Source organism: Roseixanthobacter psychrophilus, assembly GCF_043195195.1.
Lineage (GTDB): Bacteria > Pseudomonadota > Alphaproteobacteria > Rhizobiales > Xanthobacteraceae > NCEH01.
Window position 1 is genome coordinate 114,871 of the sequence record NZ_JBAFWT010000001.1, and the last position, 56,859, is coordinate 171,729.

Sequence of the window (56,859 nt, forward strand, 5' to 3'; positions counted from 1 at the left end):
CTTGCCGTCGGGAATCTCGACCCGGCCGAGCGGAAGCGGCGCGAGGGTGAGGGCCTCCACCGTCGCAGAGGCGGCCAGCGCGTCTTGCGCGACGGCGGCACCGCCGCAGGTCAGCGTCAAGGACGAGAGAAGGACACTCGACAGCAGCCGCAACATGTCTGCCCCCAGGAATCGCGCCGAACGGCAGCGCATGCCATCCACGCACCTGCGGCGCGTGGGCGTTAACCTATCGAAGCCAAACTCAACCGGAAGACGCACGCGCCTTCCCCAAGATCAGATGGTCTGATTATAGGCGCCGACTTCAGGGTGGGTGCGCAGCACACCATCGATCTCCTGGAACATCTCGCGCATGCGCGCTTCGGAGACCGGGCTTTCCACCACCACCACCAGCTCGGGCTTGTTGGAGGAGGCCCGCACCAGGCCCCAGGTGCCGTCTTGGGTCGTCACGCGCACGCCGTTGACGGTCACGAGATCGCGGATCGGCTGGCCGGTCACCATGCCGCCCTTGGCCTGCAGATCCTCGAAATGCTTCACCACCTCCGTCACGATGCCATACTTGGCTTCGTCCGCGCAGTGGGGCGACATGGTGGGGGAGGACCAGGTTTTGGGCAGCGCGAGGCGCAGCTCGGAGAGCTTCTTGCCGGGGTTGCGGTCTAGCATGTCCAGAACCGCGATGGCGGAGACGAGGCCGTCGTCATAGCCCCGGCCGATGGGCTTGTTGAAGAAATAATGGCCGGACTTCTCGAAGCCCACCAGGGCGCCGGTCTCGTTCACCCGGCGCTTCATGTAGGAATGGCCGGTCTTCCAATAATCCGCCTTCACGCCGAGCTTGATCAGCTCGGGATCGGTGGCAAACAGGCCGGTGGACTTCACGTCCACCACGAAGGTCGAGCCGGGATAGATCTTGGCGAGGTCGCGGGCGAGCATCACGCCCATCTTGTCGGCGAAGATTTCCTCGCCCTCATTGTCCACCACGCCGCAGCGGTCGCCGTCGCCGTCGAAGCCCAGCGCCACGTCCGCGCCGGAGGCCAGCACCGCATCGCGCATGGCATGGAGCATTTCCATGTCTTCCGGGTTCGGATTGTACTTGGGGAAGGAATGGTCCAGCTCGGTGTCGAGCGGCACCACCTCGACGCCGAGCGCTTCCAGGATGCGCGGGGCAAACGCGCCGGCCGTACCGTTGCCGCACGCCACCACCGCCTTGATGGGGTGCTTGAGCTTGGGCCGGTCGGTGAGGTCCTTGATATAGATTTCGGGGAAGTTTTCCACGAAGTGATAGGCGCCGCCGCCGCGCAGGTCAAAGGCGGCGGAAAGGACGATTTCCTTCAGGCGGGTCATCTCGTCGGGGCCGAAGGTGAGCGGGCGGTTGACGCCCATCTTCACGCCGGTCCAGCCATTGTCATTATGCGAGGCGGTCACCATCGCCACGGCCGGCACGTCGAGCGCGAACTGGGCGAAATAGGCCATGGGCGACATGGCAAGGCCGATGTCGTGCACCTTGATGCCGGCGGCCATGAGGCCGGAGACCATCGCGTATTTGATGGACGAGGAATAGCCGCGGAAATCGTGGCCGGTGACGATCTCCGGCTTGATGCCCATCTGGTGCATCAAGGTGCCGAGCCCCATGCCCAGCGCCTGGATGCCCATCAGGTTGATTTCCTTCTGGAACAACCAGCGGGCATCATATTCCCGGAACCCGGTGGGCTTCACCATGGGTTCGGATTCATAGGCATAGGTATTGGGCGTCAATGCGGGCTTCGGCGTCGGGAACATGAAGAGCTTCTCCGCAACGGCTCTGATTGGTCGGCTGCCGATAGCATGAAATCAGGCCGGAAGGCACCCGCGGTCCAGAAAGTGGCGGGGCGAACCGGCTTCAAGTGCGCGCAGGTCCGAAAGGTTCCGGCCGAATGCCGAACCGCCCCGTGCGCTGCCGTTTACCCACGCCGGTCATTCGCTCCGAGGCTCAACGGTGCGGCGAGGAAGGTGAGGGTCTGATTCCCGAGCCACCGATAATGCGCCATCTGGGTCGAACTCCACAGCTCGAACTCCTCCACCAAGGTGGGGTCGATGGCCTCCAGCTTTCCCCGGCCGCCGATCACGAACCAGCCCTCGCGCGCGGCCTCTCCGAGCAGGTTGCCGATATGGGCCGGCGAAACCTGCAACGCCTCGGCAAGCGCGCGATAGCTTAGATGCGGTCCGGGTGCCGCCTGCGGAACGGTTTGGCCATAATGCGCCTGCATCACCTTGCACAGCAGCAGATAGCCGCAATCGCGCATTGCGAAGAAAAGCACACGCGGAAACGGATGGATGAGCGTGCCGTGCGTGCGCACGTGCGCCGCCGAGCGATACAGCAGGTCGCCGAGCGCATCCGCTTCGCCGGTCAGACGGTCGCCGGCCGCACCTACCCCGTCGAGCCGATCAGCCGCGACAACGAAGGCGAGCACCGAGCGCCCAATCTCGCCGATCATCTCGGCCGAGGGGCGCAGCAGCCTAATGCGCAAGTCCGATGCCGCCGGCTCCGCGATGACGAGACGCCCCGCCTTCAGCGACGCGACGAGCCCGGCGGTCTGACGCGGACTTGCCTCGACCGCGCGTTGAAGGGCGGCCAAGGTCGGCGCCGGACCGTGCCCGTGACGCCAGAAAAAATAGTTATGAATCAGCGAGTAGCAAATCATGTACCGGGAAAACTGGTCGAACATCTTGGCGAGCGGCCATTGCTGAGCTGACGTTTGCGCCGCCGCCTGACAATAGTCCCGCAAGACCTGCCTGAACGCGGGATGTGTCCGATATTTTGCCGCGTCCCGCGTAAGGTCGAGCGGAAGGTGAGACGGGGCGACATCGAGGCCGTTCTGCTGCGCGCAAAGGGATCTTCTGGGCAAATGACCAACACCTGCAAAGTTTGGACTTTTTTGCCAGAGCCGGGCGGGTAAATATACGGCATGCCGCTGAAAAGCAGGGAGGCCTGCGGGCCGGCATCATCTTACGTTCGCGAGAGGTTTCCCATGTGCAACACTCACGGAATGTCCCGCCGCGGCCTCATGATAGCGGGCGCAGCAGGAGCGGCTGCGGTCCTGACCGGCGCGGTGCCATTTTCGGCCCACGCCCAAAATGCCGCCCCGCCCAACGCCATCACCCCTGACGCGGCGCTGAAGCGGCTCATGGACGGGAATGCCCGCTATGCCGCCAACACGCCGAACCAGAAGGATTTTACCGCCGGCCGCGCGGCCCGCGCCACGGCCCAATACCCGTTCGCCGCGATCCTGAGCTGCGCCGATTCCCGCGTCGCCCCCGAACTCGCCTTCGACGAAGGACCGGGCGAATTGTTCGTGGTTCGCGTCGCCGGCAATTTCGTCAATGATGACGGCCTCGCCAGCCTGGAATATGGCGCGAAGTTCCTGGGCACGCCGCTTATCATGGTGCTCGGACACACCAATTGCGGCGCCGTGGATGCCACCATCAAAGTGCTGTCCGACAATGTCCAGCTCCCCGGCCACCTGCCGGAGCTGGTCAATGCGATCAAGCCCGCCGTCGAAAAAGCCAAGGCCGAGAAGCCCGCCAACCTGCTCGACGCCGCCATTACGGCCAATGTCGCCTTCAACGTGGAGCGGCTGAAAAACGCCCGCCCGATCCTGTCCGAGATGGTCGCGGCCGGGAAGGTGAAAGTGGTCGGGGCGGTCTATGACCTCGCCACCGGCAAGGTGGCCATGATTGGCTAAGCGGCCTTAGCCAACCGATGTCATGACAAGGCGGGCCGCCGTCAAATCTTCCAGCGCGGCGCCCACCGACTTGAACACGGTGATCTCGTCCACCCTCACCCGGCCGGAGACCCTACCAGCGCAGAGGTCGGACAGATCGCCCTTGAGTTGTTCGGCGGACCAGGCGCCCGAGGCCATGGGGAAACGCAGGTCCCCGGCCTCCGCGAGCGCGCCGGCGCGCGTGTCCACATAGACCGCGCTCGCGGCGATCAGCGCATCGTCGCTCTCCCGCATGTCCGGGGTGAAGGCGCCCACCAGATCCACGTGGGTTCCCGGCCGCACATCGGCGCCGAGGACGATCGCCTGCGTGGACGTAGTCGCGCAGGAGACGATATCCGCCTGGGCAAGGGCGGCGCGCAGATCGGAGATGGTATGCGCGTCGAGCCCCTGGCCCTTGAGCCGGTCGGCGACGCAGCGCGCCTTCTCCGGCGCACGGCCCCACACCAGCACCCGTGCGATGGGCCGCACGGCGGCATGAGCGGCGGCGAGATAACCGGCGAGATGGCCGGTGCCCACCATCAGCAGCGTGCGACTGTCGGGTCGGGAGAGGAACGAGGACGCCAGGGCCGAGGCCGCGGCGGTCCGGCGGTTGGTCAAGGCATCGCCGTCCAATATGGCGCGGGGCACGCCGGTCTCGCCATCGAACAAGGTGTAGATGGAATTCACCGCGCCGAGGCCGCGCGCGCCATTCCCCGGCACCACCGTGACCAGCTTCACCCCCAGGGCGACGCCGCGTTCCCACGCCGGCATGGTCAGCAGATGGGCGGTGGCGCCTTGCGTCCCCACCTCGAACGCCTGGCGCACCGGCGCCTCGACCTTCTGTGCCGCGAAGGCGGAGCGCAGCGCCGCGACGAGAGAGGGATAATCGAGCGCCGCATGGACCTGCGCCGCGCTGAAAACCTTTGGCATGAGAATCGGCTCCGTGGGCGATCTTGCACCGACCATACGGGTGGCGCCGGCCCTGTCCACAGCGGCCCTTGCGCCCACGCGCCGGCAGCGTCATAGCGGCGTGTGGCGTGGCCGGGACGGGTCGTGATGGCGGACGAGCATTTCGACGTGGTGATCGTGGGCGGTGCGGCCACCGGCAGTTCCACCGCATTTCATCTCGCCGCCGACCCCGGCTTTTCCGGTCGCGTGCTGGTGCTGGAGCAGGACCCAAGTTACCAAACCTGCGCCTCGGCGCGCTCAGCGGCCTCGATCCGCCAACAATATTCCTCCCCCATCAATGTCGCGATTTCGCTCTACGGCATCACCTTCCTGCGCGAGATTGCCACGCGGCTCGCGGTCGAAGGGGAGGCCCCCGACATCGGCTTGCGGGAAGGAGGGTACTTGTTCCTCGCGAGCCGCGCCGGCGCTGAGGAGCTTGCCACCGCCCATGCGCTCCAAACCGCCCTCGGGGCCGATATCGCGCTTCTCTCGCCGGATGCGCTGCGCGCGCGCTTTCCCTGGCTCAACACAGAGGGCATCGCACGCGGCAGCCTTGGGCTTTCAGGCGAAGGCTGGTTCGACGGCTATGGCCTGATGCAGGCGTTCCGCAAGAAGGCGCGCAGCCTCGGTGTCGACTATCGCGCGGCGAAGGCCGCGCGCCTGGAGCGCATCGGGGACCGGATCACCGCGGCGGTGCTGGCGGACGGCACGCGCGTCGCCTGCGGCTTCGTGGTGAATGCGGCTGGCGCGGGCGGGCCGGATCTCGCGCGCACCGCCGGCATCGATCTCCCGGTGCACAATAAGAAGCGGATGATCTTCACCTTCACCTGCCCCGATGCCGTCCCCGACTGCCCGCTGCTGATCGATCCGAGCGGGGTCTATGTCCGCCCCGAGGGCCGGGGTTTTCTGTGCGGCACAGCTCCTGCGCCACAGGACGATCCCGACAGCACGGACTTCGAGGTGGATCACGCGCTGTTCGAGGAGGTGATCTGGCCGACCCTGGCGGAACGCATCCCCGCCTTCGAGCGGCTGCGTCCCGGCCGGGCCTGGGCCGGGCACTACGACATGAACCTGTTCGACCAGAACGCCATTCTCGGCCCCGCGCCGGGCTGCGCCAATCTGCTGCTGGCCAACGGCTTCAGCGGCCACGGGCTGCAACAATCCCCGGCGGTCGGCCGGGGATTGAGCGAGCTGATCGCTTACGGGCGTTACACGACGCTGGACCTGTCGCCGCTCGGCCATGGGCGCATCGCCCGCAACGCTCCGCTGATCGAGCGCAAGGTGGTGTGAGGCGTCACGCCGCCCCACCTGATCGCCTCAGCCCTCGTAATGGTCGGCGACGAGCTGGTTGAGCAGGCGCACGCCCCAGCCCGAGCCCCAGCTCTTGTTGATGTCGCTGGCCGGCGAGGACATGGCGGTGCCGGCCACATCCAGATGCGCCCAGGGGGTTTTTTCGACATAGCGCTGGAGGAATTGCGCGGCGGTGATGGAGCCGCCGTTGCGCCCGCCGGTGTTCTTCATGTCGGCGAAGCGGCTGTCGATCTGCTTGTCATATTCCGGGCCGAGGGGCATGCGCCACACGCGCTCGCCGGTCTCCATGCCGGCGGCCGAAAGGCGCTGGGCCAATTCGTCGTCGTTCGAGAACAGGCCGGCATATTCGTTCCCGAGCGCCACCAGGATGGCGCCGGTGAGGGTGGCGAGGTCCACCATGAAGCGCGGCTTGAAGCGCTCCTTGGCGTACCAGAGCACGTCGGCCAGAACGAGCCGGCCCTCGGCGTCGGTATTGATGATCTCGATGGTCTGGCCGGACATGGAGGTGACGATGTCGCCGGGGCGCTGGGCGGCGCCGTCGGGCATGTTTTCCACGCAGCCGATGACCCCGACCGCATTCACCTTGGCCTTGCGGGCCGCCAACGCATACATGAGACCGGTGACGCAGGCCGCGCCGCCCATGTCGCCCTTCATGTCCTCCATGCCTGCGGCGGGCTTGATGGAGATGCCGCCGGTATCGAAGGTCACGCCCTTGCCGATGAAGGCCACCGGCTGGGTCTTCGCGTCCGCGCCGTTCCAGCGCATGACCACGACGCGGCTTTCCTTGATGGAGCCCTGCCCGACGCCCAGCAGCGCGCCCATGCCGAGTTCCGCAAGTTCCGCGTCTCCCAGCACTTCGACCTCAACGCCGACCGAAGTCAGCTCCTGCGCGCGGCGGGCGAACTCCGGGGGGTCGAGCACGTTGGAGGGCTCGTTGACGAGGTTGCGCGCCAGGACCACACCATCGGCCACCGCCTCGCTGGCGGTCCAGGCCCGGCGCGTGCCGGCCTCATCCGCCACGAGGAAGGTCAATGTGAGCGCGACCGACTCGGTCTCGCCTTCCTTGCGCTTGGTCTTGTAGCGATCGAACACGTAGCTGCGCAGTCGGGCGCCGAGCGCCATCTCCGCCACAAAGTCGGGGCTGACCTTGAAGCCGGGGAGGTCGACGATGATAGTGGCTTCGCGCGTGCCGCCCGGAATCTTGCTGAACGCCACGCCGCCGAGCTTGAGGAAGTCGGCCGCCTTGAGATCCGCGCCCTTGCCTACGCCGAGGACCACGAGGCGAGGCGCATCGAGGTTCGCCGGCGCGATCAGATCGAGCGCAGACGAAAGGCGGCCCTTGAAGTGATCCGCCCCGATCGCCCGCTTCACCCCATCGAGCGCGGGCTTGAGCTGCTTCTGCGCTTCCCGTCCGAACGTGAGCGTGTCGTCGGTCAGGACGATGAGCACACCCTTGGGGGCAGCGCCGTGCTTGGCGAAACGGATGGTGACGGGCTCGGCCATGGATACTCCGGTAGGTACAGCCTGCGAGGCGCGCAACGGGCGGTGAATGATTTACACTTCTCTAGCCCCATCGCGCAGCGGCGACAAATGCCCGAAGCGCAGGCCACCCGGTCACGTCAGGCGCGAGCGGATGTCGACTTTCCGGTCGACGTAACGCCGCTCCGCCGTATCCCGCAGCATGCGCATCCGCGTCGTGCGCCACGCGGCACTTCCCGGGGCGCGCTGCGGCCACTTACGAGCGGCGCGGGTCAGGCGGGATGCTGGAACGTCAGAAGCTGCCGCGTCGGGAAATCATAATATTTCCCGCTCTCTTCGAACGTTGGCAGGCACAGAGACACGATCGCCTCCGCCGCCGCCTCGGGCGCCGGCAAGGTCTGCGGATTTTCGCCGGGGAACGCCTTGGCACGCATGCGGGTGCGAATCGGACCCGGGTTGAACAGATTGACCTTCAGATTGCCGCTGGCGCTCTCCGCCGCCCAGGTGCGGCCGAGCACGTCGAGCGCTGCCTTGGTCACCGCATAGGGACCCCAATAGGCCCGCGCCTTATGGGCGGCACCGGAGGAGACCAGGACCGCACGGCCGGCAGTGGACAGCTTCAGCAGAGGATCGAGCGAGCGCACGAAGCGGTAATTGGCAGTGAGGTTCACGCTCAGCGCCTGGTCCCAATCCTTGGGATCCACATGGCCGAGCGGGGTGACCGGCCCGAGGATGCCGGCATTGCCGACAAACACGTCAAGATGACCCCAGCGCTGATAAATCGCCCCGCCGAGCCGGTCGATGGCGTCGTAATCGGTGACGTCCATGGGCACGAGGGTGGCGGAACCGCCGGCGGCCTTGATGGCGTCGTCCGCCTCCTCCAGCGCGCCCTCGGTGCGGCCGACCGCGATCACATGGGCGCCGGTCCGCGCCAGGGCGAGCGCGGTGGCCGCGCCGATGCCGCGCGTGGCGCCGGTGACGAGGGCGATCCTGTCGGCAAGCGGCCGTTCGGTCATGGCAGGGTCTCTGTCAGATCGGGAAAAGGGGCGCGACCATCCCGCCATGTCGGCGAAAGTGCAAGGGTGGAATGGGCGAAATCTGTCGCAGCGTCATCCGCGCGATCGCCACCTGCCCGAGCCTCGGCCCGAAGGGGCCGTGACCCAGAACATGTTCGCCGCCCCCTTAGGACACGGCGAACGCACGGTGGTCAGCTCGCTTCGGCGAGCAGCGACAATTGCTGCGCTCCGACCGCGCCCGACTTGTCCGTGAGCAAGGTCGGATAATCGCCGGTGAAGCAATGGTCGGTGAATTGCGGACGCACCGGATCGCGCCCCTCAAAGCCCATGGCGCGATAGACGCCGTCGACCGAGAGGAAGGCGAGCGAATCCGCGCCGATATAGCGCCGCATGCCTTCCAGATCATGGGTGGCGGCCAGCAGCTTGTCGCGGTCCGGCGTGTCGATGCCGTAATAATCGGGATGGGTGATGGGCGGGCTGGCGATGCGAAAATGCACCTCGCTCGCCCCGGCATCGCGCATCATCTGCACGATCTTCACCGAAGTGGTGCCACGCACCAAGCTGTCGTCCACCAGCACGATGCGCTTGCCGGCCACCACCGAGCGGTTCGCGGAGTGCTTCATGCGCACACCCTGGTCGCGCACGGTCTGGGTCGGCTGGATGAAGGTGCGGCCGACATAATGATTGCGGATGATGCCGAGCTCGTACGGCACACCGGAGGTCTGGGAATAGCCGATGGCCGCCGGCACGCCGGAATCCGGCACCGGTACGATCACGTCGGCCGGCAGATGGCTTTCCTGAGCCAGAACCTGCCCCATGGTCTTGCGCACCTGGTAGACGGAGCGCCCGCCCACCACCGAATCCGGCCGGGCGAAATAGATGTATTCGAAGATGCAGGGCCGCGCCGGCATGGAGGGGAACGGCTTGAAGGAGGTGATGCCATCCTCGTCGATCACCACTACCTCGCCATTCTCGATGTCGCGCACATAGCGCGCGCCGATGATGTCGAGGGCGCAGGTCTCGGAGGCGAGGATCGGCGAATTGTCCAGCATGCCCAGCACCAGGGGGCGAATGCCGAGTGGATCGCGCGCGCCGATCAGCTTCTTGTTGGTGACGGCGACCAGGGAATAGGCGCCTTCCAGGAAGTGCAGCGCGTCGATGAAGCGATCGACAAAACGCGCTTTCTTCGAGCGGGCCACCAGATGCAGGATCACTTCGGTATCGGTGGTGGACTGGGTGATGGCCCCGTCCCGCACCAATTGCTTGCGCAGCGTCAGGCCGTTGGTGAGATTGCCGTTGTGGCCGACCGCAAAGCCGCCGGCATCCAGTTCGGCGAATAGCGGCTGCACATTGCGCAGCAAAGTCTCGCCAGTCGTAGAATAGCGCACGTGGCCGACCGCGATATGGCCGGGCAGGCGCTCGATGATGCGGGCGTCGGAGAAGGTATCGCCAACGAGGCCGAGGCGGCGCTCGGAATGGAAGCGGCGGCCGTCATAGGTGACGATGCCGGCGGCTTCCTGGCCGCGATGCTGGAGGGCGTGCAGGCCGATGGCCGTAATGGCCGCGGCATCGGGATGGTTGAAGACGCCGAAGACGCCGCATTCCTCACGCAGACGATCGCCGTTGAGATCCTCATCCAGGTTCATCTGGCCCGTCTCCCGTGCGGCTCCACCCTGCGCCCGGCTTTCGCCATGCGCAAATTCGTCCCGCGCCCGAAGAGGGGCGGGAGCGTGGGAATCCTCGCTCTCCATGTCCATCTTTACCTCCGCTCGACGCGGCTTACTGGCCGGTGCCGCGCGCGCTCTCAAGCAGTTGCTCGAACCCTTGCCGCTCGCCGCGGCGGTATCCGGTTTCGCCAGCCACCGCTCCGGCGGCCGTCGCAACTGTAATCGTGGTGCCCCCACGTTCCGTACGCGGACCGGGCGGCGTCGCTGGGGCATCGCCGCCCTCATACGTCGCCGGCGACCGCTTGAGTCTCTTTAGAATGGTATTCTCCGGATCGTCCGGCAACAGGGACATAAGCCAATCCCCCGTGTTTTGCAGTACCGGACGGGATTTTGCGTCCAGAACCCACGGCGGCTGGCTCTTGTCGGGGACAAGCCAGTTGAAGAACAGGAATGCCACAACCATGACAAGAAGCCCGCGGGCGAGGCCGAAGGCGAAACCCAGCGTGCGGTCCAAGGCACCGATCCGGCTGTCCAGAACGGCGTCGGAAATACGCGCGCTGATGATGGAAACGATGAGCAGCGTCCCGAGAAACAGGATGGCGACCGTCACGACCAGGGCAACGGTGTCCTGGGAAACGTACTGCTTCGTCAAAGGAAGCAGTTGAGGATAGAAAAACAGCGTCACGCCAGCGGCGGCGAGCCATGAGACGATGCTGAAAACTTCGCGCAGAAAGCCGCGAACCATGGCCAACAGGCCAGAAAGCAGCATCACCGAAATAACGATGAGATCGAGCAGCGTCACGGGCATGGGCGCGGCGGGTCCTTCGTGCGGCGCCCGAAGGCGAGCGGCGGAGCGCTGCGTGTCATAAATCCGCAGCGTGGCTCGGACGTATAGCTTCAAGTGCCCGCCGCGTCATCACCCCTGTTTCGGTAACGCTGCCCTGCGCGGCGCGCGGGCCGCGACGCCGGCTACCAGCGACGCAAGGGAAGAGACCCCTTCGATAGAGATCGACCCGTCCATGCCTTCTGCAGAAATGGCGGGCGTCACCGCGCGGGCGAAGCCCAGCTTCGCCGCCTCCTTCAGGCGCGCCGCCGCCTGGGAGACCGGGCGCACCGCCCCGGTCAGGCTCACTTCGCCGAAATACACCGCATCCGACGGCAAGGGCGCGCCGGTGAGCGAGGACACCAGCGCCCCCGCCACCGCCAGATCCGCCGCCGGCTCGCTGATTCGCAGCCCGCCCGCCACGTTCAAATATACGTCATGGCCGCCGAGCCGCACGCCGCAGCGCGCGTCCAGCACCGCCAGCACCATGGCGAGCCGGTTGGAATCCCACCCCACCACCGCGCGGCGCGGCGTGCCGAGGGTGGAGGGCGCCACCAGCGCCTGGATTTCCACCAGCACCGGGCGCGTGCCCTCCATGCCGGCGAACACCGCCGTGCCCGGCGCCCCGGCATCGCGATGGGAAAGGAACAGCTCGGAGGGGTTCGCAACTTCCGACAATCCCTTGCCGGTCATCTCGAACACGCCGATCTCGTCGGTGGGGCCGAAGCGATTCTTCTGGGCGCGCAGGATGCGGAACTGATGGCCGCCGTCGCCCTCGAACGAGAACACCGCGTCCACCATGTGCTCCACCACGCGCGGGCCGGCGATCTGCCCGTCCTTGGTGACATGGCCGACCAGGATCACCGCGGCGCCGGTCTGTTTGGCGTAGCGCACCATCAATTGCGCCGAGGTGCGCACCTGGGTGACCGTGCCCGGTGCCGATTCCACCGAATCGCTCCACATGGTCTGGATCGAATCGATCACGACGAACTGCACCGGCGGCCCAGCGCTCAGGGTGGCGATGATGTTTTCCGCGTTGGTCTCGGCGGCAAGGCCCACGGGGGCGTCCGCAAGATCGAGCCGTCCGGCGCGCATGCGCACCTGGTCCACCGCCTCTTCGCCCGAGACATAGACGATGCGGTGCCCGGCGCGGCCCAATGCGGCGGAGGCCTGGATCAGCAGCGTCGACTTGCCGATGCCGGGATCGCCGCCCAGCAGCACGATGGAGCCGGGCACGAAGCCGCCGCCGGCCACCCGGTCCAGCTCGCCGATGCCGGAGATCAGGCGCGGCGCAGCTTTTCCCTGCCCCTGAAGGCTTTCCAGCGCCACCGCCCGCCCCTTGCGCCCGGCGCGCTGGGCGGCGGGCACGGAAGCGGCGACATTGGCTTCCTCGGAAATCGTGTTCCAGCCGCCGCACGCATCGCACTTGCCCTGCCAGCGGTTATAAACTGCGCCGCAGGACTGGCAGACGAAGGTGGGGCTGGTCTTGGCCATGGGACGGAACGGCTCCGGACGCGCGGAAGGGCGCGACTCACGCGACAGTCTAGCCGCCCACATAGACCCGGTGATAGCGCGGCCCCAGGCTGGTGAGCACTTCATAGCCGATGGTGCCGCCATGGGCGGCAAGTTCGTCGATGCCGATCCCCTCCCCGAGCAGCACGGCCGCGTCGCCCCGGCGGACCTTTTCATGGGGGACGTCGGTGACGTCCACCGCCGTCAGGTCCATGGAAATGCGCCCGACCAGCGGACAGCGCAGGCCGCCGACGATGGCGTCCGCACCGCGCCGGGCATCGCTGCCGCCGAACGCGCGCAGGAAACCATCGGCATAGCCCAGCGAGAGGATGGCGATGCGGCTGTCCCGCTGCAGGCGCTGCGCGGCGCCATAGCCCACCGTGGTGCCGGCGCGCGCATCCCGCACCTGGATGATCGGCACCTCCAGCCGCACGACGCTGTGCAGGGGCGCCGTGCCGGAGATCGGCGCGCCGCCATAGAGCGCGATGCCGGGCCGCACCATGTCGAAATACATCTCCGACCCGCCCAGCGTACCGGCGGAATTGGCCAGCGATGCGGGAATACCGGGAAACGCCGCCGCCACCTGCGCAAAAATATGATGCTGCGCCTGGGTCAGCGGGTGGCGCTGCGTATCCGCGCAGGCCAGATGGGTCATGACGAGCGACGGCCGGAACGAGGGACCGCCCTCGCGCGCCAGGGTGAGGGCTTCCTCGACGCTCAGGCCGAGGCGGTTCATGCCGGTGTCCACATGCAGGGCGGCCGGCTGGCTCACCCCCATGGCGCGGCTGTGGATCGACCATTCGGCGATTTCCTGCCGGCTCCCCAGCACCGGGCGCAGGTTTGCCGCGGCATAGGCATGGGCGGTGTCCGGCAGCAGGCCGCCGAGCACATAGATGGTCGCCTCCGGCAGCAGTGCCCGCAGCGCCTCGCCTTCCTGCACCAGCGCCACGAAAAAGGTGCGCGCACCGGCGGTCCAAAGAGCTGGAGCCGCCTGCGCAATCCCCAGCCCATAGGCGTCTGCCTTGACCACCGCCGCGCATTCGGCGGGAGCCACCCGCGCGGCCAGGGTGCGCCAGTTAGCGGCCAGCGCGCCGAGATCGATCGTGAGCACGGCGCGGGACAGAGCGGAGGACGGGACTGGCGCGGGTTGCATCGAACGCTTTCCCTGGAAGCGGCGGGATTCGCTGTCCTGTCTATACCCTACCCGTAACGCGGCGGCAGCGTTGCACGCGGGGCAGATCAGCGCGCCACGCCGATCGTTCCGCGATCAGTGGCGATCTGGCAGGCGATCTTCGCGGGCAAGGTTCGAGAAGCGCGTGAACTGCGGCTCGAAATGCACCTTCACCGTACCGGTGGGTCCGTGGCGCTGCTTGCCTATGATGACTTCCGCCACCCCTTCGGCCGCCTTCATGTCCGCTTCCCACTTGAACCATTCCTCGGTGCCGGGCTTGGGCTCGCGGCTCTTGAGGTAATATTCCTCGCGATAGACGAACATCACCACGTCGGCGTCCTGCTCGATGGAGCCGGATTCACGCAGATCGGCGAGTTGCGGGCGCTTGTCGTCACGCGCCTCCACCTGACGCGAGAGCTGGGAGAGCGCCATGATGGGCACCTGCAATTCCTTCGCCAGCGCCTTCAGGCCGGTTGTGATCTCGGTGACTTCCTGCACGCGGTTCTGCGACGAGCTTTTGGACGAGCCGGACAGCAATTGCAGATAGTCCACCACCATGAAATCCAGCCCCCGCTGGCGCTTCAGGCGGCGCGCCCGGGCGACCAACTGGGCAATCGAGATGCCGCCGGTATCGTCGATATAGAGCGGCACCACCTGCATGGTCTGGGCGGCGGCGGCAAGCTTGGAGAATTCGCTTTCGGATATGTCGCCGCGGCGGATCTTGTAGGAGGCGATCTCCGCCTGCTCGGCGAGAATACGCGTCGCCAATTGCTCGGCCGACATTTCCAGCGAGAAGAAGCCGACGATGCCGCCGCTCTGGGTCTCGATGGAGCCATCCGCCCGCTGCTCGCCGCGATAGGCGGCGGCGATGTTGAAGGCGATGTTGGTGGCAAGCGCGGTCTTGCCCATGGCGGGACGGCCGGCGAGAATCACCAGATCCGACGGCTGGAGCCCGCCCATCTGCTGGTCGAGATCGTCCAGCCCCGAGGCGATGCCGGAGAGATGGCCTTCGCGCTGGAACGCGCGGCTCGCCATGTCCACCGCTTCGCGCAACGCCTCGCCGAAGCGCTGGAAGCCGCCGTCATAGCGCCCGCTCTCGGCGATGGCGTAGAGCCGCTTTTCCGCTTCCTCGATCTGGTCCTGCGGCGTCGCCTCCACCGGCGCGTCATAGGCGTCGTTGACGATCTCCTCGCCGATGCGGATCAGTTCGCGCCGCACCGAGAGGTCATAGATGGCGCGGCCGTAATCCTCGGCATTGATGACGGTGGTCGCTTCCGCCGCGAGGCGGGCGAGATAATGCGGGCCGCTGAGCCCCGCCACGTCGAGGTCGGCAGGCAGGAAGGTCTTGAGCGTGACCGGGGTCGCGACCTTGCCGGCGCGCACCAGGGCACCGGCCAATTCGAAGATGCGGCCGTGGATGGGCTCGAAGAAATGCTCGGGCTTGAGGAAGTCCGACACCCGGTAGAAGGCGTCGTTATTGACCAGGATCGCCCCTAGCAGGGATTGCTCCGCCTCCACATTGTGGGGCGCCTGACGATAGGAGGGGTCGAGATCCCCCTTCTGGTCGGAAAGGTCGAGCATGAGGCGAGGCCGGTTGGGTGGACGAGCCCCTCTTTAGCAGATGCCGAGCCGACCCCGCAGTTCCGTGATCGTGTGGCCGGCGAAGAATTTGCAACCGTCAACAGCCCGACAATCCCCTGTGGGAAACTGCGGCAATTGCGGGGATAACCGATCCGGCCCCCAACCTCCGGCGGCGTTTTTCGATCTGTCCCGCGAGGGCGGGCTTCCGGCCCGCCCTTCTTTCCAGCCTATTCGCCAGCGAGTCGCAGCGGCGGGGCGCTGCGCTGCTCCATCGTCCGCAATTTGCGTTCGGCCTCCGCGATATAATCGCGCGTCAGCGGCACCGCTTCCTGTTTGCGAGCCAGCTGAATCTGGAACACCATTAGGCCCTGGTACCTAAATGCCATCTCAGAGCCGGCGAGATAGAATTCCCACAGGCGCAGGAATCGCTCGTCGGTCAGGCGCAGGACTTCCTCGCGCCGAGCCAGGAATCGCTCGCGCCAAGCCTTGAGCGTCTCGGCATAATGCAGGCGCAGGATCTCGATGTCGGTCACCACCAGCCCCGCCCGCTCGATGTGCGGCGTGACCTCGGAGAGCGCCGGCATGTAGCCGCCGGGAAAAATATATTTGGCGATCCAGGGATTGGTGAAGCCCGGCGGATCGAAGCGGCCGATGGCATGCAGCAGCATGACCCCATCCTCCGCCAGCAGTTCGCGCGTCTTGCGGAAGAATTCGCCGTAATGATCGACGCCCACATGCTCGAACATGCCCACCGACACGATGCGGTCGAACGGGCCCGGCACGTCGCGATAATCCTGCAGCGCGAACGAAACCTGTTCCTCCAGCCCCTTCTCCCGCGCGCGGCCTTGGGCGACGCCCAATTGCTCGGTGGATAAGGTGACGCCGGACACCCGCGCCTTGGCCATCTCCGCGAGATAGAGGCCGAGCCCGCCCCAGCCGCTGCCGATGTCCAGCACGCTGAGACCGGGCCTGTCGAGCAGCAGCTTGGCCGCAATATGCCGCTTCTTCGCCAATTGGGCATCATCGAGCCGCTCGCCCGGCCGCTCGAAATAGGCGCAGGAATATTGCCGGTCCGCATCGAGGAACAGGGAATAGAGCCGCCCGTCGAGATCATAATGATGCGCCACATTGCGCCGGGCGCGGTCGCGCGGATTGAACTGGGCGAGCCGGCGCAGGACGCGTCGGGCGAAATAGAGCAGGCGCGCGGTCAACGTGGGCTGCAGCACGTTCTGCGACATGATCAGTTCAAGCAGATCGGCGATGGAACCCCGCTCCATCACCAATTCGCCATTGGTGTAGATTTCGCCGAGCTGCATTTCCGGGTCGAACAGCAGCAGCGCCTGCGCCCGTGCGCTGGTGAAGCGCACGTGAATGCCGGGCTTCCCAGGCCCGACCTTGAAGTCCCGGCCCGAAGCGGTCGTGACTTCAAGGCTGCCGTGCGTGACGACGCGGCGTAAAACAGATTCAAGCAACCAATCCACTGGGCCGCCTCCATCCTAAAGATGACCGCCTGGGTTGCCCCTCCTCTCGGCTTCAGCCTCCATTCACCAGCACGAACCCAAGCGATGCGATAGTGGTGGACGCTCTTACATGACTTAACGGAATGAGGAATCGCCTCAATCCAAAGTCATGTCGTCTTTGCGGGCTCTTCGTCCGGCAGAAGCGACTCAAATTTGAACACCACATGACAGTTACGGCAATACCAAAATGACCAAAAAAAACAAAAACGCCCGACCTCGCGGCCGGGCGTTTCTGAACGCTCAGGAAACGGAGCGATCAAATCACTCCGCGTCGTCCAGTTCAGCGGCAGCTTCTTCGGCTTCCTGCTCGGCGAGCGTGGCGTCACGCTCGGCGGCGGCTTCGGCCTCGGCCTCTTCATCTTCGTCGCGGCGGGTGCGCAGGTCTTCACCGCGCGCCACGCGCTCGGCTTCCTCGACGCTGCGGGCAATGTTGGCGGTCACGGAGACCTCAACCTCGGGATGCAGGCGCACGGGGATCGTGTGCATGCCGATGGTCTTGATGGGGTGGTTCAGCTCGATCTGCGTGCGATCGACCGTGAAGCCGGCCTTCACCAGGGCTTCGGCGAGATCGCGGGTGGAGACCGAACCATAGAGCTGGCCGCTCTCGCCGGCCTGGCGCAGGATCACCACGCTCTGGCCGTTCAGCTTTTCGGCCACGCCCTCGGCTTCCTTGCGCAGTTCCAGATTGCGGGTTTCGAGCTGAACTTTCATCTGGTCGAACTTGGCCTTGTTCGCCTTGGTGGCGCGCAGGGCCTTGTTGTTGGGCAGCAGGAAATTGCGGCCGTACCCGTCACGCACCTTCACCACTTCGCCCATCTGGCCAAGCTTGGCGACGCGCTCCAAAAGAATGACTTCCATTTCTGTCTCCTATTTCAAGTGTTTCAGGGGTCGTGGAATTCCTGTCAGCGGTCGTTGGCGGCGGGCGGGGTCCCGCCCCGCACGCTGCGCGACCGCAGATCGAACATGGCGTCCACCACGCCAAGCAAGGCGACCACCAGAACCGGCCACCCCAACGCCAGGGTACCGAGCCATGCGGCGGTCAGAACGAGCACGCGCGAGCGGCGGCCGCGCGTCAGGAAATGCATCACCGCAAAGCCGGCGATGGCATAGGCGGTGACTAGGGTCGCGGCGGCCACGGAGGCGGAGAGGCCGATCATGCCGGGGGCGACCGAAAGGGCGATGATCACCGCCAGCACCAGCGACGTCGAGGCCGGCAGGCGCGTCGCGGCAAGGTCCGGCCAGGGCCGCGCGAGCCGCCCAGACACCAACGCGGCCCGGCCGGCGAGGTAGAGGCAGCACAATTGGGTGATCATGGCGAGCGCACCCGCCATGGGCGGCAGGATGCTTGCAACCATCTCGCCCATGCGCGCGGTATCCGCGTCGGCGACGCCGGACTGGCCGCGCACCTGAATGAAAGTGGCGAAGGCCGCACTCACCGCATCACGATAGCTCTCGAAATCCCCCGCCACCGACAGCACCGCCGTGATGACACTGAAGCTCGAGAGCACGGCGGACGTCAGCACCAGCCCACCGATGGAGAACCACACCAGCTTCTGCGGCGCAGCAGCCTCGCTGCGCGCCATCAGCGCGGCATAGGCCAAGGCCCAGGCCGGGCCGCCGATGCCGACGAGATAAGCGATGAGGAACGAGGAATTGAAATAGAAGCCGAGGACGATGCTCGCCACCGCCACGCCGGCAAGTGCCGACACATGCGAGAAGGCCAGCCCCGCGATCATGATCGGCAAAGGGGAGAGATAGAAGAACGGCACCGCCCACAGGCCGCCGGTCGCGATCCCCGCGACCAGGAGGGCCGACGCCGCTCCGGCGGCGATGCCGATCATCAGGAATTGTGCCATCGACTTGCTGTCCCGCATATGCGGTTAGAGGCAGGTCATCGCCTGCCCCAGCCAAATCCGGAAGCCGCAGCCCCGGTCCTCGTATCGATCAGGGACAAAGGCGCCCCGAAGCGGGGGCGCCTTCGATCTTCAGCGGATCACGAACGGCAGCAAGCCGAGGAAGCGCGAACGCTTGATGGCGGCCGCGAGCTCGCGCTGCTTCTTGGCGGACACCGCGGTGATGCGGCTCGGCACGATCTTGCCACGCTCGGAAATGTAGCGCTGCAGCAGACGCACGTCCTTGTAGTCGATCTTCGGCGCACTGGGGCCGGAGAACGGGCAGGTCTTGCGACGACGGAAGAACGGACGGCGCTGACCGCCGCCGGCGCCACCAGCTTGAGCGAATGCCATCAGATCGCCTCCTCGCCCTGAGTCTCTTCACGGTCGCGCGGACGGCGCGGACGGTCGTCGCGGTCACGGCCGCCGAAGCCGCCGCCGCCACCGAAGCCACGATCGCCGCCGAAGCCACGCTCGCCACGGTCGCGATCATCGCGGTCGCGCTTCTGAAGCATGGCCGAGGGACCTTCCTCGTGCTCTTCGACGCGCAGGGTGAGGAAACGCAGAACGTCCTCGTCGATGCGCATCTGGCGCTCCATCTCCTGAACCGCCGCCGCCGTGGCGTCGATGTTCATGAGGGTGAAGTGGGCCTTGCGGTTCTTGTTGATGCGATAGGTGAGCGTCTTCACGCCCCAGGCTTCGGTCTTGGTGACCTGACCGCCGTTCGCTTCGATAACGCCCTTGAATCGGGCGGCGAGTTCCTCGACCTGTTGCGCCGTAACGTCTTGGCGCGCGAGGAACACATGCTCATAGAGCGCCATGTGTCCTGTGCCTTTCCTGTTGCTCCGTCGCCCGGCGCCAAGCCCTTTCGAACCTTAAGGAAAGGCTCGTTTGCTCGGAAGGCGGGGACACGGGACGACGGACCTGAAAGCCCTGCCTTCCGAGGCTTCAACTTGCGCTGAAAACAACAGATGGCCGTCCGTTCAGCCCCCGGCCGGGGCAACGGAAGCGGTGCGTATAGCAGGTTTTCGTCTGAAGGCAAGAATACCGAGGAGCAAGAATGCCTAGGAGAGGATGAAGCGAACTTCCCGCCTTGAAAAGGGACGTCCCCGGCTCGGGGCGGTGCACCATCTGAGGGAAGCGGGAAGCTTCAGGTCGGGGCCACGCTCGCCCAGCTTGACTCCCCCTGCATCCGGGTGTCTCTCCCCTCCCCAAAATTGAACGGAGGGAAACCCCTTGACCACAGCCTTCATTTTTCCCGGCCAAGGTAGCCAAGCCGTCGGCATGGGTAAGGCGCTCGCGGAAAATTTCCCGGTCGCAAAGGCCGTGTTCGACGAGGTGGACGGCGCGCTGGGCGAAGCCCTCTCCCGCACCATCTGGGATGGCCCGATCGAGGATCTCACCCTCACCGCCAACGCCCAGCCCGCCTTGATGGCGGTCTCGCTCGCCGCCATGCGGGTGCTGGAAGCGGAAGCCGGACTGGATCTCGGCCGCGATGCCGCTTTCGTCGCGGGCCATTCGCTGGGTGAATATTCCGCCCTCGCCGCCGCCGGTGCCCTCTCCATCTCCGACGCTGCTCGGCTGCTGCGCATTCGCGGACGTGCCATGCAGGAGGCCGTGCCTGTTGGCCAGGGCGCCATGGCGGCGATCCTCGGGCTTGATTTTGAGCAGGCCCGCGCGGTTGCGGAGGAAGCCGCCGGGGCGGACGTGTGCGAGGCCGCCAACGACAATGCCAACGGCCAGGTGGTGCTTTCGGGCAGCACCGCAGCGGTCGAGCGGGCAATGGAGATCGCCAAGGCCAAGGGCGCCTCGCGCGCGATCCTGCTGCCGGTCTCCGCGCCGTTCCATTGCCGCCTGATGCAGCCCGCAGCCGAGGCCATGCAGACCGCATTGGCTGCGAGCACGGTGAAGGCGCCGGTGGTACCGCTGATCTCCAACGTACGTGCCGCTCCGGTCAGCGATCCCCATGATATCGTCACTTTGTTGGTACAGCAGGTGACCGGCACGGTGCGTTGGCGGGAGAGCGTCCTGTTCATGGCTGGCGCGGGTGTCACGGCAACGGTGGAAGTGGGTGCGGGCAAGGTTCTGTCCGGCCTGTCGCGCCGGATCGCCAAGGAAATTTCCGCATCCGCCGTCGGCACACCGGAAGACGTGGCAGCCTTCATCGCCGCCCGCCGAACCGCGGCCGCCTGAGGCGCAACGCGCTGTTTTCCCTTCTTTTGCGTCAGGAGCCTTCATGTTCGATCTCAACGGCAAGACTGCCCTTGTAACCGGCGCCACGGGCGGCATCGGCGGCGCCATCGCCAAGGCGCTCCACGCGCAGGGGGCGACCGTTGCCATCTCCGGCACGCGCCGCGAGGTCCTCGAGGCCTTCGCCGCGGAGCTTGGGGAGCGCGTCCACGTGCTGCCGTGCAATCTCGGCGTGACGGAAGAAGTCGAAAAGCTGATCCCGAGCGCCGAAGCGGCGCTCGGCCAGTTGGACATTCTGGTCAACAACGCCGGCATTACCCGTGACAACATCTTCATGCGTCTCAAGGACGAGGACTGGGATCAGGTGATCGCGGTGAATCTCACCGCCACCTTCCGCCTGTCCCGCGCGGCGGTCCGCTCCATGATGCGCCGCCGCGCGGGCCGCATCATCTCCATCACCTCGGTGGTGGGCGTGACCGGCAATGCCGGCCAGGGCAATTATGCCGCGGCGAAGGCCGGCATGATCGGCATGTCCAAGTCTCTGGCCCAGGAAGTGGCGAGCCGTGGCGTGACGGTGAATTGCGTTGCCCCCGGCTTCATCGCCACCGCGATGACCGACGTGCTGAACGAAAAGCAGCGCGAGGGAATCCTCAAGGCGGTGCCGGCAGCCCGGCTCGGATCGCCCGACGACATTGCCAGCGCTTGCGTTTACCTTGCCTCCGACGAGGCCGGCTATGTCACGGGGCAGACACTGCACGTGAATGGCGGCATGGCCATGATCTGAGCGGGACGCATACGGAATCGGACCGCGCAGCGGGCTTTGCTGGCATAGGCGCAGGAAGTATGATACCGACCCGCACCATCCTGTCCCGGCCTTGGAAATTCAGCTCCAGACCGGGATAAATGCTGAGTCCCGGTGCGTCTTTGGTATGCAAGACCCGCCGGGAATGAGCATGGGGGCTGGGCACGGCGGAAGAAAGGCATTATGCCCTCTCACAGCCGCCGTCTGGCATAGAGATAATTTTCAGATAATGAGGGTGCATCGATGAGTGACATCGCCGAGCGGGTGAAGAAGATCGTCGCGGAGCATCTGGGCGTGGAGCCCGAGAAGGTCACGGAAAACGCCAGCTTCATCGACGACCTCGGCGCCGACAGCCTCGACACCGTCGAGCTCGTCATGGCCTTCGAGGAAGCTTTCAACACCGAGATCCCGGACGACGCGGCCGAGACCATCTTGACGGTCGGCGACGCAATCAAGTTCCTGGAGAAGAACGCGGCCTGAGCCGTGTCAGCGACGGCGACGGTCGCACCCGTTATGGATCCATCCAGGATGGCGGCCGTCGCGTTCCTAGTTCCGGAGTTCCCCTCATGAGACGTGTTGTCGTCACCGGCCTCGGCATGGTGACGCCGCTCGGCTGCGGCGTCGAGCCGACCTGGCGGCGACTGATTGCGGGCCAGAGCGGCGCAAAGTACGTTGAACGTTTCGACGTGCATGACCTTGCTTGCAAAATTGCCTGCATGATTCCGCGCGGCGATGGCACCGATGGTACCTTCAATCCCGACGATTGGATGGAGCCCAAGGAGCAGCGCAAGGTCGACGAATTCATCGTCTTCGCCATGGCCGCGGCCCAGCAAGCGCTGGACGATGCCGGCTGGCATCCGACCTCCTACGAGGATCAGATCGTCTCGGGCGTCCTGATCGGTTCGGGAATCGGCGGCATCGAGGGCATCTCGGAAGCCGCCCACATCCTGAAGGAGCGCGGCCCGCGCCGCATCTCGCCCTTCTTCATTCCCGGCCGCCTGATCAATCTCGCCGGTGGCTATGTCTCCATCGCCCACGGGCTGAAGGGGCCGAACCATGCGGTCGTCACCGCCTGCTCCACCGGCGCCCACGCCATCGGCGATGCGGGGCGGCTGATCGCGCTCGGCGATGCCGACGTGATGGTGGCTGGCGGCACCGAATCGACCGTGAACCGGCTCTCGCTCGCCGGCTTCGCCGCCTGCAAGGCGCTCTGCACCAGCTTCAACGACGCGCCGGAAAAGGGCTCGCGCCCCTATGACCGGGACCGCGACGGCTTCGTCATGGGCGAGGGCGCCGGCATCGTCGTGCTTGAAGAATATGAGCACGCCAAGGCCCGTGGCGCGAAGATTTATGCCGAATTGATCGGCTACGGCCTGTCGGGCGACGCGTTCCACATCACCGCTCCCTCGCCGGACGGCGACGGCGCGTTCCGGTGCATGACCGCCGCCCTGAAGCGCGCGGGCATTCCGGCGTCGGAGTTGGACTATATCAACGCCCATGGCACCTCCACCATGGCCGACGAGATCGAACTCGGCGCGGTGCAGCGGCTGCTGGGAAATACGGCGGCGAAAACCTCCATGTCCTCCACCAAATCCTCCATCGGGCATCTGCTCGGCGCGGCGGGGGCGGTGGAAGCCATCTTCTCGGTGCTCGCGATCCGCGACCAGATCGCCCCGGCAACGCTGAATCTCGACAATCCCTCGATCGATACCCCCATCGACCTTGTCCCGCACACGGCGCGGCCACGGGAAATCAACACGGTGCTGTCTAATTCCTTCGGGTTCGGCGGTACCAATGCCTCGGTGGTGTTCCGCCGCGCCGAGGCCTGACCAACCGATTTTTGCGGCCCGTTCACCGTGCGGGCCGTGAAATTCGGCTGCTTCTATCGGCAATACGTCTTATCGCCATATTTGCCGTTAGCCTGCGCCCCATCGGTCTTGCCCCGGAACAGGTACCATGTACCTGTCGGTGGCTGACCTTCCGGTCCGGGCCGCGCGGTGCGCGAACATCCCTCGGGCGCAGCTAACGCGATGGGAGACCCCTGAATGGCGACGTCCGAGCCTCCGGCGCACGATGGCCCCCGGCAAGAGCCGCTGCTGGGCACGCCGCCGATTGCGGCGGGCGAGAGCCGCTCCTCCGCGCCCGACCACGAGCCGAGCCACTCCGCGGCGCCCGAGCCCCGGATCGGCACCGATTCCCCCGCAGGCACGCCGCAAGCCGCCCCAGATGTGAAGGTGCCCGAGAGCCGGATGGTCGAAGACACCCCTACACCCTCGCCGGCTGAACAGGCTCCGCCCCCGGCAACAAAGGCTAAGCCTGAGAAGCCGCCGCGTGAGACGCGCGGCCAGGCCAAGGCCAGGAAGCGTGCGGAGCAGCTCGCCCGCGACCCGCACGCGGCCGCCAAAGCCGCGGCCAAGAAACGGCCCTCCCGCGGCGCCCGGCATCCCGCGGTCGTGATCGGCAGCGCCATCTTCACCATCCTTCTGTTCGTCACCGTCGGCGGCGGCCTTGTCGCTTGGTATGGTCAGCTGAAGTACGCCGCCCCCGGCCCGCTTGCGGCGGAAAAGAATGTGTTGATTCCCCGCGGGCAGGGCGCGCGCGACATTGCCGAATTACTTGAGCGGCAAGGCGTCATCGACAATTGGCTGCTGTTCATGGTGGCGCAGCAACTCGCCCACCGCGGCCAGCCACTCCAGGCGGGCGAATATATCTTCAAGCCCCACGTCCCCTTGGAAGCCGTGCTCGACGCAATGGCGGAAGGGCGGGTGGTCCAGCATCAGATCACCATTCCCGAGGGCCTGACCACCCAGCAGATCGTCGAGCGGCTGACGAACAGCGAGTTGCTCACCGGCACCCCGCGCATGCCGCTCGAAGGCACGCTGCTCCCCGAGACCTACCGGGTCGTGCGCGGCATGAGCCGCGACGAAGTGCTCAAGCGCATGGCCGCCGACCAGCAGAAGCTGGTGCGCGACCTGTGGGCCAGCCGCTCCCCGGACCTGCCGCTGCGCACGCCGCAGGACATGGTCATTCTCGCCTCCATCGTCGAGAAGGAGACCGGCAAGCCGGACGAGCGCTCAAAGGTTGCCGCCGTGTTCATCAATCGCCTCAATCGCAAGATGCGGCTGCAGTCGGACCCGACCATCATCTACGGCATCGTCGGCGGCAAGGGCGTGCTCGGGCGTCCCATCACCCGCGCCGATATCGTCAATCCCACGCCCTACAACACCTATGCCATCGACGGACTGCCGCCCGGCCCGATTGGCAATCCTGGCCGCGATTCCTTGGCAGCGGTGGCCAATCCGGCCAAGACCAAGGATCTTTATTTCGTCGCTGACGGCACCGGCGGGCACGTTTTTGCCGAGACGCTGGACCAGCACAATCGCAATGTCGCCCGCTGGCGCGAAATCGAGGCGGATGCCCGCACCAAGGCGCAGAACGCTGCGCCCACCAGCAACACCGGGGTTGGCACCGGCGATGCGCCGCCTGCGGTACCCTCGACCACGCCCCTGCCCCGCGCTCCCTCCAACTGACCCGGCCGGCAACGTGCCGGCTGAACGAGGCTCCTGATGTCGTCTGCCGGTCCCGTCCCCCCCGCGCGTGCGCCTCTGGCCAGCATGACCGGCTTTGCCCGTACTCAAGGCGTCACCGCTGGCTGGCGCTGGGCGTGGGAACTGCGCTCGGTGAATGCCAAGGGGCTGGATCTGCGGCTGCGGGTGCCGCCGGGATTCGAGGCGCTGGACGCCGCCGCTCGCACGGCTGCCTCCCAAGTGCTGGCGCGCGGCTCCGTCTCCGGCACGCTGACCCTGGCCCGCGAAGGGGAGAGCGTCGCGGTGGCGGTGAACCAGCCGGCCCTCGAAGCGCTCATCGTCGCGGCCCGCACGGCGTCGGAACGCTATTCCATCGCCCCGCCCACTCTGGACGCCTTATTGGGCGTGAAGGGCATCGTCGAAGTGGTTGAAGCAGAACTGACCCCGCAGGATCTGGAAGCCGTCGGCAAGGCCGCCCTCTCCGGCTTCGAGACCGGCCTCGCCGATCTGGTTCGCATGCGCCATGCCGAGGGTACCGCGCTGAAGAGCGTGCTGCAGGAGCGCCTCGATGCCATCGCGGCGCTGGTCGCCCAGGCAGAAGCGCGGCCGGAGCGCGGCGCCGACGCCATCAAGGCGCGCCTGCGCGAACAGGTCCGGGCGCTTTTGGAGACCGGCGCGCCGCTCGATGCCGAACGGCTCCACCAGGAAGCGGCGCTCCTTGCCACCAAGGCCGACATCCGCGAGGAACTGGATCGCCTGACCGCCCATCTGGCCGCCGCCCGCGCGTTGCTCGCCCAGGGCGGGCCGGTGGGGCGCCGGCTGGATTTCCTCTCCCAGGAATTCAACCGCGAGAGCAATACGCTCTGCTCCAAGTCCAATGCGGTGGCCCTTACCCAGATCGGGCTTGACCTGAAGCTGCTTGTGGATCAGTTCCGCGAGCAGATTCAGAATATAGAGTGAGGCCGAATCCGCCATGGACGCCCCGAGCGCCTCTCCCGCCCCGTCCGCCCGCGCGGGCCTGGCTCGCCGGGGCCTGATGCTGGTCCTGTCCTCACCATCGGGCGCAGGCAAGACCACGCTTTCGCGTCTTTTGCTGGCGCAGGACAGCCGCATCACCATGTCGGTCTCGGTCACCACCCGCAGGCCGCGCCCCGGCGAGGTGGAAGGCACCGACTATTATTTCACGGACGAGCAAGGGTTCCACCGCATGCGCGACACCGGCGCGCTGCTGGAGCACGCCACCGTATTCGGCAATCTCTACGGGACCCCCCGCAAGCCGGTGGAGGACGCACTCGCCCACGGCCGAGATGTTCTGTTCGACATTGACTGGCAGGGCACCCAGCAGTTGGAAGAGAGCGACGGCGCCAAGGACGACCTTGTGAAGGTTTTCATCCTACCGCCGTCTGCCGCCGCATTGGAGGAGCGCCTACGCGGGCGCGGGCAGGACACCGACGACGTCGTGCACCAGCGCATGGCCAAGGCGTCCGACGAGATCAGCCATTACGACGCATATGACTACATTCTCATCAACGAGGATGTTGAAAAGAGCCTCGACAAGCTCAAGGCGATTCTGCAGGCGGAGCGTCTGCGGCGCCGACGGCTGACCGGGCTCGCCCATTTCGTGAACACCCTGCGCGCCGGGCTCTGAGCGCGGGCACCGCAGAGTCAGGACGGCTGCCGCATCTGTTCCCAGCAATTGGCCAGGCGCACGAAACCCGCCACGTCGATCTCCTCGGCGCGCTGGGTTTCCTCGACGCCGGCAGCGGCCAGCAGCGCCAGGGCATCCACGCCGAGGGATTTCAGGCTCTGCCGCAGCATCTTGCGGCGCTGGCCGAAAGCGGCTTCCGTCACCTTCTCCAGCACCGAGAGCCGGCACGGCAGAGGTGCGGCGCGGGGCACCAGATGCACCACGGAAGACGTCACCTTGGGCGGCGGCACGAAGGCGGAGGGGGCGACATCGAACAGGATGCGCGCCTCGGTGCGCCAGCCCGCCAGCACAGCCAAACGGCCGTAGGCTTTCGAGCCCGGCTCGGCAACGATCCGCTCGGCCACTTCGCGCTGGAACATCAAGGTGAGGGAAGAGAACCAGGGCGGCCAGGGATCGGAGGACAGCCAGCCCACGAGCAGGACGGTGGCGATATTATAAGGCAGGTTCGCCACCACCCGCGCCGGCTGGCCTTCGAACAACGGGGCGGCTTCGACCTTCAGGGCATCGCCCTCGATCACCCGCAGGCGGCCGGGATAGGCCTCAGCGACCTCCGTCAGTGCCTCGATGCAGCGATGGTCCCGCTCCACGGCCACCACGTTCGCCCCGAGGGCAAGCAGGGCGCGCGTCAGGCCGCCGGGCCCTGGGCCGACCTCCAGCACGTTCGCGCCCTCCAGCGGGCCGGAGCCACGTGCGATGCGGGACGTGAGGTTGAGATCGAGCAGAAAGTTCTGACCCAGCGATTTCTGGGCGGAAAGCCCGTGGCGCCGAATCACGTCACGCAGCGGCGGTAAGTCGTCGATGGCGCTCACGCGGCCCGTCCCGGCTCGGTGAGCCGCCAGGCGAGGCGCAACGCCGCCAGCAGGCTGGTGGGATTGGCGCGGCCCGTTCCGGCAAGATCGAACGCCGTTCCATGGTCTGGCGAGGTGCGCACGAACGGCAGCCCGAGGGTCACATTCACCCCGTCATGGAACGCCAGGGTTTTGGCAGGGATCAGCACCTGATCGTGATACATGCCGATCACCACGTCATAGCCTGCGCGCGCCTCTTCATGGAACAGCGTATCGGCCGGGCGCGGCCCGCGGGCGTCGATCCCCTCGGCGCGCAGCGCGGCGACGGCCGGGCGCACCACGTCTTCGTCCTCGCGGCCGAGCGTGCCGTCCTCGCCCGCGTGGGGATTCAGCCCGGCGAAGGCGATGCGCGGGGCGGCAAGGCCAAAGCGCATGCGCATGTCCCGATCGACGATGCGGCCGGTCTCCATCAGCAGATCGTGTGTCACCCGCGCCGGCACCTGGGCGAGGGGAATATGGATCGTCGCCGGCACCACGGCGAGCAGCGGCGACCAGATCATCATGACCGGGCGCGGCGTTGTTCCGTCTGCCGCGGCGCAGCGGGCCGCGAGATATTCTGTATGGCCGGGAAAGGGGAAGCCGGCGGCATAGACGACCGATTTCGCCAGCGGCGCCGTGACCAGCGCGCGTGCGGCCCCCGATTGAACGAGATCCACCGCGCGGTCGAGGCTTTCGATCACCGCCGCCGCGCTGGTCGAGTCGGGAATTCCGGGCAGTGCCGTGGCGCGGGGACCGGCGGGCACCACCGGCAGGGCAGTGCCGAAAAGCGGGAAAGCCTGCTCCGGCGTGGCGATGACAACCGGCACCTCAAGGCCAAGGCGGCGTGCGCGATCTTCCAGCAGGGCGGGATCACCGACCGCGAAGAACGGCGGGCAATCCTTCTGGTGACGCAGCATCCACACCGCCAGCGTCAGGTCCGGCCCGATGCCGGCGGGCTCACCCAGGGTGAGCGCGAGTGCAGCAGACATCAGCGATAGACGATCAGGGAACTCTTCCGCAGTTCCTGCATCAGCCGCTTGGACTCAGACTGGAATTGGGCGGTGGCCAGTTGGTCTTTCACGTCCCGCTTGTTGGACGCTTCCCCGCGCACTTCGCGCTTGGCGCAAACGGCGAAGATTTCCACACCCGACTGGGTAACCTCAGGCGGCGCGAGTCGGCCGACCTCGGTCTTGTCGAGCAATTGCCGCAAGGCCGCCGGCATTTCCGAGGAGAGGCGCCGTACGGAAGGCCGCACGACCGTCTCCTTCATCCCCTTGACGATCTCGAGGCCGCTCTCGCAGCCGTTGAAGCGCGTGCGAAGGGAATTGGCCTCGGCCAGGCGGGCCGCATAGGCATTGCTGCCGCGCGCGACCACCAGAACGATCGGGGTCAGTGTAAATTCCGTCGCGATCATGGAGGCGTGGCCGCTCTGGTTGATGGCGGCGAGCACGTCCTGATCGCGCACGCTCACGCTTGGAGAGCGAGCCCGCACATATTGTTGCCAGACGTTATCAGCGCGCAGCTTGCTCTTGAACGCGCTCGGCTCCACTCCGCCCTGTTTCAGGCCTTCGGCGAGCTGGGCAGGGGTTCGGCCGGACCGGGAAGCGACGTTGGCGAACAACTCGTCGACCTCCTTCTCGTCAAGGTCGACCCCGAGCTTGATGCCCTGGGTGATCTTGATTCGGTCGTCGATCAATTCTTCGAGCGCTTCCTTGGATCCGACGCTCTTACGCTCCAGCAGCTGATGCAGCTTCTGGCGCTGTGCGACGTCGAACGAGGTGATCGGCGCGCCGTTCACCATCACGAGGATCTGCTGGGCCATGGCCACGCCGCTGGACACGCTCACTGCGACGGCAAGGCCAAGAAGGAAGAGAAAGCGGCGACAGGACTGCATCGATCAACCCGGAATGGCTCGGCGAGGGGGCGGGAGACGAATGCCTCCCTGCGCGCTTAACCCGCGCCCATCGGCTTGTAAATGCTTGTTACCCCCTCCTGTGGCGGTAATGGGGCATTGCGCATCGCAGCAAATCGGCAGCATCACTGCGTGGAACTGCTGAGCGCCGACTTGACCTTGGTCTCGCCGAGGGTCCGCAGGCCGATGGTCAACATGATCGTGTTGTTCGGCCCGCTCGTGGTCCCGTTGATCGAATAATCGGAGAGGTAGGTCAGCGCCAACGTGAAGCAGTCATCCGCGTAGGTGACGGCAGCCGTTGTCATGTCGATGCTCGCCTGGGCGATGTTGTAGCGGATGCCACCGCTGACCGACCACACGTCCGTCAGCTTGTAGCTGGCGGTGGTGTAGATGCCCTCGCGCTCCTGATAATAGCCGAGCAGCGGCTGCGGCTCGTAGCGCCCATAGGTGGCGGACACCGCCAGACGGTCGATGCTGGTACGGCCTTCCAGCTCCAGCCGCTCGAGGGTGTAATTGGCCTCGTCGAACCGGAAGCGGGAAATGAATTCCAGATTATTGGTCGGCGAGTAGCTGAACCGGGCGACATAGTCTGAGGTGCTGGTCTCAAGGCCCGATTCCAAGCCCGTGTTCGCCATGTCGCCATAGGCGAAGGAGTTCTTTCCGAACAGGCTGTAGGACTGGCCGACCACTGCCGAGATGATGCCGGCATCGTTCAGCGCGGCGGTATAGGTCACGCCCACATTGAGGCGGCTGCCGCCCTCGACCCGGTCCCAGCCGGAATATTTGTTGACCGAGAACAGGTTGGCATCGTCGAACACGAGGCTCTGCGCATCCTCGTTGGGGAATTTGCCGATGCTGGTCTCGTTGGGGCGGATGATGAGCTGCGCACGCGGCTCGATGGTCTGGGTGCCCCAGTTCTCCACCGAGATGAAGGGATAGCGATAGTCGAGGCCGATGACCGGCATGGCGCGGATCAGGTCATCATTGCCAGACTGAAGCACGTTCTGCCCGGCCAGGGTGGGGCCATCGGTATAGCTGCTGGGAAGCGCGCTGATATTGGTGTGAGCCACGTCCACACGGGCGCTGGCGAACGGCGTCCACATCTGGCCGGCGGCGTCGGTCAACGTCTTCTTCCAGTAGAACTCGCCGCTGAGCCGCTGGTAGTCGCCCGGCGCGCCGCGCAGCAGGCACTGGGTCGGGTTCGGATTGCTCAACACGCAGGACCCAGGGGGAATGCCAGTCGCGCCGGAGACATTGGATGTGGCCGCGGAGGTGCCGACGAAGTCGGCCTCGTTGCGCGAGACTGAATTGAAATTGACCTTGAAGCCCGCTTCCCCGCCGAGGATCGGTTTGCCGAAGATGTAGTTGTAATTGAACGTTCCGACCACCGGGATCAGATCCTGGTTGTCCGTCACGGACAAGCCAAGGAAATACATGCCCCGCACGTCGAAGAAGCTGCGGTCGCCCTGGCCGGTCAAATAGGCCTGGGACACCTTCTCCGTCAGCGCGGCGCTGACCAGGCCGTAATCGCGCAGGAACGCGCGGTCAGATGTGAGCGTGCCGTCCCAGCCCCATTGCCAGTTCTGGTTGATCACGAAGTTGCCGGAACTTTCGATCATGCCGCGGTTTTCGCGATAACCCGGCAGGCCGACGAACTGGGAGATGTCCTGCTGCTGAATACCGGCGGCGCGGATGTTGTAGGAGCCGTCGATCAGGCGCTGGCGCCACTCGCCCTTGGCTAGGAGGCCTTGCTTGGTGAAGTACATCGGATCGAAGGTGATGTCGCGGTCGGGCGCGATGTTCCAGAAGAACGGCACGCCTGCGCCCACGCCGAGCAAACTGTTGTTGTAGAACTCCGGCATGAGGAAGCCGGTCTTGCGCTTCACCGTCGGATCGGGCGAGGAAAAATACGGGAAATAGGCGAACGGCAGCCCGAAAAACTCGAGCGTCGCGTCCTTGTAATAGATCATCTGCTCATTCTGATTGTGAATGATGCGAGCGGCCTTGATCTGCCACAGGACTGGCTTTTCCGGATGGTCCTTGCACGGTTCGCAGGCCGTGTAGACACCGTTCTGGAACACCGTGATGTTGCCGTCCGTCCGATCGGCGCGCGTCGCCGCGAAATGAGTCTTGTCCGGGGTGTCGACCCGCAGCGATTCGAGGAAGCCGTCGCGGAAGTCCTCGGTGAGCTGCATGGTGTTGGCGGTCAGCACCTTGCCGTCGGGCTGCTTCAGCAGCACGTCGCCCTCGGCGCGCAGCGTGTTCGCCTTGCGGTCGAACGTCACGCGCTTCGCCTCCAGGGTGGAGCCGTCGTAGTAAATCTGAACGTTGCCGACCGCCGAGATCTTGTCGTGCTCATAATCGTAGACGAGCTCGTCGGCGGTCACGAGCATCTTCTTGGTCGGATCAACCTTAGGCATCTTGGTATTGGCAAAGCTTGCGGTTTGCGCGACGGCCCGCGCCGACGGCAGCACGACGACACCGAGCGCAATGCACAATAGGCCGACGGCAAAAGCCCAGCCGCCCCCGCTGCGACGCGAAAAACGTCGGCGGGCCGCAGTCCCATGGCCTTCGGCGGGGTGAAACCCGACCGTCATCCGTCCTCCCGGTGCAACAATACGAGAATCCCCAGGAATATCCCCGCTACCGCTGGAAACCACGCAGCAGCAACGGGATGCACCACGCCCGCCTCACCTAAATCCTCGGCAAGCTTGGTCCCCAGATAAAGCAGAAACCCCGCCACGACGCCACCGAGAATCGTCTGACCGACTCCCCCGAAGCGAAACACGCGCAGGCCGACCACCGCGGCAATAAGCACCATGGCCACGAGCAGAAATGGCCGCGCCAAAAGACTCTGCAGCTGCAGCCGGTAGCGGCTGGCGCCAAAGCCTTGCTGCTCTGCACTCTCGATCGCCGCGGGCAGTTGCCAAAAAGACACGGTATCGGGTGAGATCAGGCTTTCCTGGACCTGTGAGGGGTCCAGATTTGTGGCAACAAGGTAAACGGAATACGTCTCCTGCTCGAACCCCGGAATCAGCACCCGGACCTCGCTGAGACGCCAAAATCCGTCCTCCAGGAGAGCCGTGCGCGCCTCGATGCGCTGCGTCAGCCGGTCATGGCGATCGAACTCGAATATGGTGACGCCCAACAGTTCGCGTCCGCCTTGCTGCGAGGACCCGGCCTGGATGATTGCCTGCCCGTCGATGCTCTGCTGGCGCACCCAGAACCCCGCCTTGCCCTGTGCCATCAGGCCGGCGGTGGTATTGAAGATCTCCCCTTCCATCCGATTCGCCCGTTCCTTGAACTCGGCGGAAACCGGATTGAACAAGGTGGTCGAGGCGACCCCGATCAGGAACGCCACCAGCACCGCAGGGAAGATGAACTGCCACGCCGAAAGGCCGATGGCCCTTGCAACCACAAGCTCGAGCTTGCGCGAGAGGGTCACGAAGGTGGCGATGGCGCCGAACAGCACCGCGAACGGCAGCAATTGCTCGGTAAAGGCCGGCGCACGATAGAGCGTCAGCAAACCGACAACGAGCGGGGTCACCTCGTCCCGATCCGCGGTGCGGCGGGTCATCTCGAGGAAATCCACGAGCATGATCAGTGCGACGCACGAGAAAAAGATCATCGCAACCGACGAAAAGAACCGCCGGGCGAAATAGAGGCCGAGGGTTTTCCCGATCATTGCTCAGGTCGCCGAGAGCCGCGAGACGCGCAGCGCGATCGCGTCGATGAAGCGGGTGATGAATCTCGGCGCGATGAATTTCAGCCGCCCGTCGAGCGCCAGCGCGCACAGGAGGATTGAAACCAGGGGCAGCAGATAGGCGATCGGCACCGCTGCTTCCGAAGTCCGCAATTGACCGGTGACAACGAAGTTCGCGATCTGCAGCGCCACCATGATCGGGATGATCGCAGTCAGGGCCAGAGCCCGGCCCTGCCTCGTGGTACGCGGACGCGCGAGGGCCGCGGCGGCGACCGCGAAGAAAGCGAAGGGATAGAGCCCGGAGGACAGACGCTTGTGCACTTCCTCGCGGAACCGGCCGCCCTGCCCGAGGACGCGGTACACGTCGTTATCGGGGGGGTGGAGCACATAGTCGAACGAGCGCTCGTTCGGGCGGATATCCACCGTCTGCGACCCCGGCGCGAGCTCCGAGAGACCGAACGCATAGCGCTGAAACGCCACGACAGACCCGTTGCTGGTGGAGCCGGAAGTCCGCCGATGGATGGAGCCGTCTTCGAGCACCAGGAAAATACCGTTCGGAGTTTCAACGATCTGCCCACGATCCGCGAGATAGGTGGATATTTCCTTTTCGCGGGCGTCGTTGATGAAAACGCCGTGCATCACCCCACTGGCAGAACGCTCCCGCACATGGAAGACAAGCCCCTGCGCGAGGTTCACGAACCGGCCGGGCTGGGCGACGAAGGACACCACGTCGGCGCGCACCCGCGAGACCTGGTCGCGGAACATCCGCAGGCTTGCCGGCACCAGATCGATGGAAAGGGCGGCGCAGAACAGCGATACCAGCGTTGCCAGCAGGATGAGCGAGCGCAGCACGCGCCAATGGCTCATGCCCGCCGCCGCCATCACCACGATCTCGGAATCACCGTTGAGCTTCAGGAGCGTGTAGGCGGTGGCGATGAACAGCGCGGCCGGCGCGATCACCAGGATCAGGGTCGGAACGGACAGGCTGGTGATCGCGAAGAACGCCAGGATGGTCTGGCCCTGGCTTGTCACGAGATCCAGCTGGCGCAACGCCTGGGTCGACCAGATCATGGCCGTCAGAACGATCGTCACCCCGAGGAAGGCGACCGCCGCAGTCTGGAAAATATAACGATCGAGACGGCCCATACATCCTCGTCAGACGCGTGTCGCCGCCCCGCCACGCTTCACTTTGGAACCGCTCCTGGATAGCGACTTCCACGCTGCGGTGCAAATGAGGCGCGTCTTGGGCGTTGCCGCACGGGCCGCCTTCGGCGTGACGTTAGGGAGCGCCAAGAACCGCCGCGCAGGCAGGGGGAAGATCGGCCAGCACCAGCGGCGGAGCGGGTTTCGGCGGCACTTTGGGCGGTTTGGGATGCAGGACCTCGTCGGTGAACCACCAAGCCAGATCCGTGCCGCATCCATCGCCCTGGGGCGGCGCCTCCTGGGGCCTACAATCGGGGCTGTCCGCTGGACAGCTCAAGCGCACATGCATGTGATAATCGTGCCCCCAATAGGGACGCACCTTGGCCATCCAGGCCCGGTCGCCGCGCGCATCGCGGCACAGAGCCTTCTTGATGGCGGCATTCACGAAGATTCGCTCGACCCGGGGATCGAGCGCCGCGGCGCGGATGACGGCAATGTGGTCCGGGGTCCATACCTTGGGATCAACGTCCAGCCGGTCGGGGCGCACCATCATCGTGGCTGAAAGGGTTTCGCGCTGCTCGCGTGTCAATTCCCGGCCCGGGCTCGGGGTCAGCCAGATGTCCGCGTCGAGGCCGATCTGGTGGGAGGCATGGCCGGTGCGCATGGGGCCGCCGCGCGGCTGGGCCATGTCGCCGATCAGGATCCCGTGCCAGTTGGAGACTTGCGGCACCGCGGCCGCGAATCGCTCGACGAAGGCAACCAGATCGGGATGCCCCCAGTTGCGATTGCGCGACAATCGCATGGCTTGCCACGTCGGCCCATTCACCGGCAGCGCCTGACCACCGGCGAGGCACCCTTTGGAATAGAAGCCGAGGGAGCGCGCGGCGAGCGGCGCAGGCGTTGTCGCTGCGCCAAAGAATTCGCGAGCCGGCACGGCGGCAGGCTCCTGCGCCCGCGCGGGAACGGCGGCGGCGGGGACCAGGACGGCACCAAGCGCCAAGCCTGCGGCGAGCATCAGGCCCCGCGCGCAACTCATCAGACCATGCCCTTGGGGGTCAGAATCACGAAATCCTTGTCGGTGCGCGTACCCGGATGGGCAGCAAGATCCGTGACCAGCAAAGTCGCACCGGGCGTCAGCATGGCGCTGAGATCCTGGTTGATGGCGGGATCGACGACGATACGCGAGAGCGCTTCCTGGGCAAGGCCGGGCCGGCCTCCACTGCCTTCATAGCTCACGGCACTCCAGCGCGGCGAGCGCCCTGCGCCGTCCGCCGTAAGCAGATATACGACGTTGCCCAAGGGCTTGGAGGGATCCTGGACGGTGATCGCCCCTTCCAGCACCACCACGCCGCCGCGCAGGACAATGAGCTTGCGGTCGGCGCCGCTGGCGACGAGCGACACCGGCTCCCCGGCCGCGGTCACCAGGATCGGCTTGGCGTCGGCGTCGAACATCTTGTCCACGTCGGACGGCAGGATCAGGCCGGGATCGAGGATGTCCGCCGGGCCGCTGTGGCTGTCGGCGATGATTACGGGGGTTCCCACCTGCGTGACGGAGAACAGCAGCTTGGCGAAGGCGAGCGGCAAGTGCACGCAGCCGTGGGACGAGGGATAGCCCGGCAGCCCGCCGGCGTGGAGCGCAACTCCAGACCAAGTGAGCCGCTCCGAATAAGGCATGGCGGCGTCGTTATAGAGCGAGGAATGATGGTCCACATCCTTGTTCAGGATCGTGAACACCCCGGTCGGGGTGTCGTGGCCGTCACGCCCGGTCGAAACCGTGGAAACCCCGATCCGCACCCCGTTGCGATAGACGAAGCAACGCTGCTCCGGCAGCGAGACCACGATCGCCACCAGCCCCTGCGGCGCCCGATCAGGATACCAGCCATAGGCGCCGGGCTTAAGGTCGCGGATCGCGACCTCATCCGGGTCGTCGGCCGCGTTCACTGGAAACAGGGGCGTGGACATCAGCCCGACACCGGCCGCGCAGAGGGCGCGCAACGCCGCCCTCCGGTTCATCGTCATCCCCACACCCATCGCGCAAATCCCGGTCGTCGGTTTTCGCTGGGATAGTAGGCGAGGCAAGTTCACCGTCCGTTAAGCGCGCTGCCGCGCCGACGGCGGCTCAGCCGCGATAGATGGGCGCGCCGGATGGGGCGCCGGTGGTGCCGCCGTCCACCACGATCTCGGCGGCGGTGACGTTTGAGGCATCGTCCGAGGCGAGGAACAGGACCGTCTTCGCCACTTCCTCGGCCTCGCCGATCCGGCCGAGCGGGATGCCGCGGGCAAGGGCCGCATCGAGCGCCGCGCGCGCATCCTCGGTCGGAGCATACGGCGTCCAGATGGGGGTGCGCACCGCGCCCGGGACCACCACGTTCACACGGACCCCGCGCGGGGCCAGTTCGGACGCGAGCACGCGAGACATGGCCCGCACGCCCGCCTTGGCCGCAGCATATGCCGACCAGTTGGACCCGCCGAGAACCGCTAGGACCGAGCCGTTGAGCACCACCGAGCCCCCCTTGGCCAAGAACGGCTCGGCGGCCTGCACGGTGAAGAACACACTCGTCAGGTCGATGCGAATGATCTGCTCGAACGCCTCGACGGTGGTCTGGCCGAGCGGAGTCACGCCGCCGATCCCGGCATTGGCGAATACGATATCCAGTCCGCCGAAAGCCTCGGCGGCCTGCTTCACGGCCGCCGCGGTGGCGGCGAAATCCCCCACGTCGGCCTGCAGCGCCAACAGGTTCGGCCCAAGCTCGGAGGCCGCGGCGTCAAGGGTTTCGCGATTGCGGCCGGTGATCGCCACCTTCGCCCCCTCGGCGATGAAAAGGCGCGCGGTGGCCAGGCCGATGCCGCTGTTTCCGCCCGTAATGAATGCCCTTTTGCCGGCGAGACGCATTGTGATCTCCATAATTGGTTTCATATTGAAACTGATGGACGTCTAGCCGATCTAGTTTTATCATGCAATCATATTAAATGATGATCATCCTGAAAAAACGCATCCGAGGAGCCGGAGAAAGGCGATGAAACGCACCCGCATGGACGAAGCAGATTGCCCCATCGCCCGCACGCTCGACGTGGTAGGGGATTGGTGGTCGCTGCTGATCGTGCGCGACGCATTCCTGGGCCGGCGCCGGTTCGGAGAATTCCAGAAGAGCCTGGATATCGCCCGCAACATGCTCTCCGCGCGCCTCAAAGCGCTGGTGGCCGAGGGCATATTGCAGAGCGTGCCGGCCGCCGATGGCAGCGCCTTCAATGACTATGAGCTGACCGAAAAAGGCCGCGACCTGTTTCCGATCATCGTGGCGCTCCGCCAATGGGGGGAAAAACATCAATACGCGCCGGGCGAGGCGTTTCCGCCCCTGGTCGACACGGCCTACGGCCGACCGCTCGCCCCGCTGGAGGTGCGCGACGCCGAGGGGCACGTCCTCTCGGCGCAGCAGACGCGGCTGATCCTGCCGGCGGTGCCTCAGGGGGCGTAGGGATTGGCCTTTTCCCGCAATGTGATGCGGATCGGCACGCCGGGCAGGCTGAAGGCTTCGCGCAGGCTGTTGGAGAGATAGCGCAGATAGCTTTCGGGCACCGCATCGGTGCGCGAGCAGAAGATGACGAAGCTCGGCGGGCGGGCCTTGGCCTGCGTCATATAGCGGATCTTCAGCCGCTTGCCCGAAACCGCCGGCGGCGGATGGGTGTCGGTGGCCTGTTGCAGGAAGCGGTTGAGCGGGTTGGTGGGAATGCGGATGTTCCATACCCGGTAGGTTTCCGCGATCGCCTCCACCAACCGGTCCAGGCCACGCCCGGTCAGCCCCGAGATCGGGATGATCGGTACGCCCTTGATCTGGGGCAGCAGATGATCGGCCTCTTCCCGCAGCCGGCTCATGAGGCCGGTGTCGGGCACGAGATCGGATTTGTTGAAGCCGATCACCACGCCCCTGCCCTCGCGCTCCACGAGATCCGCGATGCGCAGGTCCTGCTCCTCGAACGGGCGGGTGGCGTCGATCAGCACCACCACCACTTCGGCGAATTTCATGGCCCGCAGGGCGTCGGCGGCGGAGAGCTTCTCCAGCTTGTCGTCGATGCGCGCGCGCTTGCGCAGGCCGGCGGTGTCGAACACATCCAGCCGACGGCCGCGCCAATTCACTTCCACCGAAATGGAATCGCGCGTGATGCCGGCTTCCGGGCCGGTCAGCAGGCGGTCCTCGCCCAGCAGGCGGTTGATGAGGGTGGACTTGCCGGCATTGGGACGCCCCAGCACCGCCACCTTGATGGGCCGCTTGGCGCGTTCCTCGTCGGTTTCCTCGTGGTCGTCCTCAACCTCTTCCGGCTTCATGGTGTGCGCGGGAAGCGCGTCGCAGATGGCGTCGTAAAGATCCGAGAGGCCCTCGCCGTGCTCGGCGGAGAGCGGGATCGGCGTGCCGAGGCCGAGCGCATAGGCCTCCATGGAGCCAGCCTCGCCGGCCTTCCCCTCGCTCTTGTTGGCGACGAGGATGGTCGGCTTGCCGGATTTGCGCACCAGCGCGGCGAACGCGCGGTCGGTCGGGGTCAGGCCTGAACGGGCATCCACCATGAACAAAAGCGCGTCGGCATCGCCGATGGCGGCCTCCGTCTGCGCCCGCATGCGGCCTTCCAGGCTCGCCGGGTCGGCCTCCTCCAGCCCCGCGGTATCGACGATGCGGAACGAGAGGTCGCCGAGACGCGCGTCGCCCTCGCGGCGGTCGCGGGTCACGCCGGGGCGGTCGTCCACCAGCGCGAGCTTCTTGCCCACGAGACGATTGAACAGGGTCGACTTGCCCACGTTGGGCCGGCCGACGATGGCGAGGGTAAAGGACATGTTTTTTTAAGCTCGGCGCACGCGCGCCCTAGAGTCAGTTGCTGCCCGGCGCGGCCGCGGAGGCATTTGGCTTGGCGGCCGAGATTGCGTCAAGCGACACGTTGGAATTGGATGGCTGATCCAGCGGCGCGGACTGGGTCACCCCGGGCACGCCGTTCGGAAATACCGGCTGGCGGCTCCCGGCGAGCGGGGTCTTGCGCTCCTGGAACGGGTTGATCTTATCGAAATCAAAGCTCTCGCAGCCGGTGAGGCCCAGAAGAAGAGAGCCGGCGATCAGCAGGCGCAGCGTCCGGTGCATGGGGAAGCTCCTCATTTCGTGGTGCTTGCGCCGTCCGCCGGGCCGGAAGCGGCTGCGGGCGGTGCGGCGGGCGCCGGTTCGGAAGCGGCAGGCGCGGCCGGCGCCGGAGCGGTCTTTGCGGCCGCTGCCGCGGCGGCAGCCTCCGAAGCGGGCGCCGGCACGGCGGCCGTGGCGGTGAGGGTGCGGATCAGGTCCATGCGGTTGCGCACCCCGAGCGGCACTTCCGGATCGTCGATCGCCTGCTGAGCGGTCTTGTTCGCCGCCGCGAGGTCCCCGGCCTTGTACTGAGCGAGCGCCAGCAATTCGCGCGCCGAATGGCGCAGGCCGCCGGTGCCGTCGGCGAGCGGCTGGAGCTGGGCCTTGATCTCGTCGAGCGGCGCGGTATCGACCATCAGGAGCGAAGCGCGCACGCTCGCAAGGTCGCGCAGGACCGGGGGCAGCGTGCCGTCATTGGCCAGCGCCATGAAGGCGGCGACCGCGGCCGGCTTGTCCTTGGTCCCCAGTTCGCCGGCGGCGCGGAAGCGCGCCAGCGTGCGATAGCCCGCAGTTCCATCCTTGGCGAGCGCATCGAAGGCGGCCTGCGCCTCGGCGGTCTTGCCCTCGTCCGCAAGGGTCGCGGCCGCCTCGTAGCGGGCGCCGGCGACCTGCGCCTTCTGCAGGCTGTAATAGCGATAGGCACTGTAGGCGCCGGCGGCGGCAATGATCGCGACCACCAGGAGGATGAAATAGATGCCGAAGCGGTCCCAGATCCGGCGCAGCCGGTCGCGCCGCAGGTCATCTTCGATCTCGTGGAAAATATCGGTCATGAAAGGTCCGCAACAGGCACGCGCCGAGAGTGCCCGGACAAAGCCCAGGCTGAGGGCGCGTAAACTAGCCATGCGGCTGCATCGTGGCAAACCTTTCCGGGCGCCCCGCTGCAGGACCGCTAAAGTTTTGCCCGCACATGATCCAGAAACAGCAGGAGCAACCCCGCCAGCAGCCCCCACACCGGCGCCCCGAGCCCGAAGGCGGATACGCCCGACACCGTCGTGGTGAAGGTGGCCACTGCCGCCAGCCTCCCCTTCTCCTCAGCCAGCGCAGCCGTGAGCGCACCAGTGAGCGGGGACAGCAGCGCAAGCCCGGCAATGGTGGCGATCAGCGCTGGCGGGAGGGCCGCGAACACCGCCACCATCGTCGCGCCCAGCCCCGCAAGGATCACATAGAACAGAGCGTAGAATGGGCCGGTAAGAAACCGCTTCGAGGGATCGGGATGGGCGTCCTTCCCCGTGCAGATTGCCGCCGTGATGGCCGACAGCGTCACCGAATGGGAGCCGACCGGCGCCAGAATCAGCGAGGCCAGCCCCGTTGTGGCGAGGATCGACCCGGTCGGCGGCTGGTAGCCCGACGCCCGCAGCACCGCGAATCCAGGCAGATTTTGCGCCGCCATGCTCACCAGGAACAAGGGCAGGCCGAGGCCGAGCATCACCGCCGGGTCGAAGATTGGCATGACGAAAGTCAGTTGCGGCGTTTCCCACCCGCCGGCCAACGGCGCGTTGAGCCCAAAAACGAAAACGCCGGCGGTTCCGGCGGCCAGCACCGCGAGCACCGCCCAGCTCGGCGAGAACAGCCGCACCAGGAAAAACAGCGCCAGCAACGGCAGCACCAAAGCGGGGCTTGAGGTGGCGTGATCGGCAACCGCCATCACGAACCGCGCCAGCACACCCGCCAGCATCGCCGCCGCGACGCTCACCGGAATGCGCGCCACGAGGCGCCCGAGCGGGCGGATGGCGGCGCACAGCATCACCAGAACCGCCGCCAGCAGGAAGGCCCCGACCGCCGCCTGCATGCCGACGCCGACGCCAAAGCCTGCGATCAGCGCCGCTCCGGGGGTGGACCATGCGGTCACGATGGGCATGCGATGGTACAAGCTGAGATAGAGGGTGGTGCCGGCGGCGCCGAGGCACACGGCGGCGACCCAGGAGGCGGTCTGCGCCGGGCTCGCTCCAACGGCGCCAGCGGCCGCGATCACCAGCGGCACCGTGCCGCCGAACCCCACCAATGCCGCAACAAGGGCCGCGACCACCACGGACATGCGCAGCGCCGGCCCTGCTTGCCCTATCCCTGCGGGCCCGCCGGGCGTGTCGGAAGATGCATCCACGGTCGGCTCAACGATCTTGCGCCGCGAGCACGGGCTCCAGCGCCATCAGCGCTTGGCGCCGCGCCCGCAGGCCGAGCGGTTCGTCCACCGCGAAATCGAGCGAGAGGAAGCGGGCGAAGACGAAGGTCTTCTTGCCCTTCTCGGCCCAGCCGACGAACCAGCCGAACGGGCGGGTGCGATCCAGCGTGCCATCGTTGAGCTGAAGGAAGCCGGAACCGGTCTTGCCGTAAAGGGCATAGCCCGCCGGTTCCTCGGGCGCGCGCAGCAGGGCGGCGGTCTTGTCCACGGCATCGGCGCTGACGGGGAGTTCGCCCTTCAGCATCTTGCGCAGAAAATCCACCTGCTCGCGCGGGGAAATCTGGAGCGATGAGGACAGCCACGCCCGGATCAGCCCGTTCTCCTTGCCGGGATCACCGGAGAGGTTCTCGTTGCCATAGACGAAGGCCTTCACGTAGCCGGCGAATTTTTCCGCGCCGAGCTTGCGGGTCAGCACCTGCGAGTACCAGACGACGGAATTCTTCATCCAGGCCTGCGGCGTCTGGGGCCCGGCCCAGGTTTCCTTCTGCGCCCCCTCGCCCTGCGCTAGCCCCGGCTCGGTGGTGAAAACCGGCGCTGTCGCGCTCTGCAGGATGCCGCTGTCATAACCCATCAGCGCGAGCGCGATCTTGAAGGTGGAGGCGGGGGAATGCCGGCTCGCGCACAGCCCCTGCTTCGCCGCCACCTGAGCGCTCCTCAGCTCGGTCACGAGCAGGCAATCCTCGGCCGCCTGCGCCGGGGCCGCGGCGAAGGCAGCAAGCATCAGGCCCGCAGCCAGGAAACAGGTGCGCCGACCCCCAGCCCCCTTCATGACGCCTTCGGCGCCTTGGGCGCATAGGTGTGCTCGGGACCAGGGAAGGTGCGTGCACGCACCTCGTCAGCATAATTGGCCACCGCCTGTTCGATGGCAGGCCCCAGCTCGGCATATTTCTTCACGAACTTCGGCACCCGCTGGCCAAGGCCGAGCATGTCCTCGAGCACCAGGATCTGGCCGTCGCAAGCCGGGCTGCCGCCGATGCCGATCGTGGGGGTGGAAATTTCCTGCGTGATGCGGCGGGCCACCGGCTCGGCCATGGCCTCCAGCACGATGGCGAAGGCGCCGGCCTCCGACACGGCATGCGCGTCCTCCACGATGGAGGCCGCTTCCGCATCGTCGCGGCCGCGCGCTTTGAACGAGCCGAGCGTGTTGATGGCCTGCGGGGTCAGGCCCACATGGCCCATCACCGGCACGCCGCGATCCACCAGGAAGCGCACGGTCTCGGCCATGCGCACGCCGCCTTCCAGCTTCACCGCCCCGGCGCCGGTTTCCTTGAGCACGCGGGCGGCGGTGTGGAAGGCCTCCACCGGGCTCGCCTCATAGCTGCCGAACGGCAGGTCCACCACGATCAGGGCCCGCTTGGTGCCGCGCACGACCGCGCGCCCGTGCACGATCATCATCTCCACCGTGACCGGCACGGTGGTTTCCAGCCCGTGCATCACCATGCCCAGGCTGTCGCCGACCAGGATCAGGTCCACGTGGCGATCCAGCAGCTGAGCGGTATGCGCATGGTAGGAAGTCAGGCTGACGATGGGGTCCCCGCCCTTGCGCGCGAAGATTTCCGGCGCGGTGACGCGCTTGGCGTCGGCTTGGATGGACATGACGCGTTCCTCGATATGTTTTTGCTTGAAGCCTGGGTGGACGGGAACCCGGCGCGCGGCCCCGCCCGAAAAGTCAGCCCATGACCGGCACGCCCACAACATAGGGGTGGAAAACAAAGGCCAGCAAGAGATAGGCGACGAGTCCGCCGACCACGGCCAGCACATCCCCCCGATAGCCCTGCGGCGCGACCGGCAACGCGCCGCCCCGGCGCTTCAGCGAGATGCGGTCATAGACCGCCCAGGCAAGCACCGAGCCGAACAGCACGATGGAGGCGATGTCGCCGTTGACGAGCAGATGGGCCAGCGCCCAGATCTTTACAGCCACCAGGAGCGGATGCTTGAGCTTTGCCCTGATGTGGCTCGGCACATAGGCCGCGACGCCGGCGATGCTGGCGAACACCATGAGCAGAAGGGTGATGTGGCGCATAAACACCGGCGGGTCCCATATCGGGGTCGAGCCGGCCGCCCGCCACAAGGCAAAGCCGTAGGCCGTGAGCAGCAGGCCGCTGATTGAGACCAGCGAAAAAAAGCCCTTGTACTGCCCCTCGCCGAGCCGGCCGATCAGGCCGGTGCGCACGTCGCGCAGGGTGACCACGACATGGACCCCCAGCAGCAGGACAAGACCGAACAGCATCATGTACATGCGCGCATTCCCAGCATGACCGTCGTGGCGCCCCACCGCATGTGCCGACACGTCCGCGCCAAAACTCACGCGGACGTGCCCTGCGGTGGGCGTCGAGACATTAGAGCATGTCCAGCAAAAGTCGACCGGGAATTGGTGGCCGGCAATCAATATAAGATATTGATATTACTATATATATTTTAAATGAGTGGAAGATCGGCCTGGCTTTTGAGCCATCCGCGCGCGCATCCCCGCCCGCCCGCAGGGCGCCCCTGCGCCCTGCGCATGGAGGAAGCGTACCGGTGGGCCTTTGAATCCGCGTCCGGCCATGGTATGCGCCACCGCCAACTCGATAACGCGGCAGGAACCTCCATTTCCACCGTGTTTCTCCCTTCCCGGCCGGACGCTTCGGCCGTGCCCATGTCAAGGAGTTGGCCATGTCGTCGCCCAGCGTGCCCGGCTCGATTCATCCCATTACTGGTTCGCCCTTCCGCGAAGCGCTGACCTTCGACGATGTGCTGCTGCTGCCCGGCCCGTCGGAAGTCATGCCCGGCGATGTGAAGCTGATCAGCCGCCTGACCGCCACCATCACCCTCAACATTCCGATCCTGTCCGCCGCGATGGATACGGTGACCGAATCGCGGCTCGCCATCGCCATGGCCCAGGCTGGCGGCATCGGCGTCATTCACCGCAACCTCACGCCGGAAATCCAGGCCGAGCATGTGCGGCAGGTGAAGAAGTTCGAATCGGGCATGGTGGTGAACCCGGTCACCATCCATCCCGACGAGACCCTGGCCGACGCTCTGGCGCTGATGAAGCGCTATTCCATCTCCGGCATCCCGGTGGTGGAGCGCGGCTCCAACGGGCGCGGCGGCAAGCTGGTGGGCATCCTCACCAACCGCGACGTGCGCTTCGCTACCGACCCGACCCAGCGGGTCGCCGAGCTGATGACCAAGGACAAGCTCATCACCGTGGATGAGGGCGTCAATCAAAGCGAAGCCAAGCGCCTACTGCACCACCACCGCATCGAGAAGCTGCTGGTGGTGGACAACGACTATCGCTGCGTCGGCCTGATCACCGTGAAGGACATCGAAAAGGCGGTCGCCAACCCGAATGCCGCCAAGGACGAACAGGGCCGCCTGCGCGTCGCCGCCGCGACCACGGTGGGGGAAGACGGCTACGAGCGCACCGAGCGCCTGATCGACGCCGGTGTGGATCTCGTGGTGGTGGATACCGCCCATGGGCATTCCCGCAAGGTGCTGGACCAGGTGGAGCGCATCAAGCGCATGTCCAACAAAACCCAGATCCTGGCCGGCAACATCGCCACGGGAGACGGTGCGCGGGCGCTTATCGATGCCGGCGCGGACGCCATCAAGGTGGGCATCGGCCCCGGCTCCATCTGCACCACCCGCATCGTCGCCGGTGTCGGCGTGCCCCAGCTCACCGCCGTGATGGACGCGGTGGAGGCGGCCCAGGCCACCAACACCCCTGTCATCGCCGACGGCGGCATCAAGTTCTCCGGCGACTTGGCCAAGGCGCTCGCCGCCGGCGCCTCCTGCGCCATGATCGGCTCGCTGCTGGCCGGCACCGACGAGAGCCCCGGCGAAGTGTTCCTGTTCCAGGGCCGCTCGTACAAATCCTATCGCGGCATGGGCTCTGTGGGCGCCATGTCGCGCGGCTCGGCTGATCGCTATTTCCAGGCGGAAGTGCGCGACACGCTGAAGCTGGTGCCGGAAGGCATCGAGGGGCAGGTGGCCTATAAGGGTCCGGTCTCGGCCGTGCTGCATCAGCTCTCCGGCGGCCTGCGCGCCGCCATGGGCTATGTGGGCGGTGCGGATCTCACCGAATTCCGCGAGAAGGCGCGCTTCGTGCGCATCTCCTCCGCCGGCCTGCGCGAGAGCCACGTTCATGACGTGACCATCACCCGCGAGAGCCCGAACTACCCCATGAGCGGCGTCTGACGCGCCGCCCATCGGGCGCGAAGACGGGATATAAAAAAGCCGGGGCTCAACCCCCGGCTTTTGTGTTTCCGCTCCGAACGGGCAGCCTGCTAAAGGATGTAGCGGCTCAAATCCGCATTCTTCGCCAGATCCTCGACCCGCGCGCGCACATAAGCAGAATCGATGACGATGGTCTCGCCCGACCGGTCCGGCGCGGTGAAGGACAGATCGTCCAGCACCCGCTCGATCACCGTCTGCAGGCGGCGGGCGCCGATGTTTTCGATGCTGGAATTCACCTCCACCGCCACGTCGGCAATCGCCTCCACCGCATCGAGCGTGATGTCGAGCGTCACCCCTTCGGTCCCCATAAGCGCCACCGACTGCTTGACCAGGCTCGCCTCGGTCTCGGTGAGGATGCGCACGAAATCCGAGCGCGTCAGGGCTTCCAGCTCCACGCGGATCGGCAGGCGGCCCTGAAGTTCCGGCAGCAGGTCGGACGGCTTCGACACGTGGAACGCGCCCGAGGCGATAAACAGGATGTGGTCGGTCTTCACCGGGCCGTGCTTGGTGGAAACCGTGGTGCCCTCGATCAGCGGCAGCAGATCGCGCTGCACGCCCTCGCGGGAGATATCCGCGCCGGAGCGACCTTCTTTGCCGGCGATCTTGTCGATTTCGTCCAGGAACACGATGCCGTTGTTCTCGACCGCATAGATCGCCTCGACGGTGATGGCGTCCTGGTCGATCAGCTTGTCGGCCTCCTCCGTGACCAGCAGGGGATGGGCATCCTTCACAAGGACGCGGCGGGTCTTGGTGCGGCCGCCGAGCGCCTTGCCCAGCATGTCGCCGAGCGAGACCGCGCCCATCTGCGCGCCGGGCATGCCGGGAATCTCGAACATCGGCAGGCCCTGGCCACCGGCCTGCACCTCGATCTCCACTTCCTTGTCGTCCAATTCCCCAGCCCGCAGCTTCTTGCGGAAACTGTCGCGGGTGGCGGCGGAGGAGCCCTGCCCCACCAGCGCGTCCAGCACGCGCTCCTCGGCGGCGAGATGGGCGCGGGCCTGCACATCCTTGCGCTTGGCGTCGCGCACCAAGCCGATGCCCACTTCCACCAGATCGCGGATGATCTGCTCGACGTCGCGGCCGACATAGCCGACCTCGGTGAACTTGGTCGCCTCCACCTTGAGGAACGGCGCGCCGGCCAGCCGCGCGAGGCGGCGGGAAATCTCGGTCTTGCCGACGCCGGTGGGGCCGATCATGAGGATGTTCTTGGGCAGAACCTCCTCGCGCATGTGCCCTTCCAATTGCTGGCGCCGCCAGCGGTTGCGCAGCGCGATGGCGACCGCACGCTTGGCCTTGGTCTGGCCGACGATGTGACGGTCCAGCTCGGACACGATCTCGCGGGGAGAAAAATCGCTCATGATCTTAGAGGTCTCTTGATGTTCGGCGCGCGTTGCGGGGTCAGGAGCCGACGGTCTCAACGATGATGTTGTGATTGGTATAGACGCAGATATCGGCCGCGATCTCGATGGCCCGGCGCACGATCACTTCGGGATCCTCTTCCCGGTCCAGCAGCGCGCGGGCGGCGGCGAGCGCGAACGAGCCGCCCGAGCCGATGCCCGCGACCCCCGCTTCCGGCTCCAGCACGTCGCCGGTGCCGGTGAGGACGAGGCTCACCTGGGCATCTGCCACGATCATCATGGCTTCCAGCCGGCGCAAATAGCGGTCGGTGCGCCAGTCCTTGGCGAGTTCCACGGCGGCGCGCTGGAGCTGGCCGGGATATTGTTCAAGCTTGGCTTCCAGGCGCTCGAACAAGGTGAAGGCATCGGCGGTGGCGCCGGCGAAGCCGCCAATCACATCGCCCTTGCCGAGCCGGCGCACCTTGCGGGCATTGGATTTCAGCACCGTCTGGCCGAGCGTCACCTGCCCGTCTCCGGCAATGGCGACCTTGTTGCCCTTGCGGACGGAGACGATGGTGGTGCCGTAAATGGTATCTGGGGAATGCATGAGGGGCTCCGGTGACGCAGCCTTACTTATGACGTTCCAGCGCGAGCGCAACTCTTACCGCCGCGCAGGCGCGCCGATCGGCTTCAGGGAGCCGACCGAGCCCAACACCCTATCGACCCCAAAAGCGTGCGATGCCGCGCGAGCGCGCCTCAAGACGTGAAAGAGCCTCCACGTGCTCCGCTTGCAGAGCCGCTTGACTTGCCTCCAGGGCCTGCATGCGGGCAACAGCTTGCTCGTGCGCCAGCAATGCCGCTGCGGCTGCCTCGCGCAGGGCGCCAGCCTCGCTGGCCAGCGCGTCATGATCGGCCTGCAGGGCTGCCTGCCGCGTTTCGGCGTCCCGAAGCCGGACCGTCGCCTCATCGAGCGCGGCCGATAGCGCCGCGACTGTTTCCCGCAAGCCGGCAGCCTCGCTGGACATAGCCTCGTGCGCGGCGCGCAGGTCCCCATGCCGTGCTTCGAGCTCCACGAGTTGGGCGCTCGCCGCCTCGCGCTCGGCCTGCCATTCCGCATCTTGCGCGGCGGCCTTGGCGACCTGTGCTCGATGATGGGTGCGCAGCGCTCCGGAATAGAATTCGTTGCGCTCCCATTCGCGCAGCAAGGCGTCCTTCATCTTTTCAATTCCGGCGACCGCAGCCTCGGTGCGCACGGTCGCGGCGATCAGTTTCACAAACTGTTCGATGGTGTCGACCATGGCGGTCTTCGAACGGCATGTGACCAGCGAAAGCTCGAAATGGGGTCGGCAATCGCTGAGATCGATGTCCGCCCCGACCCATTCGCCGATCTGCCGCTCCGCCACGCTCCGCACCGCCGGATCGGACGCGAGGGCATCGACGTCGAGCACCATATCAACGTCCTCCAGCGCATGCGCATAGAGATAGAGGTGAAACAGCACGAAGGTCAGAAAGGTCTGCTCATCGTCCGGCTCACGCGTGCGCTTGGCGAAGAAGTCCGCGAGATGCCGTATGAACGGATCGCCTTGCGATCCGGCCATGGCCCATTCCGTGGTGTGAATGAAGTACTGATTCCCCAGCACAGATTGCTTGGAATACGAGGCCCATTGATGAAACAGGTTGCGGTGAAGGAAGATCGCCGGCCCGGAAAACGCCTGCTTGAACGCCCGAATTCGCCCGAGCGTGCTGGTGTCGGTCAACACCGGGACCTTGCCGCAGGCGTGCGCATTCGCGATCAGGCTTGCGACATATGCGGTCTCGGCCTCGCTGAGAGCGCCGCCCATCCCATCGGCCGGCATGAAATGCTCAAACGGCATTGACCGATCATAAAGCGGCAGCCCCTGCTCCTGCGTGAGCAAGGGGAGGAACTCGAGGAAATAGGGGGCCACGGAGGGATGGCCGGAGGCCCAACTCTCCGCGCGCTGCGCCTCGATCGTCTCGCGCGTTACCTTGGCGAGCGCCTCGTTGAAAATTTCGCAATAGGCAAGGACGCTCGGCGCCGCGCGGAGCTTCGACCAGAACCAAGTGCTCGACGTTCGATAGCTGGAATGAACGAAGATCGGCGGCTTGTCCGACCCGATGTGATCGATGGCTCCATCAAGCTGCACCGGTTGCACCCTTCCTGCCGCGGAGACTCGTACGCTTCGCCAGCAAAATACGGGGCAACCAAAAGGTCAAATCTCAAAAATTTCAACTATTGAGGCTTGCATCTGAAATGTGGGGTGCGATGCGCAGAGCTGGAGCTATGGCGAGCAGGACCAGGACGCCGCCTGTGCCCAGGAACAGCGTCGCCGGCAGCACGGTCAAAAGCCCCGTCAGCAGGCCCGAAATGAACACGCACAGCGCCACGCTGGCAGCGGACAGGCCCATCACCCATCCGCGCTCGGTCTCGTCCACCGCGCCCGACATGGCGGAGAGCAGCGAAACGTAGGAAAACACATTAGCGATGCAGATCAGCAGGGCCAAAGCCACCTGCCCGGTCGCCCCCACGGGCAGTGCCGTGAGCACAAGCAGGACACCGCAACCGAACTCGCCGAACAGGGCGATGAGGCGCTCCTGCTTCAGCCATCGCGCCACCGGCGCGTAGCACAGCGCCGAGCCGATCATGAAGCCGACGCCCATCACCACGGAAAACAGGCCGATCTGGGCGGTGGTGAAGCCGTGGTCGCGCTGCATGACCACCAGAATAAAAGTGTAATAGATCAGAAACCCGAGCTGAAACAGGAAGAAGGAGGCGAGCGGCGCGATCACCTGGGGGCGATCCTTTAGCCGCGCGAACAAGAGGAACGGCTGGCGCCAATCGAAATGAAACGCCCGCCGCCGCGTCTCCTCGCCGAAGCGGGACCGCGCCAGCATCACCGCATTGAAGGCGCAGAGCACCAGGGCGAAGGCGAGCGGCAGTCGGAAATCATAATGACCGAGCACGCCGCCGATCGCCGGCCCCGCCATCAGGCCGACCGTATTGACCACCGTCACCTGCGCCATGGCATCGCCGCGCGCCTCCGGCGCCACCGCGTCCACCATGCTGGCCTGGGCGATGGGCGCGGTGCCGGACATCAGCCCCGCCACCACGCGGCCGGCGAAGAACAGCCACAGGTGCGCGGCCTCCAGCGACAGCCACATGAGCGCATATCCAAGCGCGAGCCCGGCCATGCACACCACGAGCGTGCGACGGCGCCCGAGCGCGTCGGACAGATCGCCCAGCAACGCACAGCCGAAGAAGGCGCCGATCGGAAACAGCGCGAACGCGAGCGACATCATGAGGTCGCGATTGGCCGGCGTGACCTGCCCGCCGAAGCCCGGCCCGTCGAACAGACCGACGATCAGCGGATACATCAGGCCGAACGAGAAGATGTCCAGGAACACGGCCAGGAACAGCGCGCCATGGCTGCGGAACAAGGCAAACTGCATCGGGTGTCTTCCCCAGGGGCGTGCGCAGCGGACAAGCTGAAGCTAAAGCAGGAAACGGCGCACCGCAGCTGCAAATGCGTCCGGCGCCTCGATCATGGGACAATGGCCGACCCGGGGAATCTCCTCCAGCGTGGCGCCTGAGATGGCGCCCGCCACCTCCTGCCCGAGCGCGGGTGCGAAGATGCGGTCGTCGGCGCTGTGCAACACCAGCGTTGGAGCGACGATGGCTCCGAGCCGCGACAGGGTGTCTGCCGCCACCGCCGCATCCGCCTGCCGGGCGAACGCCTCCATCTCCTGCAACGGACCTGCGGCCAGAGCCTGCTGCGCGATGGCCTCCAGCGGCACGGTGTCGAGCGTGGCACGGCCGAGGGTGAAGGTGGCGAGCGCCGATACATAGGTCACGGGATCGGCGATCTCGCCCCGCAGCCGCTTCAGCAACCACATCACTTCGCGGGTATAGGGCGTGTTGCGGGCGAAGGTATTCACCAGCACCAGCCGGTCCACCCGCTCCGGCGCCAGCAGAGCCAGTTCCTGGGCGATGGCCCCGCCGAGGGAATGGCCGAGCACATGGGCGCGCGCGATGCCCGCCGCATCCATCACTGCCAACGCGTCGCGCGCCATGTCAGCGATGCCGTACGGCGCCGATGCCCGCGTGCTGGCGCCGATGTCGCGATTGTCGAACGCGAGGGTCGTCAGGCCGCCGAGCAGCGGCCGGCTCAGCCCCCAGAAGATGCGATCGGCCGACAGGCCGCCGACGAGCAGCAGCGGCGGTCCCTCGCCCGCCAGATCATAGGCGAGCGCGAGCCCCTCACGGGTGGCGAAGCGGGTGGTGGCGGAGCTGTCGGGCGCCATGGGGACCTCGATACGGGTTGGACCTCGATGGAGAACGGCAGGAGCAAGGGATCATGTGCCCACTGGCGACCGAGCACCGGTCGCCGCCAGGGTCGTCAGTTCACGGTATGCAGCAGCCACACGGTCCATCCCAGCTCGTTGGCTAGGCTGAGGATGAGGAACGCGGCCTGGAACCGCACATTGCCGGTGAGGATGGCAATGGTGCTGAACAGGATGGAAGTCGACGTCGTGATTGTATAGGGCAAGCCGAGCGCCCGAATATAGTCCGGCCCCTTGGCCCAGCTGTCCACAAGGTCGAACACCTGGGAAAGCGCGAAGAAAGCGAAGAACCATCTGCGCTTGGCGGCAAAATAGGCGCGGTAGCTGCCATATTCGCCGACCGTGTCGGGAAACAGCAGCACGCACATGAAATAGAAGATGCTGCAATAGGCGAGCAGGAACAGGTACAGCTCGAAGGTCCAGTGCAACACCGCGACCAGGCGGAACTCCCACCACCAGAACATCAGCGCGTTCAACAGCACCACGAACGCCCAGCCCAGATGCAGAAGCGAGACCTCGTTGTCGGCGGGATGCTGCACGAACTTGGCGAAGCCGCCGAGCAGACGGGTCACGCTGAGCCCGAGGATCATCCCCATGACGATACGCACATGGAAATACAGTTGTGGATCGTGATCGGTGATCATGAGCCTCTCCGCCGCGGCCGGGCGCGTGTCGACGGTACGAAGGTGACGGGCCGCTTATAGCGAGCCGAATACCACAAGGCCACGATTCGGTAGGGGCGGAAATCGGCCATCCGCAGGGCTACGCATCGGTGAGCCGGCGGAGCTATTCCACCGGCTCGGCCTGCTGCGGCGCCGGTTGCGGGCGCGCCAGCTCGAACAGGTCGGTCGAGCGGGCATACCAGCCGCCGCCATGCATGCGGCTGATCAGATCGAGGCTCGGCGTATCCACGTGGCCGCGCCCGGCATCGAGAATATGCGCGTCGGCAATATGGGCGCACAGCACCTGCGCGATCACCGCCACCTGATCGGGGCCTGTCACGACAGAGGAGACGGTGCGGCATTCGAAGGCCACCGGGCAATCGGCGATCCGCGATGCGGCGACCATGTCCCCGGGCACCACGCGCAGGCCCGCCGCCCGCAGTTCGTCCACCTCGGCCGCCACCTCGGCCGAGGTGGCGTTCATCGCCGCCGCCATCCGTTCGGGCACCAGGTGGGCGATGAATTCGCCGGTGGCGAGAATATTGTGCGCGGTGTCCTTGAGGCCGCTGCGCGGATTGCGCAATAGGCCGATGGCCACGGTCGCGGGCTCGTGGCCCATCACATTGAAGAAGCTGAAGGGCGCCGCATTGTCGATGCCCGCGCGCGAGCGAGTGGTGATCCATGCGATGGGGCGCGGGGTGACGGTGGCGGTCAGCAGCTTGTAGCGCACGTCGGCCGCAAGCGCGGTCATGTCGAACAACATGGGTCGGGTCACTCTTTCGGCATGGCAGATCGGGAAAAGCGCGGGCCGCATGGCGCGGCCCGCACCAAGGGTGCCTCAGGCGTCGCGCGCCAGGGTCGGCCGGTTGGGGAGCAGCACCGAGCCGATCACGCAGACCACGGCCGTGATGACCACCGGATACCAAAGCCCCGCGAACACATCGCCCACCGAAAGCGACAGCCAGGTGGCGAAGAACGGCAGGAAGCCGCCGAAGATGCCGGCGCCGATATGGTAGGGGAAGGACAGGGCCGTATAGCGGATGTTCGCCGGGAAGAATTCCACCAGGAAGGACGCCACCGGGCCGTAAATCATCGCCACGATGATGGTCATCGCCACCAGCAGCATCACGATATGCACCGTGTTCACCTGCGCCGGGTCCGCCTTGGCGGGATAGCCGGCCTCGGCCAGGGCCTTGCGATAGGCGACGGGATCGAAGCCCTGAACGGTCTTTCCGGCCACCGAAATCGCCACCTTCTGGCCTTCGAGAGGCGGCCCGTACTGGAAGTTGATGCCGCTGGAAATCAGCAGCTTCTTCGCCTGCACGCACGGCTTGAGGTGGTCAGGATGGGCATTGACCAGCGCCGCGACGAGGCCGAAGCGGCAGCCGTCGCTGGCGGCGTCGGCATGCACGGTGACAGGCGCGCTCTGCGTGACTGCGACAAGCTGCGGATTGCCGGCCTCCAGCAGCGAGGCGAACATCGGCCGGTACAGCAGCGCCGAAAGGGCAAGGCCCGTCATCATCAGCCATTTGCGGCCGACCTTGTCCGACAGCCAGCCGAAAAACACGAAGCTCGGCGCGCCGATCAGCAGGCCAACCGCCATCAGCACATAGGTGGTGTGCAGATCGATCTTCACCACCTGCTGCATGAAGATCATCACGTAGAACTGGCCGGTGAAATAGGTGGAGCCCATGCCGGCGGTAACGCCGAACAGCGCGATCAGCACCAGGCGCAGGCTCGACCAGCGGCCGAACGTGTCCTTGATCGGGCTCTTGGAAAGACGCTGCTCCGCCTTCATGCGGGCGAACACCGGGGATTCGTGCAGCTTGGCGCGCACATAGACCGAGAACGCCAGCATGGCGATGGAGATGATGAACGGCAGGCGCCAGCCCCAATCCTTGAAGGCCGCCTCGCTCATGGAGGCCTGGGTGCCGAGAATGACCACCACCGACAGGGCAAGGCCGATGGACGAGGTGATCTGGATCCATCCGGTCAGCAGGCCGCGCCGCTCGGGCCGGGAATGCTCGGCCACATAGACCACCGCGCCGCCGTACTCGCCGCCGACGGCGAGGCCCTGGAGCAGCCGCAGGACCACCAGGGAGATCCAGGCGGTGTGCCCGATCGTCGCGTAGCTGGGTAGAAAGCCGATCAGCGCGGTGCTGCCGCCCATCATGATGATGGTGATGAGGAAGGTGTATTTGCGGCCCACCATGTCGCCCAGCCGGCCGAACAGAACGGCGCCGATGGGGCGGATGACGAAGCCGGCGGCCAGCGCACCCAGCGAGGCCAACAAGGCGGCTGTGGGATTGTCCGGCGGGAACAGCACCTGGCTCATGAAGACTGCCAGCGAGCCGTAGATGAAGAAATCATACCACTCGAAGATCGTGCCCAGGGTCGAGGCCAGCACCACCTGCTTTTCTTCCGACCGCGTGAGGTCGCCCTCGACGTGGCTCGGGATCGTTGTCGCGTCCATCCGAAATTCCCCTCGTTCTGGATCGGCTGACCAGGGTCAGGACGTCCAAATTCTCTATGATCAAATCATTATGATATTATCAAATTTAGCAAGCTTGAATTTTTTGCCGCCGCGGCCCAATATTTCAGCACCCGCAGAGACTCATCTAAGATTTTGTTTCAAAAGGATATTTCATTGGCATCGCCCCGTGGGCACAAGGCCGCGCCGCTTGGCGGGAGCAAAAGCTCTGACCAGCTGGTCCCGGCGGAAACCGCAAAACCGGAACGCGGCGCGCGGCGCGGCATCCAGTCCATCGAGATCGGTTTCAAGATCCTCGATTATCTCAGGACGATGCTGCGCCCGGTGCCGCTGAAGATGATCGCCGCGGGCACCGGCATGTCGTCCGCCAATGTCCATTATTATCTGGTAAGCTTCCAGGCGGTCGGCATCGTGCGACAGGAGGAGGATACCGGCTGCTACGCCCTCGGCCCCTATGCCCTGAAGCTCGGCATGGCCGCCATCGAGCAGTTCGACGTGTTCACCGCCGCCCGCCCGGTCATGACCGACCTCGCCAATACGGTCGGCCAGACGGTGTTTCTCGGCGTGTGGGGCAACCGGGGACCCACCATCGTCTATCGCGTCGAGAGCGGCGGGGCCCGCCAGATCCTGGAGCTGCGCGTCGGCAGTGTGCTGAGCCTGCTGCGCTCCGCGCTCGGCCGCAATTTCCTGGCCCATCTCCCGCGCACCGCGACCGAGGCCCTGCTCTCGCAGGAACTGGCGGAAGAGGCGCCGCGCTCAAGCCGGCTCAAGACCGACGATACGCCTACCAATCTGGCGGAAATCGAGGAGATGGTCGCCACCATCCGCGCCAACGGCATGAGCCGCTGCCGGGACGCCCTGCTCCCCAATTTCACTTCGCTCTCGGCGCCGATCTTCGACCAGACCGGATTCATGACGGCCGCAATCACCCTCATGGGGCCGGTCGGCACGCTCGACGACAGCCTGGACGGATCGGTGGCGCAGGCCCTGCGCAGCCGCTCGCGGGCGATCTCGGCAACCGCCGGCTGGAATAGCTGAGGCACGTTGCGCGCCGGTGTCCGGAGTGTCCGTGGGCCGAGGGTCGGTGCGAAGCGTTGCCCGGCCAAGCCCTGTCACACCTTCGCCATATGGCATTGCAGCACCTTACCTGCTAGAAGGCGCGGCCTTGGAGGAGTTCCATGCGTCAGGCTGAGATCGTTCGCGAAACGAAGGAAACGAAGGTGCGCCTTTCCGTCGATCTGGACGGGACGGGCAAGGCCGTCATTGAAACCGGCATCGGGTTTTTGGACCACATGCTGGACCTGCTCGCCCGCCACGCCCGCTTTGACCTCACCATCAAGGCCGACGGCGACCTGCACGTGGATTTCCACCACACCACGGAAGACGTCGGCATCGTGCTCGGCCAGGCGGTGAAGCGCGCGCTCGGCGACATGCGCGGCATCAATCGCTATGCCGATCTGCACCTGCCCATGGACGAGACGCTGACCCGCGTCGCGCTGGACATTTCCGGCCGCCCCTATCTGGTGTTCCGCACCAGCTTTTCCGCGCCGAAGATCGGCGAATTCGACACCGAGCTGGTGCGCGAGTTCTTCCAGGCGTTCGCCTCCAATGCTGGCGTGACGCTGCATGTGGAGACGCTCTATGGCGACAACAATCACCATATAGCGGAAAGCTGCTTCAAGGGGCTGGCCCGCGCGCTGCGCGCGGCGGTGGCCATCGATCCTGCCGCGGCGGGCGAAATTCCTTCCACCAAGGGTGCTCTTGGCACCTGAGGCGGGCACGGGAGCACGAGACATGGCCATCTGGACCGTCCTCACCAAGGAAAAGGCCGGCGACACCGTCCTTGCGGCTGCCGACCGCGTGGTGTTCGTGCGGGAGAAATTCTCCTGGACCGCACTGCTGTTTGCCCCGTTCGTGCTGCTCGGCCATCGGCTCTGGCTCGGCTTCGGCGCCTATGTCGCCGCTTCCGTCCTGATCGCCCTGGCCGA

At 66.0% G+C, this 56,859-nt stretch carries 54 protein-coding genes (2 of these 54 cut by a window edge); 14 read left to right on the plus strand and 40 right to left on the minus strand.

The genetic code is table 11. The features are described from left to right. The 3 genes from V5F77_RS00490 to V5F77_RS00500 form a co-directional block, all read right to left on the minus strand. Positions 1–156: the start of an esterase-like activity of phytase family protein gene (locus V5F77_RS00490; RefSeq protein ID WP_429003352.1), read on the minus strand. Its footprint begins 1,167 nt before the window's first position; 156 of the gene's 1,323 nt are visible here — the first part of the coding sequence; it begins with the start codon at positions 154–156; the stop codon falls past the left edge of the window. Between the two features lie 117 nt (positions 157–273). After that, positions 274–1,773 carry a phosphomannomutase/phosphoglucomutase gene (locus V5F77_RS00495; RefSeq protein ID WP_429003353.1) on the minus strand — a complete coding sequence of 500 codons (1,500 nt, stop codon included), beginning with the start codon at positions 1,771–1,773 and terminating at the stop codon, positions 274–276. 161 nt (positions 1,774–1,934) lie between these two features. After that, the gene (locus tag V5F77_RS00500) at positions 1,935–2,699 is read right to left on the minus strand and encodes a hypothetical protein (protein ID WP_429003354.1); all 765 of its coding nucleotides are present in this window, start codon (positions 2,697–2,699) and stop codon (positions 1,935–1,937) included. 303 nt (positions 2,700–3,002) lie between these two features. Here V5F77_RS00500 and V5F77_RS00505 point away from each other — a divergent pair, with 303 nt between their 5' ends. Then, entirely contained in the window at positions 3,003–3,716 is a 714-nt protein-coding gene (locus V5F77_RS00505) for a carbonic anhydrase (RefSeq protein ID WP_429003355.1), read from the plus strand. A 6-nt stretch (positions 3,717–3,722) separates the two neighbouring features. On the opposite strand, the gene V5F77_RS00510 is transcribed toward V5F77_RS00505, so the two are convergent. Beyond that, on the minus strand, positions 3,723–4,664 hold the full coding sequence (locus V5F77_RS00510) for an ornithine cyclodeaminase family protein (RefSeq protein ID WP_429003356.1): 942 nt from the start codon (positions 4,662–4,664) through the stop codon (positions 3,723–3,725). A 126-nt stretch (positions 4,665–4,790) separates the two neighbouring features. On the opposite strand from V5F77_RS00510, the gene V5F77_RS00515 reads away from it, so the two are divergent. Further along, positions 4,791–5,972 (plus strand): NAD(P)/FAD-dependent oxidoreductase, encoded by a 1,182-nt coding sequence (locus V5F77_RS00515; protein ID WP_429003357.1) that lies wholly within the window; start codon positions 4,791–4,793, stop codon positions 5,970–5,972. Between the two features lie 27 nt (positions 5,973–5,999). Here V5F77_RS00515 and V5F77_RS00520 read toward each other — a convergent pair whose 3' ends face one another. The 12 genes from V5F77_RS00520 to rpsF form a co-directional block, all read right to left on the minus strand. Then, positions 6,000–7,496 (minus strand): leucyl aminopeptidase, encoded by a 1,497-nt coding sequence (locus V5F77_RS00520; protein WP_429003358.1) that lies wholly within the window; start codon positions 7,494–7,496, stop codon positions 6,000–6,002. A 248-nt stretch (positions 7,497–7,744) separates the two neighbouring features. Beyond that, positions 7,745–8,488: an SDR family NAD(P)-dependent oxidoreductase gene (locus tag V5F77_RS00525; protein WP_429003359.1), complete on the minus strand. Its 744-nt coding sequence runs from the start codon at positions 8,486–8,488 to the stop codon at positions 7,745–7,747. 191 nt (positions 8,489–8,679) lie between these two features. Next, the gene (gene purF, locus V5F77_RS00530) at positions 8,680–10,134 is read right to left on the minus strand and encodes an amidophosphoribosyltransferase (protein ID WP_429003670.1); all 1,455 of its coding nucleotides are present in this window, start codon (positions 10,132–10,134) and stop codon (positions 8,680–8,682) included. Positions 10,135–10,267: 133 nt separating this feature from the next. Next, positions 10,268–10,963: a CvpA family protein gene (locus V5F77_RS00535; protein ID WP_429003360.1), complete on the minus strand. Its 696-nt coding sequence runs from the start codon at positions 10,961–10,963 to the stop codon at positions 10,268–10,270. Between the two features lie 108 nt (positions 10,964–11,071). After that, on the minus strand, positions 11,072–12,472 hold the full coding sequence (gene radA / locus V5F77_RS00540) for a DNA repair protein RadA (protein ID WP_429003361.1): 1,401 nt from the start codon (positions 12,470–12,472) through the stop codon (positions 11,072–11,074). A gap of 49 nt (positions 12,473–12,521) precedes the next feature. After that, positions 12,522–13,643 (minus strand): alanine racemase, encoded by a 1,122-nt coding sequence (gene alr, locus V5F77_RS00545; RefSeq protein ID WP_429003362.1) that lies wholly within the window; start codon positions 13,641–13,643, stop codon positions 12,522–12,524. Between the two features lie 114 nt (positions 13,644–13,757). After that, on the minus strand, positions 13,758–15,242 hold the full coding sequence (locus V5F77_RS00550; protein ID WP_394014171.1) for a replicative DNA helicase: 1,485 nt from the start codon (positions 15,240–15,242) through the stop codon (positions 13,758–13,760). Positions 15,243–15,469: 227 nt separating this feature from the next. After that, positions 15,470–16,723 (minus strand): class I SAM-dependent methyltransferase, encoded by a 1,254-nt coding sequence (locus tag V5F77_RS00555; RefSeq protein ID WP_429003363.1) that lies wholly within the window; start codon positions 16,721–16,723, stop codon positions 15,470–15,472. Between the two features lie 300 nt (positions 16,724–17,023). After that, positions 17,024–17,620, minus strand: a complete 597-nt coding sequence (gene rplI / locus V5F77_RS00560) for a 50S ribosomal protein L9 (RefSeq protein WP_429003364.1) — start codon at positions 17,618–17,620, stop codon at positions 17,024–17,026. Between the two features lie 44 nt (positions 17,621–17,664). Beyond that, positions 17,665–18,618, minus strand: coding sequence for a DUF2232 domain-containing protein (locus V5F77_RS00565; protein ID WP_429003365.1), 954 nt, complete (start codon positions 18,616–18,618; stop codon positions 17,665–17,667). A gap of 129 nt (positions 18,619–18,747) precedes the next feature. Next, positions 18,748–19,008 (minus strand): 30S ribosomal protein S18, encoded by a 261-nt coding sequence (gene rpsR, locus V5F77_RS00570; RefSeq protein WP_429003366.1) that lies wholly within the window; start codon positions 19,006–19,008, stop codon positions 18,748–18,750. Continuing rightward, entirely contained in the window at positions 19,008–19,475 is a 468-nt protein-coding gene (rpsF, locus tag V5F77_RS00575; RefSeq protein ID WP_429003367.1) for a 30S ribosomal protein S6, read from the minus strand. The genes rpsR and rpsF overlap by 1 nt, the downstream gene beginning before the upstream one ends. 415 nt (positions 19,476–19,890) lie before the next feature. Here rpsF and fabD point away from each other — a divergent pair, with 415 nt between their 5' ends. The 7 genes from fabD (at position 19,891) to gmk (ending at position 26,821) form a co-directional block, all read left to right on the plus strand. Next, positions 19,891–20,847, plus strand: coding sequence for an ACP S-malonyltransferase (gene fabD / locus V5F77_RS00580; RefSeq protein WP_429003368.1), 957 nt, complete (start codon positions 19,891–19,893; stop codon positions 20,845–20,847). Between the two features lie 43 nt (positions 20,848–20,890). Next, the gene (gene fabG / locus V5F77_RS00585) at positions 20,891–21,628 is read left to right on the plus strand and encodes a 3-oxoacyl-[acyl-carrier-protein] reductase (RefSeq protein WP_429003369.1); all 738 of its coding nucleotides are present in this window, start codon (positions 20,891–20,893) and stop codon (positions 21,626–21,628) included. A 261-nt stretch (positions 21,629–21,889) separates the two neighbouring features. Next, positions 21,890–22,126: an acyl carrier protein gene (locus tag V5F77_RS00590; RefSeq protein ID WP_029003376.1), complete on the plus strand. Its 237-nt coding sequence runs from the start codon at positions 21,890–21,892 to the stop codon at positions 22,124–22,126. Positions 22,127–22,212: 86 nt separating this feature from the next. Continuing rightward, complete coding sequence (gene fabF / locus V5F77_RS00595; protein WP_429003370.1) at positions 22,213–23,475, plus strand: beta-ketoacyl-ACP synthase II; 1,263 nt, start codon at positions 22,213–22,215, stop codon at positions 23,473–23,475. A gap of 216 nt (positions 23,476–23,691) precedes the next feature. Then, positions 23,692–25,176, plus strand: a complete 1,485-nt coding sequence (mltG, locus tag V5F77_RS00600) for an endolytic transglycosylase MltG (protein WP_429003371.1) — start codon at positions 23,692–23,694, stop codon at positions 25,174–25,176. Positions 25,177–25,212: 36 nt separating this feature from the next. Then, positions 25,213–26,133, plus strand: coding sequence for a YicC/YloC family endoribonuclease (locus V5F77_RS00605; RefSeq protein ID WP_429003372.1), 921 nt, complete (start codon positions 25,213–25,215; stop codon positions 26,131–26,133). Positions 26,134–26,146: 13 nt separating this feature from the next. Next, positions 26,147–26,821 (plus strand): guanylate kinase, encoded by a 675-nt coding sequence (gmk, locus tag V5F77_RS00610; protein ID WP_429003373.1) that lies wholly within the window; start codon positions 26,147–26,149, stop codon positions 26,819–26,821. Positions 26,822–26,838: 17 nt separating this feature from the next. On the opposite strand, the gene rsmA is transcribed toward gmk, so the two are convergent. The 9 genes from rsmA to V5F77_RS00655 all read right to left on the minus strand — a co-directional run bounded on the left by rsmA (position 26,839) and on the right by V5F77_RS00655 (position 37,359). Beyond that, positions 26,839–27,690, minus strand: a complete 852-nt coding sequence (gene rsmA / locus V5F77_RS00615) for a 16S rRNA (adenine(1518)-N(6)/adenine(1519)-N(6))-dimethyltransferase RsmA (RefSeq protein ID WP_429003374.1) — start codon at positions 27,688–27,690, stop codon at positions 26,839–26,841. Then, the gene (gene pdxA / locus V5F77_RS00620) at positions 27,687–28,697 is read right to left on the minus strand and encodes a 4-hydroxythreonine-4-phosphate dehydrogenase PdxA (RefSeq protein WP_429003375.1); all 1,011 of its coding nucleotides are present in this window, start codon (positions 28,695–28,697) and stop codon (positions 27,687–27,689) included. Before pdxA ends, rsmA begins: the two co-directional genes overlap by 4 nt. Next, the gene (locus V5F77_RS00625; RefSeq protein ID WP_429003376.1) at positions 28,697–29,602 is read right to left on the minus strand and encodes a peptidylprolyl isomerase; all 906 of its coding nucleotides are present in this window, start codon (positions 29,600–29,602) and stop codon (positions 28,697–28,699) included. Before V5F77_RS00625 ends, pdxA begins: the two co-directional genes overlap by 1 nt. A 143-nt stretch (positions 29,603–29,745) precedes the next feature. Further along, entirely contained in the window at positions 29,746–32,013 is a 2,268-nt protein-coding gene (locus tag V5F77_RS00630; protein WP_429003671.1) for an LPS-assembly protein LptD, read from the minus strand. Positions 32,014–32,213: 200 nt separating this feature from the next. Next, positions 32,214–33,305, minus strand: coding sequence for an LPS export ABC transporter permease LptG (gene lptG, locus V5F77_RS00635; RefSeq protein ID WP_429003377.1), 1,092 nt, complete (start codon positions 33,303–33,305; stop codon positions 32,214–32,216). 3 nt (positions 33,306–33,308) lie between these two features. Beyond that, a complete protein-coding gene (gene lptF / locus V5F77_RS00640) occupies positions 33,309–34,469 on the minus strand; it encodes an LPS export ABC transporter permease LptF (protein ID WP_429003378.1) in 1,161 nt (386 codons plus the stop codon). 133 nt (positions 34,470–34,602) lie between these two features. After that, entirely contained in the window at positions 34,603–35,502 is a 900-nt protein-coding gene (mepA, locus tag V5F77_RS00645; protein ID WP_429003379.1) for a penicillin-insensitive murein endopeptidase, read from the minus strand. Then, on the minus strand, positions 35,502–36,479 hold the full coding sequence (locus V5F77_RS00650) for a L,D-transpeptidase (RefSeq protein WP_429003380.1): 978 nt from the start codon (positions 36,477–36,479) through the stop codon (positions 35,502–35,504). The genes mepA and V5F77_RS00650 overlap by 1 nt, the downstream gene beginning before the upstream one ends. A 106-nt stretch (positions 36,480–36,585) precedes the next feature. Beyond that, entirely contained in the window at positions 36,586–37,359 is a 774-nt protein-coding gene (locus tag V5F77_RS00655; protein ID WP_429003672.1) for an SDR family oxidoreductase, read from the minus strand. A 124-nt stretch (positions 37,360–37,483) separates the two neighbouring features. Between V5F77_RS00655 and V5F77_RS00660 the strand changes: the two genes are divergently transcribed. Beyond that, positions 37,484–37,942: a winged helix-turn-helix transcriptional regulator gene (locus tag V5F77_RS00660; RefSeq protein ID WP_429003381.1), complete on the plus strand. Its 459-nt coding sequence runs from the start codon at positions 37,484–37,486 to the stop codon at positions 37,940–37,942. On the opposite strand, the gene der is transcribed toward V5F77_RS00660, so the two are convergent. The 7 genes from der to V5F77_RS00695 all read right to left on the minus strand — a co-directional run bounded on the left by der (position 37,930) and on the right by V5F77_RS00695 (position 44,043). Then, complete coding sequence (gene der, locus V5F77_RS00665) at positions 37,930–39,291, minus strand: ribosome biogenesis GTPase Der (protein ID WP_429003382.1); 1,362 nt, start codon at positions 39,289–39,291, stop codon at positions 37,930–37,932. The genes V5F77_RS00660 and der overlap by 13 nt on opposite strands. A 34-nt stretch (positions 39,292–39,325) precedes the next feature. Beyond that, on the minus strand, positions 39,326–39,589 hold the full coding sequence (locus V5F77_RS00670; protein ID WP_429003383.1) for a hypothetical protein: 264 nt from the start codon (positions 39,587–39,589) through the stop codon (positions 39,326–39,328). An 11-nt stretch (positions 39,590–39,600) separates the two neighbouring features. Next, positions 39,601–40,395, minus strand: coding sequence for a tetratricopeptide repeat protein (locus tag V5F77_RS00675; protein WP_429003384.1), 795 nt, complete (start codon positions 40,393–40,395; stop codon positions 39,601–39,603). 119 nt (positions 40,396–40,514) lie between these two features. Then, the gene (locus V5F77_RS00680; protein ID WP_429003673.1) at positions 40,515–41,666 is read right to left on the minus strand and encodes a benzoate/H(+) symporter BenE family transporter; all 1,152 of its coding nucleotides are present in this window, start codon (positions 41,664–41,666) and stop codon (positions 40,515–40,517) included. Positions 41,667–41,733: 67 nt separating this feature from the next. Continuing rightward, entirely contained in the window at positions 41,734–42,573 is an 840-nt protein-coding gene (gene blaOXA, locus V5F77_RS00685) for a class D beta-lactamase (RefSeq protein ID WP_429003385.1), read from the minus strand. Continuing rightward, positions 42,570–43,400, minus strand: coding sequence for a 3-methyl-2-oxobutanoate hydroxymethyltransferase (gene panB / locus V5F77_RS00690; protein ID WP_429003386.1), 831 nt, complete (start codon positions 43,398–43,400; stop codon positions 42,570–42,572). The genes blaOXA and panB overlap by 4 nt, the downstream gene beginning before the upstream one ends. Before the next feature lie 73 nt (positions 43,401–43,473). Then, complete coding sequence (locus V5F77_RS00695) at positions 43,474–44,043, minus strand: NnrU family protein (RefSeq protein ID WP_429003674.1); 570 nt, start codon at positions 44,041–44,043, stop codon at positions 43,474–43,476. Between the two features lie 416 nt (positions 44,044–44,459). Here V5F77_RS00695 and guaB point away from each other — a divergent pair, with 416 nt between their 5' ends. After that, positions 44,460–45,983, plus strand: coding sequence for an IMP dehydrogenase (gene guaB / locus V5F77_RS00700; protein ID WP_429003387.1), 1,524 nt, complete (start codon positions 44,460–44,462; stop codon positions 45,981–45,983). Positions 45,984–46,072: 89 nt separating this feature from the next. On the opposite strand, the gene hslU is transcribed toward guaB, so the two are convergent. The 8 genes from hslU to V5F77_RS00740 all read right to left on the minus strand — a co-directional run bounded on the left by hslU (position 46,073) and on the right by V5F77_RS00740 (position 54,853). After that, on the minus strand, positions 46,073–47,380 hold the full coding sequence (hslU, locus tag V5F77_RS00705) for an ATP-dependent protease ATPase subunit HslU (protein WP_429003388.1): 1,308 nt from the start codon (positions 47,378–47,380) through the stop codon (positions 46,073–46,075). Between the two features lie 40 nt (positions 47,381–47,420). After that, positions 47,421–47,966, minus strand: a complete 546-nt coding sequence (gene hslV, locus V5F77_RS00710; RefSeq protein ID WP_429003389.1) for an ATP-dependent protease subunit HslV — start codon at positions 47,964–47,966, stop codon at positions 47,421–47,423. Between the two features lie 109 nt (positions 47,967–48,075). After that, the gene (locus tag V5F77_RS00715; protein WP_429003390.1) at positions 48,076–49,524 is read right to left on the minus strand and encodes a hypothetical protein; all 1,449 of its coding nucleotides are present in this window, start codon (positions 49,522–49,524) and stop codon (positions 48,076–48,078) included. Positions 49,525–49,606: 82 nt separating this feature from the next. Next, a complete protein-coding gene (locus V5F77_RS00720; protein WP_429003391.1) occupies positions 49,607–50,827 on the minus strand; it encodes an MFS transporter in 1,221 nt (406 codons plus the stop codon). A gap of 42 nt (positions 50,828–50,869) precedes the next feature. Beyond that, positions 50,870–51,679, minus strand: a complete 810-nt coding sequence (locus V5F77_RS00725; protein ID WP_429003392.1) for an alpha/beta fold hydrolase — start codon at positions 51,677–51,679, stop codon at positions 50,870–50,872. Between the two features lie 95 nt (positions 51,680–51,774). Further along, positions 51,775–52,362 carry a hypothetical protein gene (locus V5F77_RS00730; RefSeq protein WP_429003393.1) on the minus strand — a complete coding sequence of 196 codons (588 nt, stop codon included), beginning with the start codon at positions 52,360–52,362 and terminating at the stop codon, positions 51,775–51,777. Positions 52,363–52,504: 142 nt separating this feature from the next. Continuing rightward, the gene (locus V5F77_RS00735) at positions 52,505–53,143 is read right to left on the minus strand and encodes a flavin reductase family protein (RefSeq protein ID WP_429003394.1); all 639 of its coding nucleotides are present in this window, start codon (positions 53,141–53,143) and stop codon (positions 52,505–52,507) included. Between the two features lie 75 nt (positions 53,144–53,218). Continuing rightward, positions 53,219–54,853 (minus strand): MFS transporter, encoded by a 1,635-nt coding sequence (locus V5F77_RS00740; protein WP_429003395.1) that lies wholly within the window; start codon positions 54,851–54,853, stop codon positions 53,219–53,221. A gap of 174 nt (positions 54,854–55,027) precedes the next feature. Here V5F77_RS00740 and V5F77_RS00745 point away from each other — a divergent pair, with 174 nt between their 5' ends. The 3 genes from V5F77_RS00745 to V5F77_RS00755 form a co-directional block, all read left to right on the plus strand. Further along, positions 55,028–55,909 carry an IclR family transcriptional regulator gene (locus tag V5F77_RS00745; RefSeq protein ID WP_394079276.1) on the plus strand — a complete coding sequence of 294 codons (882 nt, stop codon included), beginning with the start codon at positions 55,028–55,030 and terminating at the stop codon, positions 55,907–55,909. Between the two features lie 140 nt (positions 55,910–56,049). Further along, positions 56,050–56,643: an imidazoleglycerol-phosphate dehydratase HisB gene (hisB, locus tag V5F77_RS00750; RefSeq protein ID WP_429003396.1), complete on the plus strand. Its 594-nt coding sequence runs from the start codon at positions 56,050–56,052 to the stop codon at positions 56,641–56,643. A gap of 22 nt (positions 56,644–56,665) precedes the next feature. Then, positions 56,666–56,859, plus strand: the 5' portion of a protein-coding gene (locus V5F77_RS00755) for a DUF2628 domain-containing protein (protein ID WP_429003397.1). It continues 298 nt past the right edge of the window; only the first 194 of its 492 coding nucleotides appear in the window; it begins with the start codon at positions 56,666–56,668; its stop codon lies beyond the right edge, outside the window.

Coding starts and splice junctions, on each gene's coding strand:
- V5F77_RS00495 (WP_429003353.1), bottom strand. CDS start 1,773: ATGTTCCCGACGCCGAAGCCCGCATTGACGCCCAATACCTATGCCTAT.
- V5F77_RS00500 (WP_429003354.1), bottom strand. CDS start 2,699: ATGTTCGACCAGTTTTCCCGGTACATGATTTGCTACTCGCTGATTCAT.
- V5F77_RS00505 (WP_429003355.1), top strand. CDS start 3,003: ATGTGCAACACTCACGGAATGTCCCGCCGCGGCCTCATGATAGCGGGC.
- V5F77_RS00510 (WP_429003356.1), bottom strand. CDS start 4,664: ATGCCAAAGGTTTTCAGCGCGGCGCAGGTCCATGCGGCGCTCGATTAT.
- V5F77_RS00515 (WP_429003357.1), top strand. CDS start 4,791: ATGGCGGACGAGCATTTCGACGTGGTGATCGTGGGCGGTGCGGCCACC.
- V5F77_RS00520 (WP_429003358.1), bottom strand. CDS start 7,496: ATGGCCGAGCCCGTCACCATCCGTTTCGCCAAGCACGGCGCTGCCCCC.
- V5F77_RS00525 (WP_429003359.1), bottom strand. CDS start 8,488: ATGACCGAACGGCCGCTTGCCGACAGGATCGCCCTCGTCACCGGCGCC.
- purF (WP_429003670.1), bottom strand. CDS start 10,134: ATGAACCTGGATGAGGATCTCAACGGCGATCGTCTGCGTGAGGAATGC.
- V5F77_RS00535 (WP_429003360.1), bottom strand. CDS start 10,963: ATGCCCGTGACGCTGCTCGATCTCATCGTTATTTCGGTGATGCTGCTT.
- radA (WP_429003361.1), bottom strand. CDS start 12,472: ATGGCCAAGACCAGCCCCACCTTCGTCTGCCAGTCCTGCGGCGCAGTT.
- alr (WP_429003362.1), bottom strand. CDS start 13,643: ATGCAACCCGCGCCAGTCCCGTCCTCCGCTCTGTCCCGCGCCGTGCTC.
- V5F77_RS00550 (WP_394014171.1), bottom strand. CDS start 15,242: ATGCTCGACCTTTCCGACCAGAAGGGGGATCTCGACCCCTCCTATCGT.
- rplI (WP_429003364.1), bottom strand. CDS start 17,620: ATGGAAGTCATTCTTTTGGAGCGCGTCGCCAAGCTTGGCCAGATGGGC.
- V5F77_RS00565 (WP_429003365.1), bottom strand. CDS start 18,618: ATGGCACAATTCCTGATGATCGGCATCGCCGCCGGAGCGGCGTCGGCC.
- rpsR (WP_429003366.1), bottom strand. CDS start 19,008: ATGGCATTCGCTCAAGCTGGTGGCGCCGGCGGCGGTCAGCGCCGTCCG.
- rpsF (WP_429003367.1), bottom strand. CDS start 19,475: ATGGCGCTCTATGAGCATGTGTTCCTCGCGCGCCAAGACGTTACGGCG.
- fabG (WP_429003369.1), top strand. CDS start 20,891: ATGTTCGATCTCAACGGCAAGACTGCCCTTGTAACCGGCGCCACGGGC.
- V5F77_RS00590 (WP_029003376.1), top strand. CDS start 21,890: ATGAGTGACATCGCCGAGCGGGTGAAGAAGATCGTCGCGGAGCATCTG.
- fabF (WP_429003370.1), top strand. CDS start 22,213: ATGAGACGTGTTGTCGTCACCGGCCTCGGCATGGTGACGCCGCTCGGC.
- mltG (WP_429003371.1), top strand. CDS start 23,692: ATGGCGACGTCCGAGCCTCCGGCGCACGATGGCCCCCGGCAAGAGCCG.
- V5F77_RS00605 (WP_429003372.1), top strand. CDS start 25,213: ATGTCGTCTGCCGGTCCCGTCCCCCCCGCGCGTGCGCCTCTGGCCAGC.
- gmk (WP_429003373.1), top strand. CDS start 26,147: ATGGACGCCCCGAGCGCCTCTCCCGCCCCGTCCGCCCGCGCGGGCCTG.
- pdxA (WP_429003375.1), bottom strand. CDS start 28,697: ATGTCTGCTGCACTCGCGCTCACCCTGGGTGAGCCCGCCGGCATCGGG.
- V5F77_RS00625 (WP_429003376.1), bottom strand. CDS start 29,602: ATGCAGTCCTGTCGCCGCTTTCTCTTCCTTCTTGGCCTTGCCGTCGCA.
- V5F77_RS00630 (WP_429003671.1), bottom strand. CDS start 32,013: ATGCTCGTGACCGCCGACGAGCTCGTCTACGATTATGAGCACGACAAG.
- lptG (WP_429003377.1), bottom strand. CDS start 33,305: ATGATCGGGAAAACCCTCGGCCTCTATTTCGCCCGGCGGTTCTTTTCG.
- lptF (WP_429003378.1), bottom strand. CDS start 34,469: ATGGGCCGTCTCGATCGTTATATTTTCCAGACTGCGGCGGTCGCCTTC.
- mepA (WP_429003379.1), bottom strand. CDS start 35,502: ATGAGTTGCGCGCGGGGCCTGATGCTCGCCGCAGGCTTGGCGCTTGGT.
- V5F77_RS00650 (WP_429003380.1), bottom strand. CDS start 36,479: ATGAACCGGAGGGCGGCGTTGCGCGCCCTCTGCGCGGCCGGTGTCGGG.
- V5F77_RS00655 (WP_429003672.1), bottom strand. CDS start 37,359: ATGCGTCTCGCCGGCAAAAGGGCATTCATTACGGGCGGAAACAGCGGC.
- V5F77_RS00660 (WP_429003381.1), top strand. CDS start 37,484: ATGAAACGCACCCGCATGGACGAAGCAGATTGCCCCATCGCCCGCACG.
- der (WP_429003382.1), bottom strand. CDS start 39,291: ATGTCCTTTACCCTCGCCATCGTCGGCCGGCCCAACGTGGGCAAGTCG.
- V5F77_RS00670 (WP_429003383.1), bottom strand. CDS start 39,589: ATGCACCGGACGCTGCGCCTGCTGATCGCCGGCTCTCTTCTTCTGGGC.
- V5F77_RS00675 (WP_429003384.1), bottom strand. CDS start 40,395: ATGACCGATATTTTCCACGAGATCGAAGATGACCTGCGGCGCGACCGG.
- blaOXA (WP_429003385.1), bottom strand. CDS start 42,573: ATGAAGGGGGCTGGGGGTCGGCGCACCTGTTTCCTGGCTGCGGGCCTG.
- panB (WP_429003386.1), bottom strand. CDS start 43,400: ATGTCCATCCAAGCCGACGCCAAGCGCGTCACCGCGCCGGAAATCTTC.
- V5F77_RS00695 (WP_429003674.1), bottom strand. CDS start 44,043: ATGTACATGATGCTGTTCGGTCTTGTCCTGCTGCTGGGGGTCCATGTC.
- guaB (WP_429003387.1), top strand. CDS start 44,460: ATGTCGTCGCCCAGCGTGCCCGGCTCGATTCATCCCATTACTGGTTCG.
- hslU (WP_429003388.1), bottom strand. CDS start 47,380: ATGAGCGATTTTTCTCCCCGCGAGATCGTGTCCGAGCTGGACCGTCAC.
- hslV (WP_429003389.1), bottom strand. CDS start 47,966: ATGCATTCCCCAGATACCATTTACGGCACCACCATCGTCTCCGTCCGC.
- V5F77_RS00720 (WP_429003391.1), bottom strand. CDS start 50,827: ATGCAGTTTGCCTTGTTCCGCAGCCATGGCGCGCTGTTCCTGGCCGTG.
- V5F77_RS00725 (WP_429003392.1), bottom strand. CDS start 51,679: ATGGCGCCCGACAGCTCCGCCACCACCCGCTTCGCCACCCGTGAGGGG.
- V5F77_RS00730 (WP_429003393.1), bottom strand. CDS start 52,362: ATGATCACCGATCACGATCCACAACTGTATTTCCATGTGCGTATCGTC.
- V5F77_RS00735 (WP_429003394.1), bottom strand. CDS start 53,143: ATGTTGTTCGACATGACCGCGCTTGCGGCCGACGTGCGCTACAAGCTG.
- V5F77_RS00740 (WP_429003395.1), bottom strand. CDS start 54,853: ATGGACGCGACAACGATCCCGAGCCACGTCGAGGGCGACCTCACGCGG.
- hisB (WP_429003396.1), top strand. CDS start 56,050: ATGCGTCAGGCTGAGATCGTTCGCGAAACGAAGGAAACGAAGGTGCGC.